The sequence below is a fragment of the Stenotrophomonas sp. NPDC078853 genome (assembly GCF_044901215.1).
Taxonomy (GTDB): domain Bacteria; phylum Pseudomonadota; class Gammaproteobacteria; order Xanthomonadales; family Xanthomonadaceae; genus Stenotrophomonas; species Stenotrophomonas lacuserhaii.
The window spans coordinates 65,971-122,597 of the sequence record NZ_JBJDOQ010000006.1; the positions used below are offsets into that span (position 1 = coordinate 65,971).

Genomic DNA, 56,627 nt, shown 5'->3' on the forward strand with positions numbered 1-56,627 from the left:
CAGACGCCGATGATCAGGAACATCGGGATCAGCATCGCTTCGAAGAACACGTAGAACAGCATCGCGTCGGTGGCAGCGAAGATGCCGACGGTGACGCCTTCCAGGATCAGGAAGGCCGCCACGTACTGGTTCACGCGCTTGTCGATGGCACTCCAGGCGCCGATCAGCGCGAGCACGCTGACCAGCGTGGTCAGTGCGATCAGCGCGATGGCGATGCCGTCCACGCCCAGGTTGTAGCCGATGTCGTAGGCCGGGATCCAGGCGCGGGACTCGACGAACTGCAGCGCGTCGATGCCCGGGTCGTAACCGGTGAGCAGCGGGATGCTCAGGGCGAAGGTCAGCAGCGCGACACCCAGCGACGCCCAGCGGGCGGTCTGCGCATCACGGATGGCAAGGACCAGGGCGCCACCGATGATCGGCAGCCAGATGAGGACACTAAGTAGGGGCCAGTTCGACACGTTTTCTTATTCCGTACAGGTCATCAACGCAGGTAATGCATCAGCAGGCCCAGGAGGGCAATCAGGCCGATGATCATCGCGAAGGCGTAGTGATAGAGGAAACCGGATTGGGTACGACGCAGCACATTGGCTGCCACGTCCGCCCCACGTGCGACCAGGTTGACGGTGCCGTCGACGATGTTCGTGTCGAGCCAGCGTGCCACCCTGCCCAGCTTGACGCTGCCGCCGGCAAAGCCGTCGATCCACAGCGTGTCCATGCCGTACTTGTTTTCCAGCACCGACACGATCGGCGCGAAGGTCCTGCGCGCCCGGCCCGACAGGTCCGGCTTCCACAGGTAGAAGATCACGGCGAGCAGGAAGCCTGCCACGGTCAGGAAGAACGGCCAGGCCGTCATGCCATGCAGCGCGAACGCCACCGGGCCATGGAAGTGCTCGCCGAGGAAGCCCACGGTGTTCTTGGCCGGGTCGTAGAAGTCCACGATGCCGGTGAAGAAGTTGGTGGCCTGACCCTTGATGCCTTCATGGGCGTGGTGCCCGGCCCAGTCGGTGCCATGCAGCATCGGACCGATGCTGAAGAAGCCGATGATGATCGACGGGATCGCCAGCAGGATCAGCGGCAGCGTCACCACCCACGGGGTTTCATGCGGCTCATGCGGGCCATGGCCGTGACCATGGTCATCGTGGCCGTGGTCGGCATGCGCATCGGCGTGGTGCGCATCGGCGGCATGGGCATGGTCATCGTGCGCATGCGCATCGTGGCCATGGCCGTGGTCGTCGTGGGCCACGTCGCGGAAGCGTTCCTTGCCATGGAAGGTCAGGAACAGCAGGCGGAAGCTGTAGAAGCTGGTCACCAGCACGCCGCCCAGCACCGCCCAGTAGGCATAGGTCGCCACCCAGCTGCTGGACATGTGCGCGTGGATCTCGGCCGCCTCGATGATGGTGTCCTTCGAGTAGAAGCCGGAGAAGAACGGGGTGCCGACCAGGGCCAGCGTACCGATCCACATGGTGATGAAGGTGATCGGCATGTACTTGCGCAGGCCGCCCATCCTGCGCATGTCCTGCTCGTGGTGCATGGCGATGATCACCGAACCCGCACCGAGGAACAGCAGCGCCTTGAAGAAGGCGTGGGTCATCAGGTGGAACACCGCGGCCGAGTACGCCGATACGCCCAGCGCCACGGTCATGTAGCCCAGCTGGGACAGCGTGGAGTACGCGACGACGCGCTTGATGTCGTTCTGCACGATGCCGATCAGGCCGGTGAAGAACGCAGTGGTGGCACCGATGAACAGCACGAAGTTCAGCGCGGTCGGCGACAGCTCGAACAACGGCGACATGCGGGTCACCATGAAGATGCCGGCGGTGACCATGGTCGCGGCGTGGATCAGGGCCGAGATCGGGGTCGGGCCTTCCATCGAGTCCGGCAGCCAGACGTGCAGCGGCACCTGTGCCGACTTGCCCATCGCGCCGATGAACAGGCAGATGCAGATCACCGTGGCGCTGGCCCAGACGACCGGCTGTTCCAGTACCTGGATGGTGTGCAGGCCGAACAGATCGATGGAACCGGACCACACCTGGATGGCACCGTTGGCCAGCTCCGGATCCATGATCTTGGCGAACACAGTGGCGTAGTCGAGGGTGCCGAACACCCACAACACGCCGCCGATGCCGAGCAGGAAGCCGAAGTCACCGACACGGTTGACCAGGAAGGCCTTCATGTTGGCGAAGATCGCGGTCGGGCGCTTGAACCAGAAACCGATCAGCAGGTAGGACACCAGGCCCACCGCTTCCCAGCCGAAGAACAGCTGCAGGAAGTTGTTGCTCATCACCAGCGTCAGCATGGAGAAGGTGAACAACGAGATGTAGCTGAAGAAACGCTGGTAACCCGGGTCTTCTTCCATGTAGCCGATGGTGTAGATGTGCACCAGCAGCGACACGAAGGTGACCACCACCATCATCATGGCGGTGAGCTTGTCGACCATGAAACCAACGTGCGCCGAGTACTGGCCCACTTCGAAGAAGGTGTACAGGTTCTCGTTGAACGGCTGCGCGCCGCCCCACAACAGCTGGTAGAACACGTACATCGACAGGGCGCAGCTGACCGCCACGCCGAGGATGGTGATGGTCTGCGCGCCGAGGCGCCCGACCTGACGACCGAACAGGCCGGCGATGATGCTGCCGAACAGCGGTGCAAGCACCACTGCGATCAACAGACTCTTGGCGAGTGTGATTTCCATCTGTTAATCAGCCCTTCAACGAATCGACTTCGCCGACATTGATCGTTCGACGTGTACGGAACAGGGTCACCAGGATTGCCAGGCCGATGGCGGCCTCGGCGGCTGCGACGGTGAGGATGAAGAACACGAACAGCTGGCCGGCCGTGTCACCCAGTTCGCGCGAGAACCCGACGAAATTGATGTTCACCGACAGCAGCATCAGTTCGATGGACATCAGCAGGACGATGACGTTCTTCCGGTTGAGGAAAATGCCGGCCAGGCTGATGCAGAACAGCACCGCACCCAGCGCCAGGATATGGCCCAACGTGATCATGGCTTGGTCTCCTCGCCGGCTGCCGGCATATCGACGGCGGCCTTGGTGTTGCTGTGCACGAACGGCTGGTCGACGTCCATCTTGACCACGGTGAGGCGGTCACGCGACTTGACCATGGTCTGCTCGCCGGGGTTCTGCGTCTTGATGCCGGTGCGATGACGCAGGGTCAGCATCACGGCGGCGACCACCGCGACGGTCAGGATGACCGCGGCGAACTCGAACGGCAGCAGGTACTCGGTGAACAGGCTGCGGGCCAGCCAGGTGATGTTGGACGTGTCTGCGGCCAGCGCAGCGGCGTTGTCGGCCGGGAACGGGTTGACCGCCCTGCCCCGCACGCCGATCAGGGTGACGATCTGCACCAGCATCACCACCGCGACCACCAGCCCGACCGGCAGGTAACGTACCCAGCCTTCACGCAGGTTGTCGGTGTCGATGTCCAGCATCATCACCACGAACAGGAACAGCACCATCACCGCGCCGACATACACCAGCACCAGGGCCACGCCGAGGAACTCAGCGCCGACCAGGATCCAGATGCAGGCCACGGAGAAGAAGGTCAGCACCAGGCAGAGCACGGCGTTGACCGGGCTGCGCGCACTGATCACCGCCGCGGCCGAAACACCGGCTGCGATGGCGAAAACCCAGAAAGCGATATTTACCCAATCCATGTCTCGACCTCAGCGGTAAGCGGCGTCGGCGGCACGGCGCTCGGCGATTTCGGTTTCAAGCCGATCACCCAGGGCCAGCAGCTGCGGCTTGGTAACGATGTTTTCGCCACGATTCTCGAAGTGGTACTCGAGGATGTGGGTCTCCACGATCGAGTCCACCGGGCAGCTTTCTTCGCAGAAGCCACAGAAGATGCACTTGAACAGATCGATGTCGTAACGCGTGGTGCGGCGGGTGCCGTCCTCGCGCTTGGCCGAATCGATGGTGATGGCCAGTGCCGGGCAGACCGCTTCGCACAGCTTGCAGGCGATGCAGCGCTCTTCACCGTTGGGATAACGGCGCAGGGCGTGCAGGCCGCGGAAGCGCGGGGACTGCGGGAACTTCTCCATCGGGTACATCATGGTGTACTTCGGCTTGAAGCTGTACTTCAGCGTCAGCCACAGCCCGGCCAACAGCTCCAGCAGCAGCAGGCTCTTGAAGTAATGGGTAATCCTGTTCATTACGTTAGACACCCTTTTGAATCACGCCGAAGAACACCATCAAGGCGGTGACCGCGATCCAGAAAATGGTCAGCGGGATGAAGACCTTCCAGCCCAGCCGCATGATCTGGTCATAGCGGAAGCGCGGGAAGCTGGCACGGAACCAGATGTAGGCGCTGGCGAAGAAGAACACCTTGATGAACAGCCACGGCCAGCCACCGGTCCAGATCCAGTCGATGAACGGCGAGATCGCGCCCGGGTTCACCCAGCCCTGGATCGGGCTCAACCAGCCACCGAGGAAGAAGATCGCGATCAGGAAGCTGATCAGGATCATGTTCGCGTATTCGGCCAGGAAGAACAGCGCGAAGGCACCGCCGGAGTATTCCACCATGTGGCCGGCGACGATTTCCGATTCGCCCTCCACCACGTCGAACGGCGCGCGGTTGGTTTCGGCCACGCCGGACACCCAGTACACGACGAAAAGCGGGAACAGCGGCAGCAGGAACCAGTCCAGGAAGCCGGAGTTGCCGGCCTGCGCCATCACGATGCCGGTCAGGTTGAGGCTGCCCGAGGCGATCATCACGCCGACCAGGGCAAAGCCCATGGCGATTTCGTAGCTGATCATCTGCGCCGAGGCGCGCATCGCACCGAGGAAGGCGTACTTCGAGTTGGATGCCCAACCGGCCAGGATGATGCCGTACACGCCCAGCGAGGTCATCGCCAGCAGGTACAGCAGGCCGGCGTTGGCGTTGGACAGCACCAGCTGCGCATCGAAGGGCACCACCGACCAGGCCGCGAAGGCCGGTGCCAGGGTGATCAACGGCGCCAGCAGGAACAACACCTTGTGCGCGTTGGCCGGCTGCAGCACTTCCTTGAACAGCAGCTTGAAGACGTCGGCGAAGGCCTGGAAGATGCCCATGCCCACGTACATCGGGCCGTGGCGAACGTGCATCCAGCCGATCAGCTTGCGTTCCCAGACCACGTAGAAGGCCACCGAAATGATCACCGGCATGGTGATCACCAGGATCTTCAGGATGATCCACAGCAGGGCGCCGATCTCACCAAGGCCAAGCAGCCACTGGTGCAGCGGGTCCACTGCGTTCAACAGCAATTCGTTCATGCAGCCACCACCGTTACGCGTGCGGCGCCCAGCGGTGCGGTTGCACCGTGGCCCGATTCAATCCAGACCGAACCCGCGGCGACGCGGGCGTCGACCACCACCGGCAGCGTGGCGCGGCCGGCCTCGGTGCCGACCTTGGCCATCTGGCCTTCCTGCAGCTGCAGGCGGGCGGCATCGGTGGCATTGAGCACGATGCGCGGGGCGGTGTTGAGCGGATGCGACTGCAGGGCCGGTGCACGACGGACCACCGCGTCGGTGCGGTAGATCGCCGCAGTCGAAGCGACTTCCAGGCCTTCGCCGGCCACGGGAGCGGCCGACGAAGCGGCGACGGTCACGCTCACCGGTGCCAGGCTGGCGCGCAGGCCGGCCAGGTCGATGAACTCGAAACCGGCCAGTGCCATTTCGCCACCCAGGGCGCGCAGCACGCGCCAGCCCTCGCGGGCCTCACCCGGCAGCTTGCCGCCGGCGCGTGCCGACTGCGAGCGACCATCGAGATTGGTCAGCGTAGCGTCGATTTCCGGCAGTGCGCCGATCGGCAGGATCACGTCGGCGACATCGCGGGTGGAGGCGCAGGCGAACTGGCTGAAGGCCACTACCTGGGCACCGGCCAGCGCCTTGCGGGCGGCGGGGGCGTCGGCGAAATCCAGGCCCGGCTCCAGGCCGTAGACGACGTAGGCCTGGCGCGGCTGCGCCAGCATGCCCGCCACATCCTTGCCGGCCGGCAGCACGCCGGCGCGGGTCAGGCCGATGGCGTTGGCGCCCTGCGGGATACGGCACAGCCTGGCACCGGTTGCAGCGGCGAAATCACGCGCAGCGGCGCGGATCGCAGCGGCCTGCGGGTGGTTTTCGGCGATGCCACCGACGATGAGCACGGTGTTGCGACCGCCCTGCACCGCCGAACGCAGGTCTGCGTTTTCCAGCGCGCCGGCGAAGGTCGACGGGGCGACGATCTGCTTGCTGGCGATGCCGAAAGCGAAGTCGAAATCGACCGGGTTGACCACGTGGATCTTCGCGCCATTGCTGGTCTGCGCCTTGCGCAGGCGGGCATGCAGCAGCGGAAGTTCGTGACGGATGTTGCTGCCCAGCACCACGATCTGGTCGGCGCCTTCGATTTCGGCCAGCGGCAGCCCGAACACTTCGGCGGTGGAGGCGTCGGAGAAGTCGCGGTTGTTGATGCGGTGGTCGATGTTGGTCGAACCCAGGCCCGATGCCAGGCGGGCCAGCAGCGCGCCCTCCTCGTTCGAGGTGGACGGGTGTACCAGCACGCCCAGGGCGTCGCCCTGGTGGGCCTTCAGGATGTCGGCGGCGGCAGCCAGGCCTTCGGCCCAGCTCACTTCCTTCCACTCACCATTGACCTTGCGCAGCGGCTTGACCGCACGGTCTTCGCTGTACAGGCCCTGGTGCGAGTAGCGGTCACGATCGGACAGCCAGCATTCGTTGACCAGCTCGTTGTCGCGCGGCACGGTGCGCAGCACTTCGCCGCGACGCACGTGCAGGAACAGGTTGGAGCCCATCGCATCGTGGTAGCCCAGCGATTCGCGCGCGGTCAGTTCCCACGGACGCGCACGGAACTGGAACACCTTGTTGGTCAGCGCGCCCACCGGGCACACATCCACCACGTTGCCGGACAGCTCGGTGGTCAACGGCTTGCCGTCGTAGGTGCCGATCTGCAGGTTCTCACCGCGGTACATGCCGCCCAGTTCATAGGTGCCGGCCACGTCGGCGGTGAAGCGGACGCAGCGGGTGCACTGGATGCAGCGGGTCATCTCGGTGGCCACCAGCGGCCCCATGTCCTCGTCCACCACCACGCGCTTGCGCTCGTTGAAGCGGCTGACCGAACGGCCATAGCCCAGCGATACGTCCTGCAGCTCGCACTCACCGCCCTGGTCGCAGACCGGGCAGTCCAGCGGATGGTTGATGAGCAGGAACTCCATCACCGAACGCTGGAACTTCAGCGCTTTCTCGCTGCGGGTGGCAACCTTCATGCCATCCATCACCGGCGTGGCGCAGGCAGGCGCCGGCTTCGGCGACTTCTCCACGTCCACCAGGCACATCCGGCAGTTGGCGGCGATCGGCAGCTTCTCGTGGTAGCAGAAGCGCGGGATCGGGATGCCTGCCTTGTCGGCGGCCTGGATGATCATCGAACCCTTGGGCACCACCAGCGACTGGCCGTCGATTTCGACGGTCACGTGGTCCGGTGGCACGTTGGGCGTTACGGGTTGCGCGCTCATGCGGCAGCAGCCTCCACCTTCTTGCCGTCAACCATCGAATGACCGTTGACGATGTAGTACTCGAATTCGTCCCAGAACTGGCGCAGGAAACCCTGGATGGGCCATGCCGCCGCTTCACCGAACGCACAGATGGTGTGGCCTTCGATCTGGCCGGCCACGGCCTTCAACTGGTGCAGGTCTTCCATCGTGGCCTTGCCGGCGACGATGCGCTCCAGCACCCGGTGCATCCAGCCGGTGCCTTCACGGCACGGGGTGCACTGGCCACAGGATTCCTTGTGGAAGAACTGGCTGATGCGGCAGGCGAACTTGACGCAGCACACGCTGTCATCCAGCACCACGATGGCGCCCGACCCCAGGCCGGTGCCGAGTGCACGCAGGGTGTCGTAGTCCATCTGCAGGCCCTTCAGCTCGTCGGCCTTCAGCACCGGCATCGACACGCCGCCCGGGACCGCGCCCTTCAGCGTGCGGCCCGGCTTCAGGCCGCCGGCCATTTCCAGCAGCTCGTCGAAGGTGGTGCCCAGCGGCACCTCGAAGTTGCCCCCCTTCTGCACGCAGCCGGACACCGAGAAGATCTTCGGCCCGCCGTTCTTGGTCAGCGACAGGCCCTGGAACCATTCCGGTCCATTGCGGATGATCGCCGGCACCGAGGCATAGGTCTCGGTGTTGTTGATGGTGCTGGGCTTGCCGTACAGGCCGAAGTTCGCCGGGAACGGCGGCTTGTAGCGCGGCTGGCCCTTCTTGCCTTCCAGCGATTCCATCAGCGCGGTCTCTTCGCCGCAGATGTAGGCGCCGGCGCCCAGCGCACCGTAGATGTCGATGTCCACGCCGCTGCCGAGGATGTCCTTGCCCAGCCAGCCGTTGGCGTACGCGTCGGCCAGGGCCTGTTCGAAGTTCTCGAACGGCTCGTGGTGGAACTCGCCACGCAGGTAGTTGTAGCCCACGGTGCTGCCGGTGGCGTAGCAGGCGATCGCCATGCCTTCCACCACCGAATGCGGGTTGTAACGCAGGATGTCGCGGTCCTTGCAGGTACCCGGCTCGGATTCATCCGAATTGCACAGGATGTACTTCTGCATCGTGCCCTTGGGCATGAAGGACCACTTCAGTCCGGTCGGGAAACCGGCGCCGCCACGGCCGCGCAGGTTGGACTGCTTGACCATCTCGATGACCTGCTCCGGCGGGATCTTCTCTTCGAGGATCTTGCGCAGGGCGGCATAACCACCGGTCTTGAGGTAGCTTTCGTACGACCACGGGGTGTCGTAATGCAGGGTGGTGTAGACCACCTGGTGCGGCAACGGTGCGGGACCGACCGGACCACTGGGTGCGTGATGATGTGCCATGGCTTACTCCAACCCGTCCAGCAGCTCGTCGACTTTCTCGACGGTCAGGCGCTCGTGGTAATGGCCGTTGATGACCATCATCGGTGCACCGGCACAACCGGCCAGGCACTCTTCTTCGCGCTTGAGATAGATACGTCCGTCAGCGGTGGACTGACCGGTGCGGCAACCGAGTTTCTTCTCGGCATGCGCGACCAGGTCTTCGGCACCGTTCAACCAGCAGCTGATGTTGGTGCAGAACGCCACGTTGTGGCGACCGACCTTCTCCAGCTCGAACATCGAGTAGAAGCTGGCGACCTCGTAGGCCCACACCGGCGGCAGGTCCAGGTACTTGGCCACCCCGGCGATCAGCTCGTCGGTCAGCCAGCCGGCATTCTGCTCCTGCGCGGCGTGCAGGCCCTGCAGCACGGCCGAGCGCTTGCGGTCCGGCGGGAACTTGGACAGCCAGTGATCGATGTGAGCACGGGTCTTGTCGCTCAGCACCACCATCGGATCGACGTCGCGCGCCGCCTCGAAATTACCTGTCGCCTTCATCGGCCGACCTCAGCGAAATGCATGTCTTGGAATTCCATATGCTGCGGCGCCGGCTTGCGCCGGCTGCCTGCAGGAAAGAGGGTCAGATCGGCCGGGTTCACCGGTCGACCTCGCCGAACACCAGGTCGTAGGTACCGATCATCGCCACCACGTCGGCCAGCATGTGGCCGCGCACGATCGAATCGATCGAGGACAGGTGGGCGAAGCCCGGCGCACGCAGGTGCACGCGGAACGGCTTGTTGGCGCCGTCGGACATCAGGTAGCAGCCGAACTCACCCTTCGGCGCTTCGACGGCGGCATAGGTTTCGCCGGCCGGCACGCAGTAGCCTTCACTGAACAGCTTGAAGTGGTGGATCAGCGCTTCCATGTCGTCCTTCATCGCCTCGCGGGACGGCGGCGCGACCTTGAAGTTGTTGACGATCACCGGGCCCGGATTGGCCTTCAGCCACGCTACGCACTGCTTGATGATGCGGTTGGACTCGCGCATTTCGGCCACGCGGCACAGGTAGCGGTCGTAGCAGTCGCCTTCCTTGCCCAGCGGGATGTCGAAATCGACGGCATCGTACTTGGCGTACGGACGCTTCTTGCGCAGGTCCCAGGCAACGCCCGAACCCCGCAGCATCACGCCGGTCATGCCCCACTGGTGGGCCAGCTCCGGGGTGACCACTCCGATGCCGACGGTACGCTGCTTCCAGATGCGGTTGTCGGTGAGCAGGGTTTCGTACTCGTCGACGCGGCCCGGGAATTCGTTGGTGAAGTTCTCGATGAAATCGAGCAGCGAGCCTTCGCGCGATGCGTTCAGCTGCTTCAGGGCGTTGCCCTTGTGCCAGCGCGATTCCTTGTACTTCGGCATGTGGTCCGGCAGGTCGCGGTAGACGCCGCCCGGACGGTAGTACGCCGCGTGCATGCGGGCGCCGGACACTGCTTCGTAGCAGTCCATCAGCTCTTCGCGCTCACGGAAGGCGTACAGCATCACCGCCATCGCACCCAGGTCGAGCGCGTTGGAGCCCAGCCACATTAGGTGGTTCAGGATGCGGGTGATCTCGTCGAACATGGTGCGGATGTACTGCGCACGCTCCGGCGCTTCGATCCCCATCAGGGTCTCGATGGCACGCACGTAAGCGTGCTCGTTGCACATCATCGACACGTAATCCAGGCGGTCCATGTAACCGATGGACTGGTTGAACGGCTTGGATTCGGCCAGCTTTTCGGTGCCACGGTGCAGCAGGCCGACGTGCGGGTCGGCACGCATGATGGTTTCGCCGTCCATTTCCAGGATCAGGCGCAGCACACCGTGCGCGGCCGGATGCTGGGGGCCGAAATTCATTGTGTAATTGCGGATTTCCTGCCGGTTCTCGGCAGCGTTGCTGGCGAAGGCGCCGTGCGCCTGTTCGACCGGCTTGATGACCTGTGCACTCACTTCATTGCCTCCTGCGAACGCTCGCCGGCTGCGGTCTGCAGGCGGGCGTCGTCACGGATCACGCGCGGCACGCCGACGCGCGGCTCCACCGAGGTGACCGGCTCATAGACCACGCGCTTCTTCTCTTCGTCGTAACGCACTTCGACGTTGCCGATCAGCGGGAAGTCCTTGCGGAACGGATGGCCGACGAATCCGTAGTCGGTCAGGATGCGGCGCAGGTCCGGGTGGCCTTCGAAGATGACACCGAACAGATCGAACGCTTCGCGCTCGAACCAGTTCAGGCCCGGCCACACGTCGGTCAGCGAACGCACGACCGGCAGGCCCTCGTTCGGAGCGAAGCAGCGCAGGTGCAGCATCAGGTTGTGCTGGTACGAACGCAGCTGCGCGACCACGGCAAAGCGCTGGGTCGGCATGTGCTGCGGCTGTGCGCCGCCGGCATCTTCTTCGCTGGGGAATTCACCCCAGGCAAAGCGGCCCGCGCCCTTGCCTTCGACACCGCGGCTGAAGCCCTGCGAGGACACGTCAGCGGTGTCCCATTCGTCAGAGCCGTAACCGAGGTAATCCACGCCGCACAGGTCGACGGACTGCTCGAAACCAAATTCGTCACGCAACGCGAGCGCGGTGGCGTGCCAATCCGAGGCAGGCACTTCCAGCGTCACTTCGCCGCGGGGTTCGACCACGATGACCTTGCCGCCGGTGAAGCGGGCGGAAAGTCGGTCGATGAAGGATGCTTGCTCTGCCATGGGGGCTTGGCGCGCTCTTGTAGTGTGGAAGGGTCAGCGGGCGATGGTCTGCGTACGCCAGATCTTCTTCTGCAGCTGCAGGATCCCGTACACCAGCGCTTCGGCGGTTGGCGGGCAGCCCGGGACGTAGATGTCCACCGGCACCACGCGATCGCAACCGCGAACAACCGAATAGGAGTAATGGTAGTAGCCGCCACCGTTGGCGCAGCTCCCCATCGAGATGACCCACTTCGGGTCCGGCATCTGGTCGTAGACCTTGCGCAGCGCCGGGGCCATCTTGTTGACCAGCGTACCGGCCACGATCATCACGTCGGACTGGCGCGGCGACGGGCGGAACACCACGCCGTAACGGTCCAGGTCCAGGCGCGCGGCACCGGCGTGCATCATTTCAACGGCGCAGCAGGCCAGGCCGAAGGTCATCGGCCACATCGAACCGGTACGGGCCCAGTTCAACAGGGCATCGACGCTGGTGGTGACATAGCCCTTTTCCAGCAGCGGATTATCGCCAGCCGGTCGCAGGATGTCGTCAACCCGCCCTTCCGGGGTGGGGTTGTTCATCAGGCCGTCGAGAGTTTGGATCACTCCCATTCCAGCGCTCCCTTCTTCCAGACGTAAATGAAGCCGAGGAACAGCATGCCCACGAACAGGCCCATGGTGACCAGCGAACGCGCGCCGAGCTCCATGAAGACCTGGGTCCAGGGCACGATGAAGATGATTTCCAGATCGAAGACGATGAACTGGATCGCGATCAGGTAATAACGCACGTCGAACTTCATGCGTGCGTCTTCAAAAGCCTCGAAGCCGCATTCGTACGGCGAGAGCTTCTGCAGATCGGGACGGCGTGGGCCGAGGAATCGTCCAATCAGCATCAGCGTGATGCCGATACCGGTAGCGACGATCAGAAACAGCAGAGACGGCAAATATTCGGCCAGCACAGCGATTCTCTCTTGCCTCTGCCGCCGCGCCTGCAGGCGCTTTGGCATGGGGGAGTGGACGGGGACAACGCTACCCGGCGCAGAGCGCGCCGGACGTACCCGCTTTACTTACTAAATGGTGCCCAAGAGGGGACTCGAACCCCTACGACCTAAGTCGCTACCACCTCAAGGTAGTGCGTCTACCAATTCCGCCACCTGGGCTTACGATCACGCTGGACTATCCATCCAGTGCGCGGCGTATTGTAACCGTCTTCAGTCTTTCTGGGAGCCTTCCGGCTGCTTTTCTTCGCCAGAATTTGAAGATTCCGCCTGAGCCGGCACAGTCGCGGCCGGAACCGGCTGCTGGGTAGGCTGCTGCACCGGCACCGGATCGGCCGCCGGCACGCTGGCCGGACGCTCACCCGCTGGTGCAGCCGGGACGCTGGCGGCCGGCGCGGCCATCAGGCCGAGGCCCTGCTGCTCGGCCGGGCGGCTGCCATGGCCGGCATACCACGCCATGAACAGGCTGATGCCAAAAAACACCACGGCCAGCCACTTGGTGGACTTGGACATGAAGTTGGACGCACCACGCGCGCCGAACACCGTGCCCGAGGCGCCGGCACCAAAGCCCGAGCCAGCGGCGGCACCGGAACCACGCTGCATCAGGATCAGCGCGATCATGGCCACTGCGACCAGCACGTAAACGACATTGAGGATCAACATCAGCATCTGGAATCCGTCCTCGGACTACTTCTAATCAGGTTGCAGCCGCCGCCTGGGCGATGGCCAGAAAATCGGCGGCCACCAACGAGGCGCCACCCACCAGCCCGCCATCGACGTCGGGCTGTGCGAACAGCTCGGCGGCATTGTCAGGCTTCACGCTGCCACCGTAAAGGATGGTCAGGGAATCGGCGATTCTAGCATCCACCTTGGCCACTTCGCCACGGATGAAGGCATGCACCTGCTGGGCCTGCTCCTTGCTGGCGGTGCGCCCGGTGCCGATCGCCCAGACCGGCTCGTAGGCCACCACGGCGTTTTCGAAGCCCTGCCCGCCGACCAGCGCCAGCACCGGAGCCAGCTGGCTGGCGATCACCACTTCGGTCTGGCCGGCTTCGCGCTGCTCCAGGGTCTCGCCCACGCACAGCACCGGCACCAGGCCGGCATGCAGCGCGGCGGCGAACTTGCGCGCGACCAGCTCACTGCTCTCGTGATGGTACTGGCGGCGCTCGGAATGCCCGACCAGGCCATAACGGGCCCCCACTTCGTGCAGCATGCTGGCCGAGACTTCGCCGGTGTAGGCGCCCTTCTCGTTGCTGCTGACGTCCTGGGCACCAAAGGCAACGGCGGTATCGGCGAAATCATCGGCGAGCTCGCCGAGGTACGGCAGCGGCGGCAGGATCACCAGCTCGACCCCCTGCTCCGGCGCCCCGTTGGCGATGTCGGTGACCAGGGTGGTGGCGAACTCACGGGTTCCGTGCAGTTTCCAGTTTCCGGCGACGATCTTGCGGCGCATGGGCGATGGCTCCGTTTCGTATCAGCCGGACATGATAACGAATGAAATTACCCGCCGTTGGGCCGTAACCGGTTACATCGTGTCTGCGGGTAGTCGAACGGGTGAGACCCCCTCGCGGCTGGCTTGAGAGCTGGAGCTGCGGGTGGGCCGGGCCGCCAGCCGCGTAATAAAAGAAAGAAAAGCGGTAGCGCCGACCCATGGTCGGCGAGCGCAGCGGGCCTTTGGCGGAAACATTCCGCCGACCATGGGTCGGCGCTACCAAGGCCGCCGTGGACCTGTCGAAGGCGGGGCGGGGCGGCGTGTCCTGCACAGCCACCCCGCCCCGCCAACACACAGCCCTGCAGCCTTTGACGCTGCCGTGACGTTAGCTGATTGCCGGCCAGCGGCCAGTACTACTTCAGTTTGATTTCGCGCAGGCGCTCTTCGAGGAAGCCGTGGGCGGTGATCGGCTCCGGATACCGGCTCGGATTTTCCGGGGTGATGCACGAGGGCAGCACGTCGATCAGGTAATCCGGGTTCGGATGCAGGAAGAACGGCACCGAATAACGCGGCTGGCGCGCCAGCTCGCCCGGCGGATTGACCACGCGGTGGATGGTCGAGGGATACACATGATTGGTCAGCCGCTGCAGCATGTCGCCGATGTTGACCACGATGGTGTCCGCATCCGAAGTGAACGGCACCCACTTGCCATCATGCGACTGCACTTCCAGGCCGGCGGCACTGGCGCCGACCAGCAGCGTGATGAAGTTGATGTCGCCATGCGCGCCCGCGCGCACGTTGGGAATGTCGTCGGTGGTGATCGGCGGGTAGTGGATCGGACGCAGGATCGAATTGCCGTTGTTGGTCTTGTCGGCGAAGAAATCCTGCGGCAGCCCGATGTGCAGCGCCAAGGCAGACAGCACCCGCGAACCCAGGTGGTCCAACGCCTGGTACAACGCATAGCCCCGCTCACGGAACTCCGGCACTTCGCTCGGCCACAGGTTCGGCGCCATCACCTCGCGGTATTTGGAATCATCGGGAATCTCGCGCCCGATGTGCCAGAACTCCTTCAGGTCGAAGTGGCTGGAGCCCTTCGCTGTTTCCACGCCGAACTGGGTATAGCCACGCGCGCCGCCGCTGCCGGCGACGTGGTAACGGCGCTTGACCTCTTCCGGAAGCGCGAAAAAGGCCTTGAAGACGTCGTAGGCCGCGTCGATGTCGGCCTGCGGAATGCCATGGTTGCGGATGCCGGCGAAGCCCCACTGGCGGTAGGCGGCGCCCAGCTCGGCCACGAAGGCCTCGCGGTCGCTGTCGAAGCGGGTGATATCGAGGGTGGGGATCTGGCTCACAACGGTACCTGGTTGGTCATGGGTCTGGACAGCGGCAAACGCTGCCTACGGGCCGCGTTCCGCGCCTGCATTGTGACAGATCAGGCTGCGGCACGTTGCCTCCCAGGCGGCCTCAGGCGCGCCGCCACCATGTCGCATCAGGCCCGACGGCCCACGCCGGGCACCCCTCCGACCCGGCCGATATCGTCCCTGTATGTCGCAGTGAACATCGTTGATCTCCAGCGCACGTTCCGCCGCTCGAGCACCCGCATCTTCCGCGTCACGCTGGCCTCCCTGCCCCATCGCGTGCACTGGCTCCACATGCAACGTCCCCTGCGCATTCTGCATACCGAAGCGGCGATGGGCCTGGGTGGCCAGGAGATCTACATCTTCCGCCACATGATCGCCATGCGGGCGCGCGGCCATGATGTCTCGCTGCTATGCCAGCCAGGCGCTCGGCTGGGCGCATTGGCGCAAGCCAATGGATTCATGGTGCACCGGCTGCGGATGGGCGGATTGGTCCGGCTGCTGCGGGGAATCGACCAGGTAGCCGCGCTGGTAAGGTCGCATCGCTTCGACGTAGTGAACACGACCAGCCGCCGTGACGCCCTTATCGCCGCGGCCGGTGCGCGTCTGGCGCGCGCGCCGCTGGTGGTGCGCTCACGCCACCTGATGAGCCCGGTGAACTCGCTGTTGACCTACACCGGCCTGCCCCATCGGGTGCTGACCGTCAGCCGTTTCGTGAAGCAGCAGCTGGTGGCGCGGGGCATCCAGGAGGGGCACATCGGCGTGGTACCGCCCATCGCGATGCCGCCGCAATGGCATGGCGTGCGCGGACCGGATCCTTGGCAGTGCCTGCAGGATACCCGCGCCCGGGTGCGGGCCGAGCTTGGATTCCACACCGGTGATGTGGTGGTCGGCTGCGTCGCGGTGCTTCGTCGCCCGAAGGGCCACATGGACCTGCTGCGCGCCATCGCGCCGCTCTGCCACGCCCATCCCTGGCTTCACCTGGCGGTGATCGGAGATGGCGAGCCGGTCATGACCGAACTGCGCACCGCCAGCCAGCGGCTGGGGCTGCAGCGGCAGGTGCATCTGCTGGGCCACCGTTCCGATGCGCAGCGTCTCATGGCAGGACTGGACGTGTTCGCCTTGGCCACGCACAAAGAGGCGGCCGGCACCGTATTCCTGGAGGCCGCCTTCGTCGGCGTGCCCATCGTGGCCACGCGCGTTGGCGGCGTGCCGGAGATGGTGCGCGAAGGTGACAACGCACTGCTGGTCGAGCCGGGCGATCCAACCGCATTGACCACGGCCCTGCAATGCCTGGTCGAGCAGCCGGGGCTGCGCAGGCGGATGGGCCGTGCCGGCTGGGACTGGATGCGCAGCGACGACCGATTCAGCCCCGTCGGGCACTGCCGCGCGACGGAAGCCTGCTACTACCAATGGTTGGAGGAACTTGGACATGCGTAGGGCCCGCAGCGTGCCGGTGTTGATGCACCATCATGTCAGCCCTTCACCGGGGATGATCACCGTGTCCCCGGCGAACTTCGAAAGCCAGATCGCATGGCTCGCCGACACCGGCTGGACGTCGTTGACACTGGATCAGTACGCCGGCTTCCTGGCCGGCAAGCCGGTCCCGCGCAAGTCCATCGTCATCACCTTCGACGACGGTTATCTGGACAACTGGGTGTACGCCCACCCGATCCTGCAGGCACATGGCATGCACGCCGTGGTCTTCGTCGTTACCGGCTGGATGGGCCAGGGACCGGCACGTCCGCACGCGGGCCATTCCGGCTCATTGCTGCCCGCCACGCCGGACCATCGTGGATGCGAAGACGCGATATTCCGCCAAGGGCAGGCCGACCAGGTGATGATGCGCTGGGACGAGGCACGCGCGGCCATCGCCGCCGGCACCTTCGAAGTGCATTGCCACACGCACTCGCACACGCGCTGGCTGCAGCGGCAGGACCTGGACCGCAGCCAGCGTAGAAGCGGGCTGGATGCCGATCTGGCCAAAGCACGCCAGGTGCTGCAGCAGGAACTGGGCAGCGCCTCGGACACACTGTGCTGGCCCTACGGCGACTTCGACGCGGACCACGTGGAGATCGCCCGCGCGCACGGATTCCGTTACCTGCATACAACGCACCCGTTCGGCCGCAACCGCATCGGGGGCGACGCCGGCCACATCTATCGCTTCGCCGTGCGCGACCGCCCGGCCGGGTGGCTGCGCAGGCGCATTGCCTGCAGCTACCTGCCCGCACTGGCCCCCCTGTTCAACGGCTTCAAGGCCCGTCGCAAGGGCCTGCCCGCCGGCCCCTGAGCGCCGCCTACCGGCAGCGGGCATCGGCGCAGCGATACAAGCCGATACAATGCGCCCCCGCCACGACAGACGCCTGCGTGCCGTCCTCCCCTGCACGATGAACCCCTCGATGTCTGCACGCCCCTCTTCCGCCACCCCCTCCCTGCGGTGGCAGCGCCTCGCATGGGCGAGCTTGATGACCGCCGTAGGCGCTGTGCTGGCGATCGGCATCAGCGCGACCAACATCCCGTGGACGGCCAATCCCGGCGGAATGCTCGGCAGGCTGTACCTGGCCCTGGCCGTACCCGGTCATTTCCTTGCCTTCGGCGCGCTGGTGATGCTGCCGGCGCTGCTGGTCGGCCTGTGGACGCGCAGCGCGCGGCCGCTCACGATCACGGCGGTGGTCATGCAGGGCCTGTGGCTGTGCCTGCTGATGGTGGATGCGAAGGTCTTTGCGCTGTACCGCTTCCACCTCAATGCGATGGTGCTGAACATGGTGTTCGGCGGCGCAATGCAGGACCAGGTCAGCCTGTCCTGGAGCAACTGGCTGCAGATCGCCAGCGTGGTCATGGCGGTGTTCGCTGCCCAGGCGCTGCTGGCCTGGGGCTGCTGGCGGCTGCTGCCGCCGCGTCCGCGTCGCGCCTGGGTGCTGGGCGGATGGACGGCAGCGGCCGTGCTGATGACTGCGGGCCAGATCGCCACGGCCTACTACGACGCGCGCGGCGAACGCGCGGTGGTCAGCCAGTGGGCCTACCTGCCGTGGGCGCAGCCGATCACCGCCAAGCGGCAGATGCGTGCGATGGGCGTGCCGGTGGTCGATCGCGCCGCCACGCTGACCGATCCGAAGCTCAGTGAACTGGCCTACCCGACCGCCCCGCTGCGTTGCCAGAGCCACCGGCGACCGAACGTGCTGGTGGTAGTGCTGGAATCGCTGCGCGTCGACGCACTGGATCCGCAGGCGATGCCCGGCACCTGGGCGCTGGCCCGGCAATCGCAGGTGTTCGAGCGCCATTACAGCACTGGCAACGCCACCCGTTTCGGCCTGTTCGGTCTGCTGTACGGCCTGCCCGGCGGCTACTGGCAGCCGATGCTGGCCGAGCAGCGGGGCTCGGTTTTGTTCGACGTGCTCAAGCAACAGGGCTATGCGATGTACCTGCATGGCAGCGCGCCGCTGTACAGCCCGGAGTTCGACCGCACCGCCTTCGCCGACGTGCGGGAGCTGCTGCAGACCGCACCGGCGGCACTCAGCGTCGCCGAACGTGACCGCCACGTGGTCGACACGCTGCGTGCGGAAATCAGCGCGACCCCCTCCGGCACGCCGTGGTTCGGCTTCGCCTTCCTCGACGCCACGCATGCGCCGTACCACCTGCCCAAAGGCTACCCCGCGCTGGACACGCCGATGGCAAAGGACATCAACTTCCTGGCGCTGGACCAGGACCACGATGCCACCCCGGAGCGCAATCGCTACCGCACCGCCGTCCACTATGCGGACAGTATGGTCAGCCAGTTGCTGCAGTCACTGCGCGAAGCCGGCGTGGAGGACAACACCATCGTGCTGGTCACCGGCGACCACGCCGAAGAATTCAACGACCTCGGCCTGAACTACTGGGGCCACAACGGCAATTTCTCCGACTTCCAACTGCAGGTGCCGTTCGTGCTGCATTGGCCGGGAATGACGGCATCGCGGCAGGCGCGCATCAGTTCGCATGAGGACTGGGTGCCCACGCTGATGCGGCATGCACTGGGCTGCGAAAATCCGCTGGAAGACTTCAGCACCGGCCAGGACCTGCTTGCACCGGCACCGATGGCACCGCGTTCGCTGCTGGTGGAAAGCTGGTCGCAGCGTGGCATCCGCCAGGGTCCGGATACCTATGTGTTCGATAAATTCGGCAACAGCACGGCACTGGGGCCTGACTACCTGCCGTTGCCCGTGCAGCAGCCGGACAGCAGCGGCCTGCGCGAGGCCTGGGACGAACTGACCCGGTTCCGCCGGCGCTGAGGCATCCCCTGCACACTCCGCGCGCCGCCGATGCCCGGCGGCGCCGCGGAACGGGGTCAGGCCGCAGCAGCGGCCTTCACTGCATCGGACAAACGATCCAGCGTTTCCTGCATCAGCGTGGCCTCGTCGGCCTCTACGGTCACCCGCACCACCGGTTCAGTGCCGGACGGGCGCAGGAACGCGCGGCCGCGGCCGGCCACCGCCTGCTGCGCCTGCAGGAGCGCCTGCTGCACGCTTGCAGCCTGTACGGTGGCCTTGGCCGACACGTTGCCGAGCCGCACATTGACTGTTTTCTGCGGCACCCGGGACAGCGGCTGCAGGGCTTCCCGCAGGCTCTGCCCGCTGCGGCGCAGTTCAACCAGCACCTGCAGCGCACTGACGATGGCATCGCCGGTGGTGGCGCGATCCAGGCACAGAAGATGCCCCGACGCTTCACCGCCGAGCACGCCGCCGCCTTCCACCAGCGCCTGGTGCACGTAGCGGTCGCCGACGTTGCTGCGCACGAACGGAATCTGCAGCTTTTCCAGTGCCTGTTCCAGCCCGAAGTTGGTCATCAGCGTGCCCACCACGGGACCGCGCAGGCGACCATCGGCCTGCCAGGCGCGGGCCAGGATGAACAGCAGGTCATCGCCATCGACCGGGTTGCCCTGGTCGTCGGCCATCAGCACCCGGTCACCGTCACCGTCGAAGGCAATGCCCAGGTCGGCACCGGTTTGGCGAACCTTGGCAGCCAGGTTGTCGATGTGCGTCGAGCCGACGCCGTCATTGATGTTGACCCCGTCCGGCGCCGCGCCGATGGCGATCACCTCCGCCCCCAGCTCGCGGAACAGCAGCGGTGCGATGTGGTACGTCGCGCCATGCGCGCAGTCCAGCACCAGCCGGACCCCGCGCAGGTCGAAGTCGCGCGGCACGCTGGCCTTGCAGAATTCGATGTAGCGGCCGATCGCCTCGCGCGCACGCATCGCCTTGCCCAGCTTTTCCGATTCGGCGGTGGTGAACGGCTCATCGATGCCCGCTTCCAGCGCCATTTCGGTGGCGTCGTCCAGCTTCTCGCCCTGGGCGGAAAAGAACTTGATGCCGTTGTCATGGTGTGGGTTGTGCGAGGCGCTGATCACGATGCCGGCGTCAGCCCCCAGCGTTCGGGTCAGGAAGGCAACAGCCGGCGTGGGCATCGGCCCCAGCAACTGCACGTCCACGCCCGCAGCAACCAATCCCGCTTCCAGCGCCGCTTCGAACATGTAGCCGGAAATGCGCGTGTCCTTGCCGATGACGACGATCGGGCGACGGTTGCCCGCCGCCTGCTGGGCCAGCAGCACGCGACCGAACGCATTGCCCAGCCGCAGTACGAAATCAGCCGAGATCACGCCCTGGCCGACCCGGCCACGGATACCGTCGGTGCCGAAATACCTGCGCGTTCCCATCAGGCCTCCGTCGGCGCAGGTTCGCGGCGCATCATCGCCAGAAGCTCGGAGAGCCGGTCGCGCAGCTCGCGACGATCACAGATCTGGTCGATGGCACCGTGTTCGAGCAGGAACTCCGAGCGCTGGAAGCCTTCCGGCAGTTTCTCGCGCACGGTCTGCTCGATCACGCGCGGGCCGGCGAAGCCGATCAGCGCCTGCGGCTCGGCGATGTTGATGTCGCCGAGCATCGCGAACGATGCCGACACGCCCCCGGTGGTGGGATGGGTCAGCACCGAAATATACGGCAGGCCAGCAGCGCGCAGCTTGCCCAGCGCCGCAGAGGTCTTGGCCATCTGCATCAACGAGAACAGACCTTCCTGCATGCGCGCGCCGCCGCTGGCGGAGAAGCAGATGTAGGGTGCACCGATCTCCAGCGCGGTTTCCGCGGCCAGCGCGAAACGCTCGCCGACCACCGAACCCATCGAGCCACCCATGAAGGCGAAATCGAACGAGGAGGCGACCAGCGGACGGCCTTTGAGCAGGCCGCGCATGGCGATCAGCGCATCGTACTCACCGGTATTCTTCTGCGCGATCTTGATGCGCTCGGCGTACTTTTTCTGGTCCTTGAACTTCAACAGATCGTTCGGGCCCAGCCGGGCGGCGATCTCGGTCATGCTGTCGGCGTCGAACAGCGAAGCCAGCCGCGCGCGCGCGCGGATCGCCATGTGGTGCCCGCAGTTGGGGCAGACCTCCAGGTTCTTTTCCAGCTCCGGGCCATAGAGCGCGCTGCCGCAGCTGCTGCACTTCTCCCACAGGCCTTCGGGGACGCTGCGCTTCTTGTTGGGGACGTTGTCGGTGCGGATGCCCGACGGCATCAACTTGCTGAGCCAACTCATGCGGGTTGCTACTTCCGTTCAGGGCGGCCCGAAGGCCGCAAAGGCCGACAGTCTAGCTCAGCCCTTCCCCACCCGTGCACCCCCCTTCACCTCCCACAAAACCGTTCCCCAGCGTACGTTTGCAGCAAAACCACGCCATCCACCACCCCGCCGCCATGATCCGCCGACCATGGGTCGGCGCTACCAAGGCCACCAGCAACCTGTCGAAGGTGGGGCGGGGTGGCTGTGCAGGACCGTCTGTTGCCATGGATGGCAACAGCGAGCCCCCAAGGACGGGTTTACGGCGTGTCCTGCACAGCCGCCCCGCCCCGCCCCCCGCCAGCCCTGCAGAAGCGTCAAGCGTCCAGCGCCTGCCGCAGCGGCGCCAGGAACGCCCCCGCCGCCTGCACCGCTTCATCCACCGTGGTCGCCTGCGCCAACACCGACACCAACGCACTGCCCACCACCACGCCATCGGCCTGGCGCGCCATCGACGCCGCACTGGGCGCATCCTTGATCCCGAACCCGGCCACCACCGGCACGCTGGCCCGGTTGCGCAGCGCCTGCAGGCGGGCACCCGCCGCATCATGGTCGAGCAGGTCCGATGCCCCGGTAACACCGGCGAAACTCACGTAATACAGATAACCGCGTGCCAGGCCCAGCAGCGTATCGGCACGTGCATCGCTGGTGGTCGGCGAAGCCAGCAGCACCAGCGCCAGGCCCGCCGCGTCGAACGCTTCATTGGCCTCCGCCGCTTCTTCCGGCGGCAGGTCCACCAGCAGGATCCCGTCCACGCCAGCGGCAACCGCCTCGGTGGCGAAGCGGACATAACCGTGGATCTCCACCGGATTCAGGTAGCCCATCAGCACCACCGGCGTTTCAGTGTCGCGGTTGCGGAATCCAGCGACCGCCTGCAGCACGTAGCGCAGCCCGGCACCCCGCGCCAGCGCGCGCTCGGAACTGCGCTGGATGGTCGGGCCATCGGCCATCGGATCGGAAAACGGCACGCCCAGTTCCAGCACGTCGGCGCCGGCCTGGACCAGCGCGTGCATCACCGGGACGGTGGCCTCCAGCGATGGATCGCCGGCGGTGATGAAGGGAATCAGCGCCTTGCGCTGCGCATCACGCAGCCGCTGGAAACGGGCATCAAGTCGGGATACAGGCATTTCAGGCACGTCCTTCAATCAATACAGGGATGGCAGACATCACAGGATCAGGCCTTCGCGCGCGGCGATGGTGTGCACGTCCTTGTCACCGCGGCCGGACAGGTTGCACAGCACCAGCTGGTCGCGCGGGCGCTCACCGGCCAGCTTGATCGCCTGCGCCAGCGCATGGCTGGACTCCAGCGCCGCCAGGATGCCCTCGGTGCGCGACAGCAGGTGGAAGGCCTGCAGGGCCTCCTCATCGGTGATGCCCAGGTACGTGGCGCGGCCACTGTCGGCCAGGAACGCGTGCTCCGGCCCGACACCCGGGTAATCCAGGCCAGCGGACACCGAATGGGTCTCGATGATCTGGCCATCGTCATCGCACAGCACATAGGTGCGGTTGCCGTGCAGCACGCCGGGCCGGCCTGCCGCGATGGAGGCGGCATGGCGACCGGTCTCGATGCCGTCACCGGCCGCTTCGGCGCCGAATATCTGCACCTCACGATCATTCAGGAACGCATGGAACAGGCCGATGGCATTGCTGCCGCCCCCCACGCAGGCGGTGATCGCATCGGGCAGGCGGCCGTATTCCAGCAGCATCTGTTCACGTGCTTCACGGCCGACGATGGCATTGAAATCACGCACCATGCGCGGATACGGATCCGGGCCTGCCACGGTGCCGATGATGTAGAAGGTGTCCTGCACGTTGGTGACCCAGTCGCGCATCGCTTCGTTGAGGGCATCCTTCAGCGTCGCCGAACCCGACGTCACCGGCACCACGGTCGCGCCCAGCAGCTTCATCCGATAGACGTTGATCTTCTGCCGTTCGATGTCGGTGGCGCCCATGTACACCACGCATTCCAGGCCCAGGCGTGCGGCAACCGTCGCGCTGGCCACGCCGTGCTGGCCGGCGCCGGTCTCGGCGATGATGCGCTTCTTGCCCATCCGCGAGGCCAGCAGCGCCTGGCCGATGGTGTTGTTGATCTTGTGCGCGCCGGTGTGGTTCAGGTCCTCGCGCTTGAGCAGGATCTGCGCACCACCAACGTGGTCGCTGAGCCGCCGCGCATGGTAGATCGGGCTGGGACGGCCCACGTAATGGGCCAGGTCGTGGTCGTATTCGGCGATGAAGGCGGGATCTTTGCGCGCCTGGTCGTAGGCTGCGGCAAGCTCCTGCAGCGGTCCGACCAGGGTCTCGGCGACGAAGCTGCCACCGTAACGCCCGAAGTGCCCGTTGGCATCGGGATAGGCATGGAAGTCAGGAATCGGGGGGAGCGACATGAGGGCAACCGGGTCGAGCAGGTGGACCGCCACTCTAGCGCACGGGTTGTACGGGGAATATCGATATTTCAGCCACATCATGTCAGTATTTCTCACATGACAACGCGCCCGCTGCCCGCCCTCAACGCCCTGCGCGCCTTTGAAGCGACGGCCCGGCTGGGTGGCGTGGGACGCGCAGCGCAGGCCCTGCATGTCACCCACGGCGCGATCAGCCGTCAGATCAAGCTGCTCGAGGCCGATCTCGGCCTGGCGTTGTTCGAGCGCGACGGCCGCGGCCTGCGCTTGACCGCCAGCGGCCAGACCCTGCAGGCCGCCTGCAAGGATGCGTTTGGACGCTTGCACGCCGCAGTGGACCAGCTGCATCGCCCGGCCCTGCACGACGCCCTGGTGCTGGGCTGCAGCAGCAGCGTGCTGGCGCGCTGGATGATCCCGCGCTTGCCGCGGCTGCAGGCCGCCCTGCCCGCGCTCAACGTGCACTGGTCGGCGCTGGATGGCAGCTTCAGCGAAGCCCAGGCACGGCTGGATGCGGTGCTGCTGCTGGCTGAACCGCCGTGGCCGAACGGCTGGCAGGTGATCGAGCTGGCACCGGAACGGGTCGGCGCGGTGCTCTCCCCACAGCATCCGGCGGCGGCCCGACTGCAGGGTCGGCCGGCGTCCGCATTGCTGCCAGAGGAACTGCTGCACACCACCTCGCGGCCACAGGCATGGCCGGCCTGGGCCGCTGCGCATGCACTGGACGCGCGCGCACTAAGGCCGGGACAGGGCTTCGAACACCTGTACTACCTGCTGGAAGCGGCCGTGGCGGGACTGGGCGTGGCGATCGCGCCGGAGCCCCTGGTTGCCGATGACGTAGCGGGCGGGCGACTGATCGCGCCGTGGGGATTCACCGCCACCGCCGGCGCCTGGGTGCTGGCGCGGCACGCCGCGCGTGCGGATCCGCGTGTGGATGCATTGGTGGCCTGGCTGAAGGCCGAACTTGCTGATCGGTGAACCGGCAGCAGGGTGCGCTCAATCGAGACTAGCGCAGTCCGCGCGACGGACTTCTTCAACGAACTTGCGCATCAGGTAACCGTCCTTGATGCCCGGCTCGGATTCGATCCCGCTGGACACATCCACGCCCCACGGCAGGGTCGCCAAGGCCGCGTCGAAGACGTTTTCCGGGGTCAGCCCGCCGGCGAGCAGGAAGGGTCGGTGCAGGCCGCTGGGGATGCGCGTCCAGTCGAAGGCAACGCCGGTCCCGCCGCCGCCACCCGGCGCATGGCTGTCGAACAGGAAGCCGGCCGCACTGGGGTAGCGCAGCTGCAGGGTGCGCGCGTTGACCTCTTCGCGGCCACCCATCGCGATGGCCTTCAGGTAGGGCATGTTGAAGCCGCGGCAGAAACCCTCGTCTTCATCGCCATGGAACTGCAGCAGCGTAGGGCGCACGGTGCGCAGCACTTCGCGCACTTCCTCGCGCGTGTTGTCACGGAACAGGGCCACCACATCGACCATCGGCGCGATCGCCTGGCGCATCGCACGTGCTTCGGCGGGTGCCACGCGGCGCTTGCTCTCTCGGGCGAAGATGAAGCCCACCGCATCCACGCCGAGCTCGCCGGCCAGTCGGACATCGCCGGCGCGGGTCATGCCACAGAACTTGATGCGGGTACGGTAGTAGGAGCGGCTCATAGGGTGACCTCGGCAGGCAGTTGCCAGTTGTCGGGGTACAACGGGCCCAGGAACACCAGGCCCTGAGGGGGTGCAGTGGGCCCGGCAACAGTACGGTCCTGGCCGGCCAGCAGCTCACCGATCCACTCGACCGGACGCTCCCCGCTGCCCACCAGGATCAGCGAACCCACGATATTGCGAACCATGTGATGAAGGAATGCATTGGCCTGCACCGACACTTCGATCACCTCCTCATTGCGCAGCACGCTGACCGACTGCATCTGGCGACGCGCGTGCAACGCTTCGCACTGGATGCTGCGGAACGCGCTGAAGTCGTTCTCGCCGAGCAGCGCCTGCCCGGCCTGGTGCATCAGGCCGGCATCCAGCGGGCGCCGTTCCCAGCTGAGCGTCTGCCGCTGCAGCGCCGGTCGTATCGAACGGTTCAACAGACGGTAGCGATAGCGTCGTGCGCGCGCGGAAAAGCGCGCATGGAAGTCATCGGCGACCGGCGTGCACCAGCGCACCGCGATCGACCTGGGCAGCCGCGCGGTAGTACCCAGGGTCCAGCCGCGCGGATCGCGTACGGCATCGGTATCGAAATGCACGACCTGGCACTGACCATGCACGCCTGCATCGGTACGGCCGGCGCAGACCACGCGCACCGGCGAATCGGCGACCGAAGACAGCGCCTTTTCCAGGCTGGCCTGCACGCTCGGGCCGGCTTCGCCGAGGTTCTGCCAGCCCTTGTAATCGCTGCCGTCGTACTCCACGCCCAAGGCGTAACGCATGCTGCTTCCTCTGAATCTGTGAAAAGACGCCAAGCCGGCCGCCGCTGCCGGCGTCAGCCGGCTGGATCGCGCTCGGACCATACCGCCAGCGCGTTGCCGCCGGGCTCGCGGAAGTGGAACCGGCTGCCTCCCGGAAACGAGAAGACCGGCTTTAGCAGCTCACCGCCCGCAGCGAGGATCGCCTCGATCACCGGCTGCAGCTGGTCGGCATACAGCACCACCAGGGGCGCGCCTGCGGTGTCGGTGGACACCGGTGCGGCACGATAGAAGCCGCCCTGCAGCCGCCCGTCGTCGAAGGCGGTGTAGTCCGGGCCGTAATCCTGGAACTGCCAACCGAACACGGCCTGGAAGAACGCGCGACTCGCCGCCGGATCCTGCGAAGCGAATTCGATGTAGTCGATGCGATGGTCGCGTTGCATGGTCGATACTCCGTACAGCCCTGGGGTCAGCCGAGGCGCGCCAACAGCTCGCGCGCCTGCGCCTGCAGATGTGGATCATCGCTGCGGGCCACCTCTTCCAGCAGTGAGCGCGCAGTCTGCGCATCGCCCAGGTCCAGATAGGCGATGGCCAGTTCGAGGCGGTCATGGCCACCGGCATGCGCTGGCGTGGCGGCGGCCGCGTCGGGGGCGTGCGCCGCTGCATCGTCCGATATCTCCGGCGCGGCCGGCGCATCGCCGGCGGGAAGCTCGAAGACGCCGCGGAAGGCGTCCTGCTGCTCGGCATGGCGGGCGTAGGCGGGCACCGGGTCAACCACCGGTTCGGGCTCCAGGAAAGGTTCCGTGGCAGCCGGCGCCGCGGCCGAGACGCTTACCGGTGTTTCCAGATCGAAATGCACCGGCGCTTGGCCGGCAATCCCGGTGCCGGTGCCGGTGCCGGTGCCGGTGTCGGTGTCGGCGTCGGCGTCGGCCTGCTCCCGAGGATCCTGCTCCCAACCCGCGCGCTCGGCCAGCACGTCCAGCCCGGCACCGGCCGGGACGGCCGCCGACAGCGCACTGTCGTCGTGGTCGTCACGGCGCAGCGGCGGCAGGGGCGAGGGTTTGCGGCGACGCGACAGCCACCAGCCCACGGCCACCAGCAGCAGCAACGGCAGCGCCAGCCAGAACCAAGGGCCACTGGACGCCTGCTGCGGGGTCTCTGCCAAGCGCGCCTGTGCGGCCGCGATCTCGGTGTCCTTCAGGCTGACCAGCGCCTGCTGCTGCGCTTTCAGCTTTTCCAGATCCGCGACGCGTTGCTTGAGTTCATCGATTTCGGCATCGCGCGTGGCGACGTCTTCCCTTGCCTGACGCAGTTGTTCGTTGCCGAGCATGTCACCCTCGTTGCCATCACCGGTGCCGGTGGTTGAGCCAGCCGTGGCAGCGGCAGCCGCCACCGCCGGAGCGATTTCAAGACGCGCGCCGCTGCTGCGGGCCGCCGCTGCGGCGGGAGCCGGCGTGGCGGCCGCAACGCTGGAATCGGCTGCTGCAGGCTGCGGAAGGGTGCGCGACTGCCGCCATTGCGCAGCGTGCTCCCTCACCATCGCTGCCGCCTCGCTGCCATCAACGGCGGCCAGAGAGGCCGCATCGGGCACGCGCAGTACCGCACCCTGCTTGAGCAGGTTGATGTTGCCGCGGATGAAAGCCTCTGGATTGGCCCGCAGCAGGGCGATCATCGCTCGCTCGCGGCTGATCTGCTGGCCGACGGCCAGCGACTGAGCAATCTGCGAAAGGGTCTGCCCCTGCCGCACCGCGATATCACCGGCAGCGCGGGTGGCCTCGGGCACCGGCGCGCGTGGTGAAGCCGTGCTGGCGGTGCGCGCCGCAGGTGCAGGCGCAGGGGCAGCGGCTGCAGTCGACGTTTCGGGCGGCAACTGCGCCGGTACGGCCTGCGGCTCACGGATGATCGCATTGGACATCGCGCCGGCTGGCGCCTCGATCTCCGGCTCGCTCAGTGCAACCGCGCTTGTCGGTGCATCCATGAGCGCCGAGTATTCGCGCACCAGCCTGCCCTGGCCCCAGTCGGCCTCGATCAGGAACGCCAGCGCGGGGGTTTCCACTGGCGAAGCCGAGGTGACGCGCACCACCGCCCGTCCCTGTGCGGTACGGGTGAGTTCGAACTGAAGTTCACTGACCAGGCCGGTCGGGCGCTGCAGGCCCACCCGTTCGAACGTCACCGGCGAAGCCAGCCCGACCCGCAGGTTCTGCAGTTCGGACGGATCAGCGGAAATGATCGGAATTTCAGCTACCAGCGGCTGCCCGGGACGGGACAGCACACGGATGTCACCCAGCCCCAGCGCCATCGCCGAGCTGCTGGCGAGCGCCAGCAGGAGGGTGGAAAGATACTTGAGCGGTCGCATGACGCCGCGGGCCCCGTTGTTCATGGCGGCCAATATAACGGCTGGCCGCCACAAAGTGGGGGGTCGTGACCGGCACGCCCCCCCGCCCTGCTCAACGCGGTTCGGCGGCGACCAGTTCGGCCAACTGCACCGCATTGAGTGCAGCGCCCTTGCGGATGTTGTCCGAGACGATCCACAGGTTCAGGCCGCGCGGGTGCGAAAGGTCTTCGCGGATGCGGCCGACGTATACCGCATCGGTACCGGATGCATGGGTGACCGGGGTCGGGTAGCCGCCCGCCTCGTGGCGATCCACCACTTCCACGCCCGGCGACTGCGAAAGCAGTTCACGCGCCTCGGCGGCGGTGACCTTGTCGCGGGTTTCGATCGCCACCGCTTCGGAGTGGCCATAGAACACCGGCACGCGCACCGCCGTGGGATTCACCAGGATGCTGCTGTCGCCGAGGATCTTCTGGGTTTCCCAGACCAGCTTCATTTCTTCCTTGGTGAAGCCGTTGTCCAGGAAGTCGTCGATGTGCGGGATCAGGTTGAAGGCGATCTGCACCGGGAAACGCTGCGGGTCGATCTCCTGAAAGCTGAGCAGCTGGCCGGTCTGCTTGCCCAGCTCTTCCAGCGCCGAACGCCCGCCGCCGGACACCGACTGGTAAGTGGCCACGTTGATCCGCTCGATGCCGTAACGGCGATGCAGCGGCGCCAGTGCCACCAGCATCTGCATGGTGGAGCAGTTGGGGTTGGCGATGATGCCGCGCGGACGGTTGGCGACCTGGTCTGGATTGACTTCCGATACCACCAGTGGCACGTCGTCGTCGTAGCGGAAGGCCGACGAATTGTCGATCACCACCGCACCGGCGGCGGCGAACTTCGGCGCGTACTCCTTGGACACGCTGCCACCGGCGGAGAACAACGCGATGTCCACGCCGGTCGGATCGAAGTCGGCCAGGTCCTTGATGATGTGCTTCTGGCCGTTGAACTCGACTTCACCACCGGCCGAGCGCGAGGAGGCGAGCAGGGTCAGCGTGCCGACCGGGAAGTCGCGCTCGGCCAGGATCGACAGCATGGTTTCGCCGACCGCACCGGTGGCGCCGACGACGGCGACATGGAAGGAACGTTGTTCGGTACTCATGTGGAAATTCTCAAAAAAAGTAGGGGATTCACGCAATGCGGCCGGGTTCGGGGAACCTCCTCGTGCAGGCGCGGAGGCTCCCTATCGTTTTTTGCTTTTATCGCCCGAAGCAGCGCGCGCGGCCAGCGCCGCATCGGCATTGATCGCGCTTGGCATGCGCGTCGCTTCACCGGCCACGCACAGTGCGGCCAGCAGGTTGTCCGCCGCCAGCTGCACCATCGCCTTGCGGGTGCCCAGCGAGGCGCTGCCGATATGCGGGGTCAGCACCACGTTGCGCAGCGCCAGCAGCTCCGGGCGCACCTGCGGCTCGCCTTCGTAGACGTCCAGCCCGGCCGCTGCCAGCCGGCCGTGGGCCAGTGCATCGGCCAGCGCCAGCTCGTCGACGATTCCGCCGCGGGCGATGTTCACCAGCGTCGCGCTGGGCTTCATCTTCGCCAGCGCGGTCGCGTCGATCAGGTGATGCGAGGCTGCCGTGTACGGCAGCACCAGCACCAGGTGGTCACTCTGCGCCAGCAGGTCATCCAACTCGGCGTACTGCGCGCCCACGTCCGCTTCGGTCGCAGCTGGAAGCCGCGAGCGGTTGTGGTACAGCACGCGCATGCCGAAGCCGTGCGCACCGCGGCGGGCGATGCCCTGGCCGATGCGGCCCATGCCCAGGATGCCCAGCGTGCTGCCATGGATGTCCGCGCCCAGCATGGTCTGGAACGACCACTGGCCCCACTGGCCGTCGCGCAGCCAGCGTTCGGATTCGGTGATCCGGCGCGCGGCGGCCATCAACAGGGCAAAGCCCATGTCCGCGGTGGTTTCGGTCAGCACGTCCGGGGTGTTGCTGGCCAGGATGCCGGCCGCACTCAGCGCATCGACATCCAGGTTGTTGTAGCCCACGCCGACATTGGCGATCACCTGCAGGCGATCGGCATCGACCAGCTGGGCCGCGCCGATACGCTCGTTGAGGGTGATGATGGCACCGTCGACGCCTGCCAGCCGCTCTGCCAGCTGTTCCGGCGTCCACACGGTCACCTCGTCGGTGGTGATCAGCTCCACCTGCGCACGCAGCGGCTCGATCACCGCATCGATGAGCGGCTGGCTGACCCAGACGACGGGGCGCGCATCAGCCATCCATGTGGCCCGGGATGCGCGGGGTGATGCTGCCGACATCGCCGCACTGCGCACGGTGGCGCAGCGCCTGGTCCATCAGCACCAGCGCCATCATCGCCTCGGCGATCGGTGCGGCGCGGATGCCCACGCACGGGTCATGGCGACCGGTGGTGACTACTTCGATGACCTTGCCTTCGCTGTCCAGCGAGGCGCCCGGAAGGCGCAGGCTGGAGGTGGGCTTGAGCACGACCGATGCCGTCACCGGCTGCCCGGTGGAAATGCCGCCGAGGATGCCGCCGGCATGGTTGCTGGCAAATCCCTGCGGGGTCAGCAGGTCACGGTGCTCGGTGCCCTTCTGCGCGGCGCTGGCGAAGCCATCCCCGATCTCCACGCCCTTCACCGCATTGATGCTCATCAGCGCCGACGCCAGCTCGCCATCCAGCTTGCCGTAGATCGGTTCACCCCAGCCCGGCGGTACGTTGTCGGCCACCACGTCCACGCGCGCACCGACCGAATCGCCGGACTTGCGCAGCGCATCCATGTAGGACTCCAGTTCCGGCACCTGCGCGGCGTCGGGCCAGAAGAACGGATTGTCTTCCACCGCAGACCAGTCGAAAGCACGCGGGGTGATCTCGCCCAGCTGGGACAGGTAGCCGCGCACGGTCACCCCGAAGCGCTCGGCCAGCCACTTCTTGGCGACCACGCCGGCCGCCACGCGCATCGTGGTTTCGCGCGCCGAAGAGCGGCCGCCACCGCGTGGATCGCGGATGCCGTACTTGTGCCAGTAGCTGTAGTCGGCATGGCCGGGGCGGAACTGCTGGCCGATGTTGGCGTAATCCTTGCTGCGCTGATCGGTATTGCGGATCAGCAGGGCGATCGGGGTGCCGGTGGTCAGCCCCTCGTACATCCCTGACAGGATCTCGACCTCATCGGCCTCGCGGCGCGCGGACGTATGCCGGCTCTTGCCGGTGGCGCGTCGCTGCAGGTCGTGGGCGAATTCGGCCGCATCCAGCGCCAACCCCGGCGGGCAGCCGTCGATCACGCAGCCGATGGCCGGACCGTGCGACTCGCCGAAGGTGGTGACGGTGAACAGCTTGCCGAACGAATTGGAACTCACGGCCGCTGTGCCGCCAGTTCGGTGATGCGTGCACTGTGGGCGATCAGTTCACGGCATTCCACCGCGAAGATGCCCATCTGGCCGACCTTGAACTCCACCCAGGCGAAGTCGACTTCCGGCAGCAGCTTGACCAGGTGCTGTTCGGATTCGCCCACTTCGCAGATCAGCAGGCCGTCTTCGCTCAGGTGCAGCGGCGCATCGCGCAGGATCTTCAACACCAGGTCCAGGCCATCGTCGCCGGCGCGCAGGCCCATTTCAGGCTCGTAGGAGTACTCCTGCGGGAGTGCGTCGGTTTCGTCATTGGTGACATACGGCGGGTTGGTCACGATCAGGTCGTAATGACGTCCGGCCAGCCCGGTGAACAGGTCCGACTTCAGCAGGGTCACGTTGTGCGCCTGCAGGCGGTCCTTGTTCTCATGGGCCAGCGACAGGGCATCATCGCTCAGGTCCACGCCGTCCACTTCCCAGTTCGGGTAGTAATGGCCCATGGCGATGGCGATGCAGCCCGAACCGGTGCACAGGTCCAGCGCGCGGTCCACGTGGCGGCCAGCCAGCCACGGCTCGAAGCCGGTTTCGATCAGCTCGGCGATCGGCGAGCGCGGGACCAGCGCACGGCTGTCGCTCTTGAAGCTCAGCCCGGCAAACCACGCCTCGCCGGTCAGGTAGGCGGCCGGCACGCGCTCGTCGATACGACGCTCGAACAGCGCCAGCACTTCCTGCTTTTCCGACTGCAGCAGGCGCGCCTGCCCGTACGCCGGACCGAGGTCGTGCGGCAGGTGCAGGCCGTGCAGCACCAGCTGGGTCGCTTCATCCAGCGCATTGTCGTAGCTGTGCCCGAAGGTCAGGCCCGCGGCGTTGAAACGGCTGGTGCCGTAGCGGATCAGGTCGATGATCGTGTGGAGTTCGGCGGCCGGTTCGGCGGTCATGGCGGTACGACGGGTAGATTGGCCCCCGATTATAGGGTCTGGCGCCTGCCTCGGCATCCGTTGCAGGGGAAACCGCCGCCCCGCTGCCGTTATGATGGGGGCCGATCCCTCGGCAGCGCAGGCCCTCATGTTCAATCGCAACGTCGGCATCATCCTGCTGATCGCCCTGGCCGCGGGCCTGGGCCTGCTTGCCGCGCAGAAGGTGTTCGCGCCCAAGGCGCCCACCGGCCAGCCCGCCACCGAAGCGATCACGTTCTATCCCCAGCCGCGACCGCTGCCGGACTTCAACCTGGCCCAGGCCGACGGCACCCGGCTCATCCCCGGCGAGCTGAAGGGACACTGGACCCTGGTGTTCCTGGGCTTCACGTTCTGCCCGGATGTCTGTCCCACCACCCTGCTGGAACTGGCGGGGGCGCAGAAGCAGTGGGAAGCAGTGCCTGAGACCCTGCGCCCGCGCGTGCTGTTCGTGTCGGTGGACCCGGAGCGCGACAGTGCCACCCGGCTCGGCGAGTACGTCCACGCCTTCAACAAGGACACCCTGGCCGCCACTGGCGACGTGCCGTCGCTGGAAAAATTCGCGACCTCGCTGGGCCAGGTGTTCCAGAAGGTGCCCGGCAAGACCTTCGACGAGAACCCCGAGGACTACACGATGGAACACTCGGCCACGCTCGCCGTGCTGGATGCCGAAGGCCGGCTGGCCGGCATCATCCGCCCCCCGTTCAATGCGCCGGCCATCGCCCGCGACCTGCAGAAGCTGACCGAGAAATCCGCCCCATGAGCTTGATGACCACCCTGAGCTACGCCCTTCCCCACCGCCTGTTGTCTTCGATGGCGCGTGCGCTGGCGTACTCGGACAACCCGCGCGTAGCGCAGTGGTTGATCGACACCGTCACCGCGAAGTTCGGGGTGAACCTGGGCGAGGCCGCCGACCCGGACCCGCGCAGCTACAGGACGTTCAACCAGTTCTTCACCCGGGCACTGAAACCCGGCGCGCGCGTGGCCGATGCCGACCCGCGCAACCTGGTGATGCCTGCGGACGGCCGCATCAGCCAGCTCGGCCGCATCGAAGATGGAAGCATCTTCCAGGCCAAGGGCCAGTCGTTCACCGCTGCCGAACTGCTCGGCAGCGCCGAGGATGCGAAGCCGTTCAATGACGGCCTGTTCGCCACGGTGTACCTGTCGCCCAAGGACTACCACCGCGTGCACATGCCGTGGACCGGCACCCTGCGCGAAACCGTGCACGTACCGGGTCGATTGTTCAGTGTGGGCCCGGCGGCGGTCAGCAGGGTGCCCGGGCTGTTCGCACGCAACGAGCGGCTGGTCTGCCATTTCGATACCAGCTTCGGCCCGATGGTCAGCGTGATGGTCGGCGCGCTGCTGGTGTCCGGCGTGGAGACCGTCTGGAGTGGCGAGGAGATCCCGCATTACGGTGATCGCATCACGCGCAAGGATTACCGCGGCCAGGGCATCACGCTGGAGCGCTTCGCGGAAATGGCGCGTTTCAACTATGGCTCCACGGTGATCGTCCTGCTGCCGCCCGGCGTGGCCGATTTCGCCCCGCACCTGGATGCCGAACAAGCGGTGCAGCTGGGGCAGGCACTGGCCACGCTGCGCTGATCCGGGCGGTCTGCCGCTGCCGCTTCGGTAGCGCCAGGTCTTGCCCGGCGAGCGCAGCGGGAAGCAACAGCGTGACGACCAACGGTCGTCACCCACCGAAGGCAGGAGCCGACGACCAACGGTCGTCACCCACCGAAGGCAGGAGCCGACGGCCAGCGGCCGTCACTACCGGGACCAGGCAGCGAGCGCAGCGGCGACAGCGCTGGGGATAGAATGCGGCCATGACTGAATTCATTCCGCCCGGCACGCTGTTCCACGCCCTGCCCTCGCCTTTCCCGTTCAAACGCGGCGGCGAGCTGATCGATGGGCGCGTGGCGTATGAAACCTGGGGAACGCTGGATGGCGACGCCGGCAATGCGATCCTGATCGTCACCGGGCTCTCGCCCGACGCGCACGCCGCCAGCAACGCTGCCAACCCTGCCGCTGGCTGGTGGGAAGGCATGGTAGGCCCGGGCAAGCCGATCGATACCGAGCGCTGGTTCGTCATCTGCGTCAACTCGCTGGGCAGCTGCAAGGGTTCCACCGGGCCGGCGAGCATCAACGCGGCCACCGGCGAGCCCTATCGCCTGACCTTCCCTGAGTTGTCGGTCGAAGACGGCGCACGCGCGTCTGTGGAGGTGGTGCGCGCGCTGGGCATCACGCAGCTGGCCTGCCTGGTCGGCAACTCGATGGGTGGGATGACCGCGTTGGCGTTGTTACTGCTGCATCCGGGCATCGCGCGCAGCCACGTCAACATTTCAGGCAGTGCCCAGGCCCTGCCGTTTTCCATCGCCATCCGCTCGCTGCAGCGCGAAGCCATCCGCCTTGATCCGCAGTGGAACGGGGGACAGTACGATGACGATCACTATCCCGAATCTGGCATGCGCATGGCACGCAAGCTGGGGGTGATCACCTACCGCTCGGCGCTGGAGTGGGACGGTCGCTTCGGTCGCGTGCGGCTGGATTCGGATCAGGCCGACGACGATCCGTTCGGGCTGGAATTCCAGGTCGAAAGCTACCTGGAAGGCCACGCACGTCGCTTCGTCCGCTTCTTCGATCCCAACTGCTATCTGTACCTCAGCCGCTCGATGGACTGGTTCGACCTGGCTGACCAGGGTGATGGCGATGTATTGGCCGGCCTGGCCCGGATCAAGGTGGAGAAAGCACTGGCCATCGGGGCGAACACCGACATCCTGTTCCCGGTGCAGCAGCAGCAGCAGATCGCCGACGGGCTGCGCGCGGGCGGTGCCGAAGCGCGCTTCATCGGTCTGGATTCGCCGCAGGGACACGACGCGTTCCTGGTCGATTTCGAACGTTTCGGTCCTGCGGTGCGTGGCTTTCTCGGCGAACTGTGAGTCGTCGCGCCACGCCACGCAAGCGCGCAAAGGCCACGGCCGATGCACCCGCACTGAGCCCGCGGACCGCCCTGGCGCTGCTGCTGGCGGGGATGCTGCTGGGCTGCACGGTGGCCGGCTGGCTGCCGGCCTGGCTGGCTGGCTGGATGCTGCTGGCCAGCGTGTGGACCTTCGCCCTCTATTGGCGCGACAAGCGCGCGGCGACCCGCGCCCAGCAGCGCACGCCGGAGCGCACGCTGCAGGTGCTTGCGCTGCTGGGGGGCTGGCCGGGCGCCCTGTTTGCCCAGTCGCTGTTGCGCCACAAGAACCGGAAAGTTTCTTTCCAGCAGGTGTTCTGGATCTGCGTGGTGGCAAACGCAGCGTGCACCATGGCGCTGCTGCGCGCGTTCGCCTGACGTGCCGGGTAGTGCCCACGGCACGACGGCGTCCACCGTGTGGGCATCACGCGCTTGGCTGCTGTAACGGTGGACTTCGGATCCGTCCGGGCTGGAAACCTCAAGCGTTACCCCCCGCGGCAGATCGAACTGGCCCAGATGGACCTTGATGTAGGTGGCATCCTGTGCCGACACGACGATGGGCGTGGTTTCACCCGCATCGCGCCACGCCGAGGGCATCAGCCGCAGGTCCGTCGCGCGGGTGATTCCTGCGACAAGCGGCTCAGCTGCACTGGCAGCCACGGAAAGCGTTGAGCCCAGGGCCAGGACACAGCTCAGGCGACGGACGTGTGATGCTGCATGTTTCATTGCGCGCTCCGGGGAAAGGACACAGCTCGACTGTGGAGTGCTGCACCATGAAGCAACCTCGAGCAAACACCCGACGCCTGCCGGGCAGATGGCCCTGGCAGACATCGGAGTTCGCCGGGAAACGTCCTGTCATGGCATGCCGGCAAGCCGGTCCAGTGCCGCACGCAGGTTGGGCAGGGGGCCGATGTGGCCATTGTTGCCGACCTGTGGCGTACCGGTTTCCACCAGCAGGCTGCGCATCTGCAGCGGTGTGAGCGTCTTGCCGCGGGCCTTGGCCGCACCCGATACCGCAGCAACCGCCGAAGCCACGATCGGTCCCGCGCTGGAGGTACCGTTGAAGCGCTGCGTGTAGCCCGCATTGGGCCCACCGTTGTACAGGTCGCGGCCACCGGTGGTGGCCACGCAGCCGCCCCACCCCTGCAGGTTGACCCGGCGTCCATGGGTGGAGAAACCCAGCCGTGAGCGGGGTACGACGGCGTCCCTGCACCACGGCGTGGCCGCCGCGCCGCCGGCACCCGCCAGGATGGCGCCGGAGTCCGGCCGCCCCCGCGGGAAACCGGGGCCGAAGCAGCCGGCGTCCAGGTTGACGTTGCCGTTGCCTGCGGTCTCCACCACGTGGATGCCGCGCCTGACCGCGGAGACCACCGCATCGTAGATCGAGGGGATCCATTCCGGCGCTACGTAGCCGTTGCAGGGCGCCGGGCCGGGGAACTGCTGTTCGATCAGGATCACATCGCCCGGCCCCAGTCTCGCCGCCGCCAGCGCCACCGCGTTGGCTGCGTTGTAGCCGGTCTGTGGACTGGTGACATTGACGTAGTGCGGCGTGGCGCCACTGACCAACCCGCGCACCCCGAAGCCGTTGTCATTGGCGATCATCTCGCCAAGCACCGATGTGCCGTGGTTGTTGTCGTTGAACGGATCGCTGATGCTGGCCCCCTGCCTGATCCAGGTTCCCGGCACGCGCAGTTTGGTCAGGTCCTCGTGCTGCCAGTTCCAGCTGTATTCGATGTCGACCACGCGTATACCCGTTCCGTCGCCGCCCGGCACCGTGCGTGCGTGGACGGCATCGATACCGGACGCGGCAGCCAGCGCGTAGCCCTGTCGCTCAAGGAACAGCGGTGAGGCCCACTGCGCCGTGGCGGGCGCTGGAGCGGCCGATGGCGGTGGCGCCGGCACCGGTGCGGCGTAGGCGATTTCCACCGCGTCCATGCCGTTCAACAGGTCGATGATGACGGCCGCGTCCTGGCCCGGTTTCAGCTGCATGCGATACCACTGGCCCAGTGCGGGCTGGTCCACGCGATCGGATGTGTCGTGCAGGACATCGGCAGAGAACAGCGGGGTGACCCGCGATACCGGTCCGTCCGCTGCCGTCAAGGCATCAAGCCGGGGCAATGCGCCGCTGCGCCGGGAGGTCCAGCCGGCCTCGCCTGGTGTCGCGCGGTCGGCATTGCGGAACTTCACTTCGATGAGATCCTGCGAGTAGCCAGGGCCGATGCGGGTCTGCCGTGGTTTTTCGATGGACCACGCCGGGTCATCGGTGCCGGCCTGCGCACCGGCGGCCGAGGGCGCCAGCAGGGAAAAGGCAGCGCTGGCGAAGAGGGCCTGGGACAAGGTCAGGCGCATGGAGATTCCTCCTGGGGACGTTGGCGCGGAACGAAGCCCGCACACGCCACGGGGTGGCGCATCTCCAGTGTGCTGAACGCCCGGACGGCTTCCATCGGACAACGCTGCAGCGCCAGCTCCGGGAATCACCTGCCAGTGTCGGACTCAGCCGGGCTCCGCCGCGTGCAGCCGGCCGCCCTGCAGGCGGTACACCTGGTCCACTACGCCGGCAGGCAGCGGATCATGGGTGATGACCAGCAGGCTGCGTCCTTCAAGCAGCGCGGGCAGGTCGGCCAACAGGGCATGCGCGGCATCCACGTCCAAGCCTTCGGTGGGTTCGTCCAGTACCAGGATCGGGGCCTCGCGCAGCAGCGCGCGCGCCAGTGCCAGGCGGCGCGCCTGCCCCGCCGACAGCGTGGCGCCGTTCTCGCCGACCCAGCCCTGCAGGCCACCGACCGCACGTGCCCAGTCGCCCAGCCGCACCCGCTCCAGCACCGCCCACAACCTGGCGTCGCCGGCGTGGGGATCGCCCAGGCGCAGGTTGTCGGACACGCTGCCGGCGAATACCGGGGCGTGCTGCGGCAGCCACGCCAGCTGCCGGTGCCAGTCATCCTGCGCGTAATGGCGGATGTCGGTCCCGCCATGCGTGATGCGTCCGCTGCTCGGGTCATGCAGGCGCAGCAGCAGACTGGACAGCGTTGTCTTGCCGCTGCCGCTGTCGCCACGGATGGCGATGCGCCGGCCCGGCTGCAGCAGCAGGTCCACGCCGTCCAGCACGCTGCGACCGCCGTCCTTCCAGGCGAACGAGACGCCTTCCCAGCACACCGCCGCCGCGGCCGTCGGCAGGGGCCGCGGCGATGCTGGCTCGTTGACCATCGGCGGCTGGTCGACGATGGCCTGCAGTCGGGACACCGACACCTGGCCGGACTGCAGTGCCTGCCAGGCCAGGCCCAGCCCGGCCCACAGCTCGATCATGGCCACGGTGAGAAACACCAGTCCGGCCGCCATGGGGGCATCGACGCGCCCTTGCTCATGCGACGAAAGCGCCAGCGCCAGCATCGCCAACAGCCCGCCACCGGTCACCACGCCGTGCAACGTGGTGCCAGCCAACAGGCGCCAGCGCCGACGACGATCACGCGCGCGCAGCTGGCGTGCGGCCACTTCCACCCGGCCCTGCCAGTGGTCCAGCGCATCCAGCGCCGCAAGGTCGGCGGCGCCTTCGATGCCTTCGAAGGAAAGATTGCGCAGCTGCGTGCGGTGCGCGGCGCGGTCCCGCTCTTCCCCTGCGCGTCCGCGCACGCCCAGCCACGGCACGCCCACGCCGACCAGCACCGCCATGGCCGCCAGCAACGCCGCTGCCTGCGGCAGGATCAGCCAGGCCGATCCGATGGCCACCAGGCTCAGGGCTGCCAGTGCGCACAGCGGCCCCAGCGCGCGCACGAACAGACCGTCCACCTCGGCGATATCGCCCAGCAACCGCGCCAGCAGTTCGCCCGTACGCGTGCTGCCCAGCCGCGCCGGTGCCAGGGGCAAGGCGCGGCGGAAGAACCACACCCGTGCATCGCGTGCGATACGCAACGTCACATCGTGGCCGACCAGCTTTTCAAAATAGCGCGACACGATGCGCGCCATGGTCAGGCCACGGATGCCGGCAGACGGTGAGAAGAAATTGAAACCGCTACCCAGTCCCGCCGCGCCCGCCAGCGCGGCCGCTGTCAGGAAGCCGCCGGAGAGCCCGAGCAGGGCCGTTCCAGCGAGCATCGTGGTCCATAACAGCAGTACCGTCAGCAGCAGGCGCGGCAGGTGCCGGGCGAACACCGCGCGCAGCGGATCGCGTTGTGCGGCGCTCATGCGCGCACCTGCCGCGGGTCGTGGTGCAGGTGGCCGTCGGGCAACCGCAACGTGCTGTCTGCCCAGGCGATGGCCGCAGGGCTGTGGGTGGCGATGATCACGCTGCGACCGCGCGCATGGATCGCCAACGCATGCAGCAGGGCCGCTTCGGTATGCGGATCCAGGAACGCGGTGGGTTCATCCAGCAGCATGATGCCGGGATTGCGCAGCAGCAGCCGGGCCAGCCCGATGCGCCGCGCCTCACCGCCGGACAAGCCGAATCCGCGCTCGCCGATCACCGTATCCAGTCCGTCGGGCAGGTGGTCGGCGAAGGCAAGCACCTGCGCGGCCTCGGCCGCGTGGCGCAGGGTGGCCAGGCTGGCGGTGGGATCGGCAAGGCGCAGGTTGTCGGCGATGCTGCCGTGGAACAGGTAGGGACGTTGGCCGGCGTAGCCGACCTCCACTCCGGGGCGCAGCATGAGACTGCCCTCGCGCGGCGGCAGCCAGCCGGCCAAGGCTTCCAGCAAGGTGCTTTTGCCGCTGCCGCTGGGGCCCACCACCGCCAGCCGCTGGTTGGATTCAAGCTGGAAACTGATGTCCTTCAGCACATCGTGACCGGCACCCAAGGGGCGCAGTACCAACCCGCGCGCCTGCAGCAGCGGAGCATGCGGTTGCAGCGGCTCGGCAGCCGCGCTGGCCAGTGGCCGCGCCGTAGCCAGCGCCGCAGCCGGCCCCGGCAGCGCGCCGAGCAGACGCTCGATCTCGGCGGCGGCGGCAAGGGCATTGGCACGATCATGGTAGTGCGCGGCCAGGCGGCGCAGCGGCGCATAGAACTCCGGTGCCAGCAGCAGGCAGAACAGGCCGGCCCCCAGCGTGGGCACCTGCGCGTGCAGGGACATCATGCCCAGGTAACTCAGCCCCAGGTACAGCGCCACCATCGCCACGCTGACCGATGCGAAGAACTCCAGCACGGTGGAGGACAGGAACGCGATCCGCAGCACTTTCATGGTGCGCTCGCGCACACCCTCGGCCGCGTCGGCCACGCCCTCCAGTTCGGCCTCGCCGCGGCCGTACAGGCGCAGCAGGCCCAGGCCTTTGATGCGGTCGGCGAAGTGCCCGCTCATCCGCGCCAGTTCACCCAGTTGTGCGCGCCCGGCCGCCTCGGCACCCCAGCCCACCAGCATCATGAAGAACGGCACCAGCGGCGCGGTGGCGATGAAGATGATCGCCACCACCCAGTCCACCCAGGCCACCGCCAGAGCGATGATCAGCGGCACCACCACCACCTCGATGCGCACCGGCTGGAAGCCGCTGTAATAGTTTTCAATGGCATCGGCATGGGCCAGCATCACTTCGCCCAACTCGCCGCTGCGCTGTTGCCGCAGCCACAACGGCCCCTTGCCCAGCACGCAGGCGTAGGCGCGCTCGCGCAGCGCCAGTCGCGCTGCATCGGCCACGTCGCCGGCGCAGGCCTGGGTCACGCTGCCCAGCAGGGTGCGCAGCAACAGCACCACAGCGAGGCCAGCCAGCACCCACAGGCCATCGGCCAGCGGCGCACCCGCGAACAGCACGTGCTGGACCAGCCAGGCAATGGCGCCGGCCTGGGCCACCAGCAGCACCCCGGACACACTGATCGCGATGGCGGCCAGCCGGCGACGGCCGCTTGCCGCCGCTCCCAGCGTATCCAGCCAGTGCTGGCGGAGTCTGCGCTGCTGCGCCTCATGGCGCTGGGCTTGCCTCAGCTGGGTTTCGGTGTCCTGGCTCACGGTGGCTCGGCGGCAACGGTCTGGGGGCATTGTAGGCGCAGGTCCCGGCGCCCCTGCGGCGTACGGTCGCACGGACACTGCCGTTGGCATACGATCAGGGCGGGGATCCTTTTCTACATTGATCTGAATCAAGGCTGTTCGAAGTAGTCGGTCACATCATCGCACCACGTAGACCACCCTTCCCGCACCCCCACGGCACTATCCCACGAGGTAGCCAGGCCATGATTGATTCGACAGTCGTAGAACTGTCGCGGCTGCAGTTCGCCCTGACCGCGATGTACCACTTCCTCTTCGTCCCCCTCACCCTTGGCCTGTCTTTCATGGTGGCCATCATGGAGAGCGTGTACGTCATGACCCGCAAGCCGGTCTGGCGCCAGATGACCCTGTTCTGGGGCACGCTGTTCGGCATCAACTTCGCCATCGGCGTGGCCACCGGGCTGGTGATGGAGTTCCAGTTCGGCATGAACTGGTCGTACTACAGCCACTACGTCGGCGACATCTTCGGGGCGCCGCTGGCGATCGAAGGCCTGATGGCGTTCTTCCTGGAAGCCACCCTGATCGGCCTGTTCTTCTTCGGCTGGAAACGGCTGACCCCGGTCAAGCACCTCGCCGTGACCTGGTTCATGGCGCTGGGCACCAACCTGTCGGCGGTGTGGATCCTGATCGCCAACGGCTGGATGCAGAACCCCACCGGGGCGATATTCAATCCGGAAACGATGCGCATGGAGGTGGTGGATTTCGCCGCGGTGCTGCTGAACCCGGTGGCGCAGGCAAAGTTCGTGCACACCGTCAGCGCCGGCTACGTGACCGGTGCGATCTTCGTGATGTCCATCAGCGCGCTCTACCTGCTGCGCAACAAGCACCGTGACATGGCACGCCGCTCCTTCGCCGTGGCCGCAGCCTTCGGCCTGCTGTCTTCGCTGTCGGTGGTGGTGCTGGGTGACGAGAGCGGGTATGCCGCCAGCGAACACCAGAAGATGAAGCTGGCGGCGATCGAAGCGATGTGGGAGACCGAGCGTGCGCCAGCGGACTTCACTGCCTTCGGCATTCCCAACCAGACCACCCAGCAGAACGATTTCGCGATCAAGATTCCCTACCTGATGGGCCTGATCGCCACCCGTTCGGTGGATCAGCCGATCCCCGGCATCCTGGAACTGGTGGAACGGGCCGAGCATCGCATCCGCGGCGGCCAGATCGCTTACGGTGCGCTGCAGCGGGTGCGTGCGGACAAGAACGATGTGCAGGCGCGCGAGATGTTCGACCGCCACTGGCAGGATCTCGGCCACGGCCTGCTGCTGAAGCGCTATCGCGAAGACATCGGCAACGCCACGCCGGAAGAGATCAGCAAGGCGGCGATGGATACGGTACCGCGCGTTGCCCCGCTGTTCTGGACCTTCCGCATCATGGCCGGGCTGGGCTTCTACCTGATCGCCTTCTTCGCGCTGGCGTTCTACTACTCCTGCCGCAACAACTTCCAGGACAAGCGCTGGTTCCTGACGCTGGCCCTGTGGTCGCTGCCGGCGCCGTGGATCGCCATTGAGTGCGGCTGGTTCGTCGCCGAATACGGTCGCCAGCCGTGGGCCGTCGATGGCGTGCTGCCCACTTTCTACGCCGCCTCCGGCCTGGCCCTGCATGAAATCCTCACCACCCTGGCGGTGTTCACGCTGCTGTACACGGTGCTGCTGGTGATCGAGGTCAAGCTGATGCTGAAGGCGATCCGCACCGGTCCCGACGAGATCCTGCCGTCCCTGCAGGCGCCGCGCGCGTCCGTTTCCCACAATGCCGCCCCGGCCCCAGGCCAGGCATAAGGCAGGAGAACCCCGATGGAATTCCTTGGACTCGATTACACCACCCTGCGCATCATCTGGTGGTTGCTGCTGGGCATCCTGCTGACCGGTTGGGCCGTGATGGACGGCTTCGATCTCGGCGTCGGCACGCTGCTGCCGTTCGTGGCGAAGACCGATGAAGAACGCCGACTGGTGATCAACACCATCGGCCCGGTGTGGGAAGGCAACCAGGTATGGCTGGTGCTCGGCGGCGGGGCGATCTTCGCCGCTTGGCCGCCGCTGTACGCGGTCAGCTTCTCCGGCTTCTACCTGGCCATCTTCGCCCTGCTGTTCGGGCTGATCCTGCGCCCGGTGGGCTTCAAGTACCGCAGCAAGATGCCGGGCAAGCGCTGGCGCGACAACTGGGACCGGGTGTTGTTCGTCGGCGGCCTGCTGCCCGGCCTGATCGCCGGCGTGGCGGTGGGCAACGTGCTGCTGGGCGTGCCGTTCCACTTCGATGACAGCATGCGGATCTTCTACACCGGCTCGTTCTTCGGCCTGCTCACCCCGTTCGCATTGATCGCCGGACTGGTCAGCGTCTCGATGCTGGTGTCACACGGGGCAGCCATGCTGGTGCTGAAGACCGACGGCCCGGTGGCCGAACGCTCGGCCCGCTATGGCAGCGTGGCGGCGCTGCTCAGCTTCGTGCTGTTCGCCCTGGCCGGCGCCTGGGTGGCCTTCGGCCTGCCCGGCTATGAAATCACCTCGCAGGTGGTGACCGATGGGCCGACCAATCCCTTGCTGAAAACCGCCGCTGAAGGGGCCGCGGCCGGCGGCTGGCTGCGCAACTACAGCAGCATGCCGGCCACCCTGCTGGCACCGATCGTCGGACTGCTCGGTGCGCTGGCCAGCGCGGTGCTGCTGCGTGCCCGGCGTGGCGGCCTGGCGTTCCTGGCCTCGGGCGCGTCGATCACCGGCATCATCCTGACCGTCGGCTTTGCGATCTTCCCGTTCCTGCTGCCCTCCTCCAGCCAGCCCGGTTCCAGCCTGACCGTGTGGGATGCGTCCTCCAGCCACCTGACGCTGTTCATCATGCTGGTGGCTACGGTGATCTTCCTGCCGATCGTGCTGGCCTACACCACCTGGGTCTACCGGGTGATGAAGGGCAAGACCACCGCCGAAGACATGTCAGACAACCCCAACGCGTATTGATTCCCACGTGCCGGCCAACGGCCGGCACCTCTTGAAGGAGCACACCATGTGGTATTTCGCCTGGATCCTCGGCACCGGCCTGGCCTCGGTCGTGGCCATCCTCAACGGCATGTGGTTCGAAGCCCGCGAGTCGGGCAGCATCGACGGCCGCGACGGTAAATGATGTAACAAAAGTGTTGCCGCCTCGGCCTTCACACGGTATCTTAGGCGGCTCCTTCGGGGTGTAGCTCAGTCTGGTAGAGCGCTACGTTCGGGACGTAGAGGTCGCAGGTTCGAATCCTGTCTCCCCGACCACTCCGGTGGTCGGAACGACCGAAGGAAAAATGCGATTCCCCTTGCCGCCCAGTGCGGGAATCGATATGATAGGCGGCTACCCTTCGGGGTGTAGCTCAGTCTGGTAGAGCGCTACGTTCGGGACGTAGAGGTCGCAGGTTCGAATCCTGTCTCCCCGACCACTTTGTTGGTCACGAAGAAACCTGGAAGACGACGGTCTCCCGGGTTTTTTTGTGCCTGTCGTTTTGCCTGGCAACGTACAATGGGCCCCTCCCCCACCCTGCCGCACCGGCGTCCGCCCGGTGCCGCCGTTGCATCCGGAGGCCGCCGCGCGCGCCACCGGCAAGGATCCACCATGAGCCCCACCGCCTCCCCTTCGTCGCCTGCGCCTTCGCTGCTGCACGGGCGCGCCCTGGTCTTCGCTGCCATCGTGCTGGCCGCGGTCAACCTGCGTACCGCGGTCACCTCGGTCACCCCCCTGCTGGACGTGCTGGGCCAGACGTTCGGCTTCGGCACCACCATGACCGGTGTGCTCGGCATGCTGCCGACTGCCTCGTTCGCCTTGTTCGGCGTGTGCACGCCGATGCTCGCGCGCCGCCTCGGGCTGGAGCGCACCACGCTGCTGGCGATGTCGCTGGCGCTGGTCGGCCTGCTGTTGCGCTCCAGCGCGGTCGGCATGGGCAGCCTGCTGGGCGGCTCGATCATCGCCCTGGCCGGCATGGGCATCGGCAACGTGGTGGTGCCCCCGCTGGTGAAGCGTTATTTCGCCAACAAGGTGGGCACGATGAGCACGCTGTACATCAGCGCGCTGCAGCTGGGCACCATGCTGCCGGCGTTGCTGGCGGTGCCGGTGGCCAACGCGGCCGGCTGGCGCGTGTCGCTGGGCATGTGGGCGCTGCTGGCACTGGCCGCCACCCTGCCATGGCTGATGCTGGTGCGCCGCACCCCGCGCCATGATGTGATCACCGACGGCCCGGATCCGAGTGCGCAGCCGCACGGGCGGGTCTCGGCGACCTCGCTGGGCTGGGGCATGACGCTGATGTTCGGCATGACCTCGCTGATGACCTATTCCATGTTCACCTGGTTGCCGCGCATCGTGGTCGAAGCCGGCGCCTCGCCGGCCTTCGGCGGGGTGATGGTGGCGATGTTCTCCGCGCTGGGCCTGTTGCCCTCGCTGGTGATTCCTTCATTGGCGGTGCGCATGGCCAACCCGTTCCCGCTGGTGTTGATCGGCTTTGGTTCCTTCGTGGTGGCCTTCGCCGGGCTGCTGCTGGCACCGATGAAAGCCCCGCTGCTGTGGGCCTGCCTGCTGGGACTCGGTCCGTCGACCTTCCCGCTGGCGCTCACGCTGATCAACCTGCGCACGCGCACCCCGACCGGGTCGGCCGCCCTGTCCGGCTTCATGCAGGGCGTGGGCTACAGCTTCAGCTGCCTGGGTCCGTTCCTGGTGGGCTGGCTGCACGACGTGAGCGGCAGCTGGACGTTGCCGTTCGGCTTCCTGTTCTGCTGCGCGCTGGTGATGCTGTGCGCGTCGTGGTTCGCCTGCAAGCCGCGCAAACTCGAAGACCTGTGGTGAATACATCGCTGCGTGAGCAGGCCACCGACGTGACCCCGTCGTGATCGGTCGCAACTGACGCAGCGCGTCAGTTGCTGACCCTGCATCTGTCGCAGGGCGTCTTCCTGCGGTGGCAGCCGCAGCATGCATGTCTGTTGCCGGACGGGCATCCCGTCGCCTTCTGCGCTGCGCAAGGAGGCACGGATGCGCTTCGGGGTCCCGCATTGCCGGCGCTTGGCACGTGATGTGCGTCACACTTTCCAATTCTTCATCGCACGAACCAGCTTCTGGGGGTTTCATGTCTGTCCATCGTCCGCTGGCGCGTTGCGTCGGCTTGGCCTGCCTCGTCCTGGCGACAGGCGCGCACGCCGCCCCTGCCCCGTCCAACCGCGCCGGGCAGATGGCTGAAATCAGCCGCCATCGCGACCAGGCCCAGTGGCTGGACGCGCTGGCGGCGATCGAGCGCGCGCAGCAGTCCAGCCCCGGTGATGACCTGCTGTACAAGCTGCAGGTGCTGACCCTGGGCGACATCGGCAACGCCAGTCGGGCCTGGCAGCTGTACCAGGCGCGCCCGGAGCTGTTCGATGCGGCTCAGAAGGAACGCTTCGAAGCGGACTACCTGGCCCGCCTGGTCGGCTGGAGCATGGCCTACGGCGAAAGCGAAGACACCCGCCTGGAGGAAGCCGAAGACACCCTGGCGCTGATGGAAAAGTACCTGCAGCGCGACGGCACCCCGCTGGCGCAGGCCCCCCGGCGCATCCGCCTGGACCGCCTGATCCTGCTCAACCGCCTGTCCCGCCACGCCCAGTTGCGCGAGGAATATCTCGCCCTGCGCGCCGATGGCGTGGAGCTGCCCGACTACGTGCTGCCGGCGGTGGGCGATTCACTGATGGCTACCCAGCATCCGGACGAGGCGATCCCGGTGCTGTCGCAGGCGGTGAAGAATGACCCCTCGCGCTTCCAGGCACGCTCGGAACTGGCCTATGCGTACCTGGAAACCGAGCAGGCCGGCACCGCCATCGACTATCTGGTGAGCTGGCAGAAAGACGAGCCGATCTGGCGCTGGGGCCCGAATGCGCGTGCCCCCTATGCGAACTGGGCCCGCTATGAGGCCGACCTCAACCTGGCGATGATCCGCGCCTACAGCAACGACCTTCCGTCCGCCCAGGGCGAGCTGGAGCAGATGGTCGCCACCGGGCCGGGCAACGGGGGCCTGCAGACTGCGCTGGGCGGCGTCTACCAGATGCGCGGCTGGCCGCGGCGTGCGCTGGAACGCCATCAGATGGCCTATACGCTGGATCCGCGCGATGTCTCCCCGCGCATCGGCATGTTCGAGTCGCACATCGCGCTGCAGCGCGACGACCTTGCCCGCCCGATACATGACGACCTGCTGGCCCGCTATCCGAACCAGCCTTCGGTGCAGCGCATGGACCGTGCCTGGCGCGCACACCGCGGCTGGCAGCTGGACGCCAATGCAGAAGTCGGCCGCAGCAGTGGCGGCGGCGGCGCTTCGCCGCTGGGCAACGACGATGGCAGTTACCGCGTGAGCGCGTCCTCGCCGATCCTGGCCGATCGCTGGCGGGTGCTGGCCTTCGCCGACCGCCGTTCGGTGGACTTCCAGAACCAGCGCATCAACCCGTGGTGGTTCGGTGCCGGGGTGAACTACCGCTTCGACCAGCTGGACGGCGAACTGGTGGCCCTGCATCCGAATGACGACGTCGGCGATACCGGCCTGCGCGCGGGGCTCGGCTGGCAGTTCAACGACCAGTGGCATCTCGGTGCAAGCGCCGCACGCAACGATGCCGATGCCTCGATGCAGGCCCGCGTGTCCGGCATCACCGCCGACAGCGTAGCGCTGGCCAGCACCTATACCCGCAACGAGCGCACGCAGTGGCGGATCGGCGCCAGCCAGTACCGCTATGACGATGGCAACCACCGCGACACCATCAGCACCTCGGTGGAACAGCGCCTGCTGAGCCGCCCGACCCTGCAGGTGGATGGGCTGGGCAGCCTGTATGCCAGCCGTGGCAGCCGCGATGAGGTGCCCTACTTCAATCCCTCCCGCGACCGCTCCGTGGAGATCGGCCTGCGCATCGACCAGCAGTTGTGGCGGCATTACGAGAAGCATTTCCGCCACCGCCTGACCGTGTCGGTAGGCGACTACTGGCAGGAAAGCTTCGGCAGCGCACTGGTGCCCTCGGTTGAGTATCGCCATGAGTGGCAGATCGGCGCGGGGCGGATTTTCGAGTACGGGGTGCGCTGGTCGCGTCCGGTGTATGACGGTCAACGCGAGCGGCATGTCGGCCTGGAAGCCGGCCTGCGCTGGGGAGAATGAGATGCGGGTGAACAACATGCGACTGCCGATGATGATGGTCCTGCTGGTGCTGCTGGCGCTGTGCGCGCCGCTGCAGGCGCAGACCCGCCCGGAACTGGATGCGGCCGGCAACGGCCTGCTGGTGCTGAGCTACCACGACATCCGTGATGACGTGGCGGCCAAGGGCGATCCGGATGCCTATGCGGTGAGCACGCAGAACTTCGCTGCACATCTGGACTGGCTGTCCGCGCACGGCTACCACCCGATCTCGCTGAGCCAGCTGGTCAAGGCATCGCGTGGCGAAGCGGTGCTGCCGTCCAAGCCGGTGCTGCTGACCTTCGATGACGGCCTGCGCAGCGTCTACAGCAAGGTCTACCCGCTGCTGCGCGCGTACGACTATCCCGCCCTGGTGGCGGTGATCACCGACTACGTGGACATGGCGCCGGATCGCACCATCGATTACGGCTACCGGCCGTTCGGTCGCGATGATTTCCTGACCTGGGAGCAACTGCGCGAGATGAAGGACAGCGGCTTGATCGAGCTGGCCAGCCATACCGACAACCAGCACCACGGCGTGCAGTCCAACCCGCAGGGCAATTCCACCCCCGCGGTGATCACCCGTGCCTTTGATCCGGCCACCGGCCGCTACGAGACCGCGGCGGCCTACGAAAAGCGCCTGCGCGATGACCTTTCGCGCAGTGCCGGACTGATTGAAAAGAACCTCGGCGTGCGTCCGCAGGCGATCGTCTGGCCGTACGCGGCCTACAACCAGCTCAGCAACGAGATCGCCGAGCAGCTCGGCATGCCGGTGTCCTTCGACCTGGAAGGCCGCAGCACGCCGGTCACGCGCGACCTTCACGGCCTGGCGCGCCTGCTGGTGACCGGCAATCCAAACGTCACCGGGCTGGCCTTCGAACTGCGCCGCAACACCACCCTGGACGGCACCCGCGCCCTGCAGATCGACATGGACGCGGTGTATGACAAGGACCCGGCGCAGCTGGCGCGCAACCTGGACACGCTGATCGACCGGGTCAAGAAGATCGGCCCGACCCACGTCTACCTGCAGGCCTTCGCCGACCCGGACGGCAACAACACCGCCGATGCGCTGTATTTCCCCAATCGCCACCTGCCGATGCGCGCGGACCTGTTCAACCGCGTGGCATGGCAGTTGAAGACCCGTGCAGGCGTCAAGGTATACGCGTGGCTGCCGGTGCTGGGCTATGAACTGCCCGATCCGGCGCAGAAGCAGGCGCTGGGCATCGCCAGTCCGGAAAAAGACGGCATGTACCGGATGGACTTCACCAAGCCGGCCGCGCGCCAGATCATCCTGGACATCTACGAAGACCTGGCCATCAACTCCTACTTCGAAGGGCTGCTGTTCCACGACGATGCCTACGTACGCGATACCGAACTCACCGGCCTGGCGCAGGAAGGCCTGGACGGCAACCGCACCCAGGCGCTGATCGACTTCACCCTGGCCCTGCGTGACCGTGCGCAGCGCTGGCGGCCGAAGCTGGGCACCGTGCGCAACCTGTATGCGCAGCCGGTGCTGGAGCCGCAGAGCGCGGCATGGTTCGCCCAGCGCCTGGACCTGTTCAACGCCGCCTACGACCATACCGCCCTGATGGCGATGCCCTGGATGGAAGGCAGCCGCCAACCCGAGCGCTGGCTGGACCGGCTGGTGGCTGCGGTGCGTGAACACGATCCGGAGCTGAAGCACACCCTGTTCGAGCTGCAGACCGTTGACTGGCGTACCCGGACCGCGATCCCCGGCGAGCGCCTGCGTGCGCAGGTACGTCGCCTGCAGGCACAGGGCGTGCGTCACCTGGCCTGGTACCCGGATGACTTCATCGCCGACAAGCCGTCCACCGCCGATGCACGCGCGGCGATGTCGGCGCGCAACTTCCCCTATCCGGAGCGGTGACATGGACCACACGCCTGTCTACTACCTGTTCCAGTTCGCCTTCTTCTACCCCATGGTGATGGCGTTCTTCTGGATGTCGGGAGGCCTGTACTACTTTTTCCGCCGCGAGCGGAAGTCGCGCGACCGCAATGATCCGCCGCCGATGGACGAGTACCCGTTCACTTCGCTGCTGATTCCGTGCCACAACGAATCGGACAACCTGGACGACACCATCGGCGCGGCGCTGGCGCAGCGTTACCCGGACTTCGAGGTGATCGCCATCAACGATGGCAGCGGCGACGACACCGGCGCGCGCCTGGATGCGCTGGCGGCGATCCATCCGCGCCTGCGCGTGGTGCACCTGGACCGCAACCTGGGCAAGGCCAATGCGCTGCGCATGGGGGCATTGGCGGCGCGCTCGGAGTACCTGGTCTGCATCGATGGCGATGCGATGCTGGAAGAGCACGCCATGCACTGGATGGTCTGGCATCTCACCAGTGGCCCCCGCGTGGGCGCGGTCACCGGCAACCCGCGCATCCGCAACCGCTCCACACTTCTGGGCCGCCTGCAGGTGGCCGAATTCTCTTCCATCATCGGCATGATCAAGCGGGCCCAGCGCGTGTACGGGCGCATCTTCACCATCTCCGGCGTGATCGCCGGCTTCCGCCGCACCGCCCTGCACCGCATCGGCTACTGGGCCGATGACATGGTCACCGAAGACATCGACATCAGCTGGCGCCTGCAGCTGGACCACTGGGACATCCGGTACGAACCCAACGCGCTGTGCTTCATCCTGATGCCGGAAACCCTGCGCGGGCTGTGGAAGCAGCGCCTGCGCTGGGCCCAGGGTGGCGTGGAGGTGCTGCTGCGGCATGGCATGAGCCTGTTCAACTGGCGCAAGCGCCGCATGTGGGGCGTGCTGGTGGAGTACATCTTCAGCGTGCTGTGGGCCTATGTGATGCTGTTGATCATCGTGTTGTGGGCGCTGGGCAAGGTCGTCGAACTGCCGCCGTCGCTGTACATCCAGACGCTGCTGCCGCAGTGGCACGGGGTGATCCTGGCGCTGGTCTGCCTGCTGCAGTTCGCCAGCAGCCTGATCATCGACCGTCGTTACGAAATCAACATCGGCCGTAATTACTTCTGGGTGATCTGGTACCCGATGGCCTACTGGTTGATCAGCCTCTTCACCACCCTGGTGGCACTGCCGAAGACACTGCTGAAGCGAGGCAGGAAGCGCGCCACCTGGGTCAGCCCGGACCGGGGAATTCGATGAACGCCAACAAGCCGTCCCGTCGTTTTGATTCGCGCCTCATCCAGAAGCCGCGCCGGCAACCCCGCCTGCAGCGCACCGCGTGGGGCTTCGTCACCATCGCCTTCTGGGCGTTCTATTTCTATCTATGGGCGCCGGTGCTGACCCTGATGTCCTGGCTGGTGGGCGGCCGCCTGGCCTGGATCCAGCTGTACGAGCGCAAGCAGCAGCTCGATCCGTTCCTGGTCATCGCCCTGCCGGTATTGCTGATCGGTTGCGCGGCGCTGCTGATCCTGTGGGCGGAGTACAACCGCTACCGTTTCGGGGGCAAGGAGCGCCGCGCCCCGCGCGTGGATGTCGAACTGCCGGAGATCGCGCGTGACCTGGGGGCCAGCGATGCGCTGGCACGCCAGCTGTCCGGCGCGAAGGCGGTCACGCTGCACATGGACGATGATGCACGCCCGGTCGGCATGACCGAACAGGTGCTGACGCAACCTGCTTTCCGGTAGTGACGGCCGCTGGCCGTCAGCGCCTGGCCGTCGTGGGTGACGACCGTTGGTCGTCACATCTTTGCCGCTGCGCTCGCCGAGCATGGCTCGGCGCTACCGGGTGACGACCCGCCCCGGTGGGTGACGACCGTTGGTCGTCACACCTTTGCCGTACGCACCTGCCCTTCCCCGCGCACCACGAAACGTTCCACCGTCAACGCTTCCAGACCCATCGGGCCGTACGCATGCAGGCGCGTGGTGGAGATGCCGATCTCGCTGCCCAGGCCGAGCTGGCCGCCATCGGAAAAGCGCGAAGAGGCGTTGACCATCACCACTGCCGATTGCAGCGCATGGATGAAACGCTCGGCATTGGCGGCGTCCTGGGTAGCGATCACTTCGGTGTGGTCGGAGGTGTAACGGCGGATATGCGTGATCGCAGCCTCCACGTCATCCACCACTTTCACCGCGATGATCAGATCCAGGAACTCGGCCGCGTAGTCCTCATCGGAAGCAGACGTGCTGCCCGGCAGCAACGGCTGTGACAGCGCATCGGCGCGCAGCTCCACGCCGCGCGAAGCCAGGGCCTCGCCGGCGCGCGGCAGGAATTCCCCGGCTATATCACGATGTACCAACAGGGTTTCCAGCGAATTGCACGCCGAGGGCCGGCTGCACTTGCCATCAACCAGCAGTTCGAGGGTTTGGCCGATATCGGCGCTGGCATCCACGAACAGGTGGCAGACGCCCTTGTAGTGCTTGATCACCGGCACGCGCGCATGCTCGGCGACGAAGCGGATCAGGCCTTCTCCTCCGCGCGGAATCGCCAGATCGATCAGCTCGTGCAGTTGCAACAGTTCCAGCATCGCCTCGCGGCGCAGGTCGGTCAGCACCGTCACCGCCGCCTCCGGCACCCCGTGGGCCGCCAATGCACTGCCCAGCGCAGCGGCGATCGCGGTATTGGAATGGATCGCCTCCGAGCCGCCGCGCAGGATCACCCCGTTGCCGGCCCTCAGGCACAGCGCCGCGGCCTCGGCGGTGACGTTGGGCCGCGCCTCGTAGATCATCGCGATCACCCCCAACGGCACGCGCACTTTCTGCACGCGGATCCCATTGGGGCGCACGTCGTCGCGCGTCACCTGGCCCACCGGGTCCGGCAGCCCGGCCACCTCGCGCACTGCCTCGGCCATGGCGAACAGCCGCGACGGGTCCAGCATCAGGCGATCCAGCATGGCGTTGCCGATGCCCTTCGCGCGTGCTGCGGCAAGGTCACGCGCATTGCCGGCCAGGATCTGTCCAGCGTTGGATTCCAGCGCCGCAGCCATGGCCAGCAGCAGCGCGCCGCGCTGCGCCGTGTCCAGCCCGGCCACCATGGTGGCGGCGGCACGGCAGGCGCGTGCCTGTTGTTCGATGTCACTCATGGGAATCGCCTCGTGGTTCATACCAGCACCAGGTCGTCGCGGTGCACGACGTTTCCACCATAGTTGTAGCCCAGTGCCGCTTCGATGTCGCGCGAATGGCGGCCAGCGATGCGGCGTATGTCGCTGGCCGCATACTGGGTAATGCCGCGTGCCACGCTGACCTCGCTGCCTGCATCGCCCGCCCGGGAGCGGATCTCCACCATGTCGCCGCGGCGGAACTCGCCGTGCGCGCCGGTGATGCCGCCGGGCAACAGCGAAGCCCCCTTGGCCCGCATTGCCTGCACCGCGCCATCGTCGACCCAGATCACCCCGGGTTCCACGGGTGCGTGCCGCAGCCAGTACTTGCGCGCGGCCTCGCGACTCTGCGCGGCATGCAGGCGCGTTCCCTGCAGGCGCCCCTGTGCCAGCGCACGCACCACATCGCCGTTGCGGCCATTGAACAGGATCGTCTCGATGCCCAGCCGCGCTGCCTTGGATGCGGCTTCCAGTTTGGTGCGCATGCCGCCGGTGCCGGCGCTGCTGCCGCTGCCCCCGGCCATCGCCAGCACCTCGGCAGTCAGTTCATGCACCTGCGCGATCGGCTGTGCAGACGCATCCCGGCGCGGATCGGCGCTGTACAGGCCGTCGATGTCGGTGGCGATGAACAGCACATCGGCATCCACCAGCGCCGCCACGGTAGCGGCCAGGTTGTCGTTGTCGCCAAGCTTGAGCTCGTCCACCGATACCGTGTCATTTTCATTGACCACCGGCAGCGCGCCCAGCCGCAGCAGCTCGTTGAGCGTGGCACGGGCGTTGAGGTAGCGACGGCGGTTGCGCAGGTCATCATGGGTAAGCAGCACCTGCGCCACGGGACGTTCGAAGAAGCGTTGCCACAGCCCGATCAGCTGGGCCTGGCCGAGTGCGGCCAACGCCTGGCGGGCAGCCATCGCCGCGCCATTGGCCTCCACCCGCGGCAGGATCGCGCGGCCGGCGGCGACCGCGCCGGAAGACACGATCACCACCTCGCGGCCGGCCAGTACGTTGGCCGATACGAACTGGGCAAGCCCCAATGCGTAGCGCGGGGACAGCCCGCCGCCATCGGCGGCGAGCAGGCTGCTGCCGACCTTCAGCACGGCGCGCCGCCAGTCCGGCAACGCTTGTTCGGGAAACGGCGATGCGGTCATGGCGGCAGGGTCGCTCATCAGGGGCTCAGCGGGTGGTCCATTCGTGGACGGTCAGGTCCGAAGACTGCAGGGTCACCAGCGGATCGCGCGCGACAATGGCACGCGCCTGTTCCAGGGTGGCGACGTTGCACAGCACGTAGGCGCCACCGCTGCCGTCACTGAAACCACCGGTCAGCTGCAGCTGGCCGGCGGCACGCAGTTCATCGAGGAATGCGATGTGCGGCTGCACCGCCGCCGGGTCGAAATCCGGCCGGCGCATCGCCATCACCAGGTAGACGGTGCCGGCCATCAGGCCAGCGCCTGCCAGCGCGCGCGCAGGACGTCCAGGCGCAGGTCGGCGGCGGCGCCGGGCGACACCCGGGCGGCCAGGCTGCCTTCCGGCGTACGGCCCTGGCCTGCTGTGTCCGCACCTGCGGCCGCGGCCTTGTAGGCCTCGCGGAACGGTACGCCGGCGACGGCCGCCTCGACCGCCACATCGGTGGCGTACATGCCCGAATCGATGCCGGCCAGCAGCTTGTCGTTGCGCCATTCCAGGTTGGCCAGCAGCGCCGGCAGCAGTTCCAGCGCAGCAAGACCGCGGCCGAAGCCGTGGAAGATCGCGCCCTTGGACCCCTGCAGGTCGCGGTGGTAACCGGATGGCAGTGAAAGCAGCTGCTCGATCTCGGTACGTGCGGCGGCGACGCTGGCGTGGGTGGCGCGCATCAGCTCGATGACATCGGGATTGCGCTTGTTGGGCATGATCGAGCTGCCGGTGGTGTACTGCGCGGGCAGTGCCACGAAGCCGAATTCCGCGCTGGTGAACAGCGACAGGTCCCATGCGATGCGGCGCAGGTCCAGGGTGGCGCCGCCGAGTGCTTCCAACGCGGCCATCTCGAACTTGCCGCGCGACAGCTGCGCGTAGATCGGCGATACCTGCATGCGCGCGAAGCCGAGCGCGGCAGTGGTGTGTTCACGGTCCAACGGCAGGTTCACGCCGTAGCCGGCGGCGGTACCCAGCGGATTGGCATCCACAAGCGCGTGTGTATCGCGGGCGCGGACAGCGTTGTCAATGAACGCCTCGGCCCAGCCGGCCCACCACATGCCGGCGGAGGAAACGACGGCACGCTGGATGTG

At 66.7% G+C, this 56,627-nt stretch carries 50 protein-coding genes, 3 tRNA genes and 1 pseudogene (1 of these 54 running past the window's edge); 18 read left to right on the forward strand and 36 right to left on the reverse strand.

The window, feature by feature from the left end; genetic code table 11:
• The 17 genes and pseudogenes from ACI2JH_RS08410 to ACI2JH_RS08490 all read right to left on the reverse strand — a co-directional run.
• Positions 1–458: pseudogene (locus ACI2JH_RS08410) on the reverse strand (NADH-quinone oxidoreductase subunit M); the annotation flags it as partial.
• A 23-nt stretch (positions 459–481) separates the two neighbouring features.
• Positions 482–2,692: an NADH-quinone oxidoreductase subunit L gene (nuoL, locus tag ACI2JH_RS08415; protein ID WP_101100732.1), complete on the reverse strand. Its 2,211-nt coding sequence runs from the start codon at positions 2,690–2,692 to the stop codon at positions 482–484.
• 7 nt (positions 2,693–2,699) lie between these two features.
• Positions 2,700–3,005, reverse strand: a complete 306-nt coding sequence (gene nuoK / locus ACI2JH_RS08420; RefSeq protein ID WP_042614969.1) for an NADH-quinone oxidoreductase subunit NuoK — start codon at positions 3,003–3,005, stop codon at positions 2,700–2,702.
• The gene (locus ACI2JH_RS08425; protein ID WP_182657186.1) at positions 3,002–3,673 is read right to left on the reverse strand and encodes an NADH-quinone oxidoreductase subunit J; all 672 of its coding nucleotides are present in this window, start codon (positions 3,671–3,673) and stop codon (positions 3,002–3,004) included. Before ACI2JH_RS08425 ends, nuoK begins: the two co-directional genes overlap by 4 nt.
• Positions 3,674–3,682: 9 nt before the next feature.
• Positions 3,683–4,171: an NADH-quinone oxidoreductase subunit NuoI gene (nuoI, locus tag ACI2JH_RS08430; protein WP_042614967.1), complete on the reverse strand. Its 489-nt coding sequence runs from the start codon at positions 4,169–4,171 to the stop codon at positions 3,683–3,685.
• 4 nt (positions 4,172–4,175) lie between these two features.
• Positions 4,176–5,270 (reverse strand): NADH-quinone oxidoreductase subunit NuoH, encoded by a 1,095-nt coding sequence (gene nuoH / locus ACI2JH_RS08435; protein WP_042614966.1) that lies wholly within the window; start codon positions 5,268–5,270, stop codon positions 4,176–4,178.
• Positions 5,267–7,501: an NADH-quinone oxidoreductase subunit NuoG gene (gene nuoG, locus ACI2JH_RS08440; RefSeq protein ID WP_404735931.1), complete on the reverse strand. Its 2,235-nt coding sequence runs from the start codon at positions 7,499–7,501 to the stop codon at positions 5,267–5,269. Before nuoG ends, nuoH begins: the two co-directional genes overlap by 4 nt.
• Positions 7,498–8,838 carry an NADH-quinone oxidoreductase subunit NuoF gene (nuoF, locus tag ACI2JH_RS08445; protein ID WP_101100729.1) on the reverse strand — a complete coding sequence of 447 codons (1,341 nt, stop codon included), beginning with the start codon at positions 8,836–8,838 and terminating at the stop codon, positions 7,498–7,500. Before nuoF ends, nuoG begins: the two co-directional genes overlap by 4 nt.
• 3 nt (positions 8,839–8,841) lie before the next feature.
• Positions 8,842–9,369, reverse strand: a complete 528-nt coding sequence (gene nuoE, locus ACI2JH_RS08450) for an NADH-quinone oxidoreductase subunit NuoE (protein ID WP_042614963.1) — start codon at positions 9,367–9,369, stop codon at positions 8,842–8,844.
• Positions 9,370–9,466: 97 nt separating this feature from the next.
• A complete protein-coding gene (locus ACI2JH_RS08455; protein ID WP_042614973.1) occupies positions 9,467–10,774 on the reverse strand; it encodes an NADH-quinone oxidoreductase subunit D in 1,308 nt (435 codons plus the stop codon).
• 11 nt (positions 10,775–10,785) lie between these two features.
• Complete coding sequence (locus ACI2JH_RS08460) at positions 10,786–11,532, reverse strand: NADH-quinone oxidoreductase subunit C (protein ID WP_101100728.1); 747 nt, start codon at positions 11,530–11,532, stop codon at positions 10,786–10,788.
• Positions 11,533–11,565: 33 nt separating this feature from the next.
• Complete coding sequence (locus tag ACI2JH_RS08465) at positions 11,566–12,120, reverse strand: NADH-quinone oxidoreductase subunit B family protein (RefSeq protein ID WP_042614961.1); 555 nt, start codon at positions 12,118–12,120, stop codon at positions 11,566–11,568.
• Positions 12,111–12,467: an NADH-quinone oxidoreductase subunit A gene (locus ACI2JH_RS08470; protein ID WP_042614960.1), complete on the reverse strand. Its 357-nt coding sequence runs from the start codon at positions 12,465–12,467 to the stop codon at positions 12,111–12,113. The genes ACI2JH_RS08465 and ACI2JH_RS08470 overlap by 10 nt, the downstream gene beginning before the upstream one ends.
• A 116-nt stretch (positions 12,468–12,583) precedes the next feature.
• A tRNA-Leu gene (locus ACI2JH_RS08475) sits at positions 12,584–12,668 on the reverse strand.
• Between the two features lie 51 nt (positions 12,669–12,719).
• Positions 12,720–13,175, reverse strand: a complete 456-nt coding sequence (gene secG / locus ACI2JH_RS08480; RefSeq protein ID WP_404735932.1) for a preprotein translocase subunit SecG — start codon at positions 13,173–13,175, stop codon at positions 12,720–12,722.
• Positions 13,176–13,203: 28 nt separating this feature from the next.
• On the reverse strand, positions 13,204–13,959 hold the full coding sequence (gene tpiA / locus ACI2JH_RS08485) for a triose-phosphate isomerase (protein ID WP_192083289.1): 756 nt from the start codon (positions 13,957–13,959) through the stop codon (positions 13,204–13,206).
• 392 nt (positions 13,960–14,351) lie between these two features.
• Complete coding sequence (locus ACI2JH_RS08490; RefSeq protein ID WP_101100725.1) at positions 14,352–15,287, reverse strand: isopenicillin N synthase family oxygenase; 936 nt, start codon at positions 15,285–15,287, stop codon at positions 14,352–14,354.
• 300 nt (positions 15,288–15,587) lie between these two features.
• Here ACI2JH_RS08490 and ACI2JH_RS08495 point away from each other — a divergent pair, with 300 nt between their 5' ends.
• The 3 genes from ACI2JH_RS08495 (at position 15,588) to ACI2JH_RS08505 (ending at position 19,561) form a co-directional block, all read left to right on the forward strand.
• Positions 15,588–16,733, forward strand: coding sequence for a glycosyltransferase family 4 protein (locus tag ACI2JH_RS08495; protein ID WP_319276461.1), 1,146 nt, complete (start codon positions 15,588–15,590; stop codon positions 16,731–16,733).
• Entirely contained in the window at positions 16,726–17,583 is an 858-nt protein-coding gene (locus ACI2JH_RS08500; protein ID WP_404735933.1) for a polysaccharide deacetylase family protein, read from the forward strand. The genes ACI2JH_RS08495 and ACI2JH_RS08500 overlap by 8 nt, the downstream gene beginning before the upstream one ends.
• A gap of 97 nt (positions 17,584–17,680) precedes the next feature.
• Positions 17,681–19,561 (forward strand): DUF3413 domain-containing protein, encoded by a 1,881-nt coding sequence (locus ACI2JH_RS08505; protein ID WP_404735934.1) that lies wholly within the window; start codon positions 17,681–17,683, stop codon positions 19,559–19,561.
• Between the two features lie 56 nt (positions 19,562–19,617).
• Here ACI2JH_RS08505 and glmM read toward each other — a convergent pair whose 3' ends face one another.
• From glmM to trpB, 4 genes are all read right to left on the reverse strand, one after another.
• Positions 19,618–20,982: a phosphoglucosamine mutase gene (glmM, locus tag ACI2JH_RS08510; protein ID WP_101100722.1), complete on the reverse strand. Its 1,365-nt coding sequence runs from the start codon at positions 20,980–20,982 to the stop codon at positions 19,618–19,620.
• Positions 20,982–21,857 (reverse strand): acetyl-CoA carboxylase, carboxyltransferase subunit beta, encoded by an 876-nt coding sequence (gene accD / locus ACI2JH_RS08515; protein ID WP_042615364.1) that lies wholly within the window; start codon positions 21,855–21,857, stop codon positions 20,982–20,984. Before accD ends, glmM begins: the two co-directional genes overlap by 1 nt.
• A 335-nt stretch (positions 21,858–22,192) precedes the next feature.
• Positions 22,193–23,002: a tryptophan synthase subunit alpha gene (gene trpA, locus ACI2JH_RS08520; protein WP_319276469.1), complete on the reverse strand. Its 810-nt coding sequence runs from the start codon at positions 23,000–23,002 to the stop codon at positions 22,193–22,195.
• Between the two features lie 39 nt (positions 23,003–23,041).
• Positions 23,042–24,259: a tryptophan synthase subunit beta gene (gene trpB, locus ACI2JH_RS08525; RefSeq protein WP_101100777.1), complete on the reverse strand. Its 1,218-nt coding sequence runs from the start codon at positions 24,257–24,259 to the stop codon at positions 23,042–23,044.
• 96 nt (positions 24,260–24,355) lie between these two features.
• Here trpB and ACI2JH_RS08530 point away from each other — a divergent pair, with 96 nt between their 5' ends.
• Positions 24,356–25,249 (forward strand): LysR family transcriptional regulator, encoded by an 894-nt coding sequence (locus tag ACI2JH_RS08530; RefSeq protein WP_319276471.1) that lies wholly within the window; start codon positions 24,356–24,358, stop codon positions 25,247–25,249.
• Between the two features lie 18 nt (positions 25,250–25,267).
• Here ACI2JH_RS08530 and ACI2JH_RS08535 read toward each other — a convergent pair whose 3' ends face one another.
• The 8 genes from ACI2JH_RS08535 to prmB all read right to left on the reverse strand — a co-directional run bounded on the left by ACI2JH_RS08535 (position 25,268) and on the right by prmB (position 33,284).
• Positions 25,268–25,924, reverse strand: coding sequence for a phosphoribosylanthranilate isomerase (locus tag ACI2JH_RS08535; RefSeq protein WP_182657178.1), 657 nt, complete (start codon positions 25,922–25,924; stop codon positions 25,268–25,270).
• On the reverse strand, positions 25,921–26,691 hold the full coding sequence (truA, locus tag ACI2JH_RS08540; protein WP_101100719.1) for a tRNA pseudouridine(38-40) synthase TruA: 771 nt from the start codon (positions 26,689–26,691) through the stop codon (positions 25,921–25,923). Before truA ends, ACI2JH_RS08535 begins: the two co-directional genes overlap by 4 nt.
• 53 nt (positions 26,692–26,744) lie before the next feature.
• Positions 26,745–27,110 carry a VOC family protein gene (locus ACI2JH_RS08545; RefSeq protein WP_182657177.1) on the reverse strand — a complete coding sequence of 122 codons (366 nt, stop codon included), beginning with the start codon at positions 27,108–27,110 and terminating at the stop codon, positions 26,745–26,747.
• 26 nt (positions 27,111–27,136) lie between these two features.
• Positions 27,137–29,047, reverse strand: coding sequence for a FimV/HubP family polar landmark protein (locus ACI2JH_RS08550; RefSeq protein ID WP_404735935.1), 1,911 nt, complete (start codon positions 29,045–29,047; stop codon positions 27,137–27,139).
• A 67-nt stretch (positions 29,048–29,114) separates the two neighbouring features.
• Positions 29,115–30,143, reverse strand: a complete 1,029-nt coding sequence (locus ACI2JH_RS08555) for an aspartate-semialdehyde dehydrogenase (RefSeq protein WP_182657175.1) — start codon at positions 30,141–30,143, stop codon at positions 29,115–29,117.
• A gap of 81 nt (positions 30,144–30,224) precedes the next feature.
• Positions 30,225–31,262: a 2-hydroxyacid dehydrogenase gene (locus ACI2JH_RS08560; protein ID WP_404735936.1), complete on the reverse strand. Its 1,038-nt coding sequence runs from the start codon at positions 31,260–31,262 to the stop codon at positions 30,225–30,227.
• A complete protein-coding gene (aroC, locus tag ACI2JH_RS08565; protein ID WP_404735937.1) occupies positions 31,255–32,358 on the reverse strand; it encodes a chorismate synthase in 1,104 nt (367 codons plus the stop codon). Before aroC ends, ACI2JH_RS08560 begins: the two co-directional genes overlap by 8 nt.
• A complete protein-coding gene (gene prmB / locus ACI2JH_RS08570) occupies positions 32,355–33,284 on the reverse strand; it encodes a 50S ribosomal protein L3 N(5)-glutamine methyltransferase (RefSeq protein ID WP_101100713.1) in 930 nt (309 codons plus the stop codon). Before prmB ends, aroC begins: the two co-directional genes overlap by 4 nt.
• A 127-nt stretch (positions 33,285–33,411) precedes the next feature.
• Here prmB and ACI2JH_RS08575 point away from each other — a divergent pair, with 127 nt between their 5' ends.
• The 4 genes from ACI2JH_RS08575 to ACI2JH_RS08590 all read left to right on the forward strand — a co-directional run bounded on the left by ACI2JH_RS08575 (position 33,412) and on the right by ACI2JH_RS08590 (position 36,630).
• Positions 33,412–34,062, forward strand: coding sequence for an SCO family protein (locus ACI2JH_RS08575; protein ID WP_404735938.1), 651 nt, complete (start codon positions 33,412–33,414; stop codon positions 34,060–34,062).
• Complete coding sequence (gene asd / locus ACI2JH_RS08580) at positions 34,059–34,901, forward strand: archaetidylserine decarboxylase (protein ID WP_404735939.1); 843 nt, start codon at positions 34,059–34,061, stop codon at positions 34,899–34,901. Before ACI2JH_RS08575 ends, asd begins: the two co-directional genes overlap by 4 nt.
• Positions 34,902–35,122: 221 nt before the next feature.
• Positions 35,123–36,235: a homoserine O-acetyltransferase gene (locus tag ACI2JH_RS08585; protein WP_404735940.1), complete on the forward strand. Its 1,113-nt coding sequence runs from the start codon at positions 35,123–35,125 to the stop codon at positions 36,233–36,235.
• Positions 36,232–36,630, forward strand: coding sequence for a DUF1294 domain-containing protein (locus ACI2JH_RS08590; protein WP_404735941.1), 399 nt, complete (start codon positions 36,232–36,234; stop codon positions 36,628–36,630). Before ACI2JH_RS08585 ends, ACI2JH_RS08590 begins: the two co-directional genes overlap by 4 nt.
• A gap of 477 nt (positions 36,631–37,107) precedes the next feature.
• On the opposite strand, the gene ACI2JH_RS08595 is transcribed toward ACI2JH_RS08590, so the two are convergent.
• From ACI2JH_RS08595 to cydD, 3 genes are all read right to left on the reverse strand, one after another.
• On the reverse strand, positions 37,108–38,601 hold the full coding sequence (locus tag ACI2JH_RS08595) for a S8 family serine peptidase (RefSeq protein ID WP_404735942.1): 1,494 nt from the start codon (positions 38,599–38,601) through the stop codon (positions 37,108–37,110).
• Positions 38,602–38,745: 144 nt separating this feature from the next.
• Positions 38,746–40,431 carry a thiol reductant ABC exporter subunit CydC gene (cydC, locus tag ACI2JH_RS08600; protein WP_319276494.1) on the reverse strand — a complete coding sequence of 562 codons (1,686 nt, stop codon included), beginning with the start codon at positions 40,429–40,431 and terminating at the stop codon, positions 38,746–38,748.
• The gene (gene cydD / locus ACI2JH_RS08605) at positions 40,428–42,266 is read right to left on the reverse strand and encodes a thiol reductant ABC exporter subunit CydD (protein ID WP_404735943.1); all 1,839 of its coding nucleotides are present in this window, start codon (positions 42,264–42,266) and stop codon (positions 40,428–40,430) included. The genes cydC and cydD overlap by 4 nt, the downstream gene beginning before the upstream one ends.
• Positions 42,267–42,397: 131 nt before the next feature.
• On the opposite strand from cydD, the gene ACI2JH_RS08610 reads away from it, so the two are divergent.
• The 10 genes from ACI2JH_RS08610 (at position 42,398) to pgaD (ending at position 52,957) form a co-directional block, all read left to right on the forward strand.
• Positions 42,398–43,984: a cytochrome ubiquinol oxidase subunit I gene (locus ACI2JH_RS08610; RefSeq protein WP_404735944.1), complete on the forward strand. Its 1,587-nt coding sequence runs from the start codon at positions 42,398–42,400 to the stop codon at positions 43,982–43,984.
• Between the two features lie 15 nt (positions 43,985–43,999).
• The gene (gene cydB / locus ACI2JH_RS08615; protein WP_101100705.1) at positions 44,000–45,154 is read left to right on the forward strand and encodes a cytochrome d ubiquinol oxidase subunit II; all 1,155 of its coding nucleotides are present in this window, start codon (positions 44,000–44,002) and stop codon (positions 45,152–45,154) included.
• Between the two features lie 46 nt (positions 45,155–45,200).
• Complete coding sequence (cydX, locus tag ACI2JH_RS08620) at positions 45,201–45,317, forward strand: cytochrome bd-I oxidase subunit CydX (RefSeq protein WP_042614095.1); 117 nt, start codon at positions 45,201–45,203, stop codon at positions 45,315–45,317.
• 54 nt (positions 45,318–45,371) lie between these two features.
• Positions 45,372–45,448, forward strand: a tRNA-Pro gene (locus tag ACI2JH_RS08625).
• A gap of 84 nt (positions 45,449–45,532) precedes the next feature.
• Positions 45,533–45,609 (forward strand) — tRNA-Pro (locus tag ACI2JH_RS08630).
• Between the two features lie 173 nt (positions 45,610–45,782).
• On the forward strand, positions 45,783–47,003 hold the full coding sequence (locus tag ACI2JH_RS08635; RefSeq protein WP_182657163.1) for an MFS transporter: 1,221 nt from the start codon (positions 45,783–45,785) through the stop codon (positions 47,001–47,003).
• A 277-nt stretch (positions 47,004–47,280) separates the two neighbouring features.
• Positions 47,281–49,317, forward strand: coding sequence for a poly-beta-1,6 N-acetyl-D-glucosamine export porin PgaA (pgaA, locus tag ACI2JH_RS08640; RefSeq protein ID WP_404735945.1), 2,037 nt, complete (start codon positions 47,281–47,283; stop codon positions 49,315–49,317).
• A gap of 16 nt (positions 49,318–49,333) precedes the next feature.
• Complete coding sequence (pgaB, locus tag ACI2JH_RS08645; protein WP_404736009.1) at positions 49,334–51,220, forward strand: poly-beta-1,6-N-acetyl-D-glucosamine N-deacetylase PgaB; 1,887 nt, start codon at positions 49,334–49,336, stop codon at positions 51,218–51,220.
• 1 nt (position 51,221) lies between these two features.
• Entirely contained in the window at positions 51,222–52,472 is a 1,251-nt protein-coding gene (gene pgaC, locus ACI2JH_RS08650; protein ID WP_182657161.1) for a poly-beta-1,6-N-acetyl-D-glucosamine synthase, read from the forward strand.
• Complete coding sequence (gene pgaD / locus ACI2JH_RS08655; RefSeq protein ID WP_182657160.1) at positions 52,469–52,957, forward strand: poly-beta-1,6-N-acetyl-D-glucosamine biosynthesis protein PgaD; 489 nt, start codon at positions 52,469–52,471, stop codon at positions 52,955–52,957. Before pgaC ends, pgaD begins: the two co-directional genes overlap by 4 nt.
• A gap of 137 nt (positions 52,958–53,094) precedes the next feature.
• Here pgaD and ACI2JH_RS08660 read toward each other — a convergent pair whose 3' ends face one another.
• The 4 genes in view from ACI2JH_RS08660 to argH are tightly spaced (at most 17 nt apart) and all read right to left on the reverse strand, a layout consistent with a single transcriptional unit that may run on beyond the window.
• The gene (locus ACI2JH_RS08660; protein WP_404735946.1) at positions 53,095–54,351 is read right to left on the reverse strand and encodes a glutamate-5-semialdehyde dehydrogenase; all 1,257 of its coding nucleotides are present in this window, start codon (positions 54,349–54,351) and stop codon (positions 53,095–53,097) included.
• Between the two features lie 17 nt (positions 54,352–54,368).
• Complete coding sequence (gene proB / locus ACI2JH_RS08665) at positions 54,369–55,532, reverse strand: glutamate 5-kinase (protein ID WP_404735947.1); 1,164 nt, start codon at positions 55,530–55,532, stop codon at positions 54,369–54,371.
• Between the two features lie 7 nt (positions 55,533–55,539).
• A complete protein-coding gene (locus tag ACI2JH_RS08670) occupies positions 55,540–55,803 on the reverse strand; it encodes a YciI family protein (RefSeq protein WP_191770299.1) in 264 nt (87 codons plus the stop codon).
• Positions 55,803–56,627, reverse strand: the 3' portion of a protein-coding gene (gene argH, locus ACI2JH_RS08675; protein WP_101100773.1) for an argininosuccinate lyase. The gene runs 471 nt beyond the window's last position; 825 of the gene's 1,296 nt are visible here — the last part of the coding sequence; its start codon lies off the right edge, out of view; it ends in the stop codon at positions 55,803–55,805. Before argH ends, ACI2JH_RS08670 begins: the two co-directional genes overlap by 1 nt.

What these genes read in the sequence shown, in the direction of transcription:
- pgaA (WP_404735945.1), top strand. Translation starts at nt 47,281, where the DNA reads ATGTCTGTCCATCGTCCGCTGGCGCGTTGCGTCGGCTTGGCCTGCCTC.
- ACI2JH_RS08550 (WP_404735935.1), bottom strand. Translation starts at nt 29,047, where the DNA reads ATGAACAACGGGGCCCGCGGCGTCATGCGACCGCTCAAGTATCTTTCC.
- ACI2JH_RS08530 (WP_319276471.1), top strand. Translation starts at nt 24,356, where the DNA reads ATGACAACGCGCCCGCTGCCCGCCCTCAACGCCCTGCGCGCCTTTGAA.
- accD (WP_042615364.1), bottom strand. Translation starts at nt 21,857, where the DNA reads ATGAGTTGGCTCAGCAAGTTGATGCCGTCGGGCATCCGCACCGACAAC.
- proB (WP_404735947.1), bottom strand. Translation starts at nt 55,532, where the DNA reads ATGAGCGACCCTGCCGCCATGACCGCATCGCCGTTTCCCGAACAAGCG.
- tpiA (WP_192083289.1), bottom strand. Translation starts at nt 13,959, where the DNA reads ATGCGCCGCAAGATCGTCGCCGGAAACTGGAAACTGCACGGAACCCGT.
- cydC (WP_319276494.1), bottom strand. Translation starts at nt 40,431, where the DNA reads ATGAGCGCCGCACAACGCGATCCGCTGCGCGCGGTGTTCGCCCGGCAC.
- pgaB (WP_404736009.1), top strand. Translation starts at nt 49,334, where the DNA reads ATGCGACTGCCGATGATGATGGTCCTGCTGGTGCTGCTGGCGCTGTGC.
- pgaC (WP_182657161.1), top strand. Translation starts at nt 51,222, where the DNA reads ATGGACCACACGCCTGTCTACTACCTGTTCCAGTTCGCCTTCTTCTAC.
- trpA (WP_319276469.1), bottom strand. Translation starts at nt 23,002, where the DNA reads ATGCCTGTATCCCGACTTGATGCCCGTTTCCAGCGGCTGCGTGATGCG.
- ACI2JH_RS08575 (WP_404735938.1), top strand. Translation starts at nt 33,412, where the DNA reads ATGTTCAATCGCAACGTCGGCATCATCCTGCTGATCGCCCTGGCCGCG.
- cydB (WP_101100705.1), top strand. Translation starts at nt 44,000, where the DNA reads ATGGAATTCCTTGGACTCGATTACACCACCCTGCGCATCATCTGGTGG.
- nuoE (WP_042614963.1), bottom strand. Translation starts at nt 9,369, where the DNA reads ATGAAGGCGACAGGTAATTTCGAGGCGGCGCGCGACGTCGATCCGATG.
- nuoH (WP_042614966.1), bottom strand. Translation starts at nt 5,270, where the DNA reads ATGAACGAATTGCTGTTGAACGCAGTGGACCCGCTGCACCAGTGGCTG.
- nuoI (WP_042614967.1), bottom strand. Translation starts at nt 4,171, where the DNA reads ATGAACAGGATTACCCATTACTTCAAGAGCCTGCTGCTGCTGGAGCTG.
- ACI2JH_RS08465 (WP_042614961.1), bottom strand. Translation starts at nt 12,120, where the DNA reads ATGGGAGTGATCCAAACTCTCGACGGCCTGATGAACAACCCCACCCCG.
- truA (WP_101100719.1), bottom strand. Translation starts at nt 26,691, where the DNA reads ATGCGTTACGCCTTGGGCGTGGAGTACGACGGCAGCGATTACAAGGGC.
- nuoG (WP_404735931.1), bottom strand. Translation starts at nt 7,501, where the DNA reads ATGAGCGCGCAACCCGTAACGCCCAACGTGCCACCGGACCACGTGACC.
- secG (WP_404735932.1), bottom strand. Translation starts at nt 13,175, where the DNA reads ATGCTGATGTTGATCCTCAATGTCGTTTACGTGCTGGTCGCAGTGGCC.
- ACI2JH_RS08610 (WP_404735944.1), top strand. Translation starts at nt 42,398, where the DNA reads ATGATTGATTCGACAGTCGTAGAACTGTCGCGGCTGCAGTTCGCCCTG.
- ACI2JH_RS08535 (WP_182657178.1), bottom strand. Translation starts at nt 25,924, where the DNA reads ATGAGCCGCTCCTACTACCGTACCCGCATCAAGTTCTGTGGCATGACC.
- cydX (WP_042614095.1), top strand. Translation starts at nt 45,201, where the DNA reads ATGTGGTATTTCGCCTGGATCCTCGGCACCGGCCTGGCCTCGGTCGTG.
- ACI2JH_RS08505 (WP_404735934.1), top strand. Translation starts at nt 17,681, where the DNA reads ATGAACCCCTCGATGTCTGCACGCCCCTCTTCCGCCACCCCCTCCCTG.
- ACI2JH_RS08425 (WP_182657186.1), bottom strand. Translation starts at nt 3,673, where the DNA reads ATGGATTGGGTAAATATCGCTTTCTGGGTTTTCGCCATCGCAGCCGGT.
- ACI2JH_RS08545 (WP_182657177.1), bottom strand. Translation starts at nt 27,110, where the DNA reads ATGCAACGCGACCATCGCATCGACTACATCGAATTCGCTTCGCAGGAT.
- pgaD (WP_182657160.1), top strand. Translation starts at nt 52,469, where the DNA reads ATGAACGCCAACAAGCCGTCCCGTCGTTTTGATTCGCGCCTCATCCAG.
- ACI2JH_RS08635 (WP_182657163.1), top strand. Translation starts at nt 45,783, where the DNA reads ATGAGCCCCACCGCCTCCCCTTCGTCGCCTGCGCCTTCGCTGCTGCAC.
- nuoL (WP_101100732.1), bottom strand. Translation starts at nt 2,692, where the DNA reads ATGGAAATCACACTCGCCAAGAGTCTGTTGATCGCAGTGGTGCTTGCA.
- trpB (WP_101100777.1), bottom strand. Translation starts at nt 24,259, where the DNA reads ATGTCGCTCCCCCCGATTCCTGACTTCCATGCCTATCCCGATGCCAAC.
- ACI2JH_RS08660 (WP_404735946.1), bottom strand. Translation starts at nt 54,351, where the DNA reads ATGAGTGACATCGAACAACAGGCACGCGCCTGCCGTGCCGCCGCCACC.
- ACI2JH_RS08560 (WP_404735936.1), bottom strand. Translation starts at nt 31,262, where the DNA reads ATGGCTGATGCGCGCCCCGTCGTCTGGGTCAGCCAGCCGCTCATCGAT.
- ACI2JH_RS08595 (WP_404735942.1), bottom strand. Translation starts at nt 38,601, where the DNA reads ATGCGCCTGACCTTGTCCCAGGCCCTCTTCGCCAGCGCTGCCTTTTCC.
- ACI2JH_RS08670 (WP_191770299.1), bottom strand. Translation starts at nt 55,803, where the DNA reads ATGGCCGGCACCGTCTACCTGGTGATGGCGATGCGCCGGCCGGATTTC.
- glmM (WP_101100722.1), bottom strand. Translation starts at nt 20,982, where the DNA reads ATGGGAACGCGCAGGTATTTCGGCACCGACGGTATCCGTGGCCGGGTC.
- nuoF (WP_101100729.1), bottom strand. Translation starts at nt 8,838, where the DNA reads ATGGCACATCATCACGCACCCAGTGGTCCGGTCGGTCCCGCACCGTTG.
- asd (WP_404735939.1), top strand. Translation starts at nt 34,059, where the DNA reads ATGAGCTTGATGACCACCCTGAGCTACGCCCTTCCCCACCGCCTGTTG.
- nuoK (WP_042614969.1), bottom strand. Translation starts at nt 3,005, where the DNA reads ATGATCACGTTGGGCCATATCCTGGCGCTGGGTGCGGTGCTGTTCTGC.
- ACI2JH_RS08460 (WP_101100728.1), bottom strand. Translation starts at nt 11,532, where the DNA reads ATGGCAGAGCAAGCATCCTTCATCGACCGACTTTCCGCCCGCTTCACC.
- ACI2JH_RS08585 (WP_404735940.1), top strand. Translation starts at nt 35,123, where the DNA reads ATGACTGAATTCATTCCGCCCGGCACGCTGTTCCACGCCCTGCCCTCG.
- ACI2JH_RS08555 (WP_182657175.1), bottom strand. Translation starts at nt 30,143, where the DNA reads ATGAGTACCGAACAACGTTCCTTCCATGTCGCCGTCGTCGGCGCCACC.
- ACI2JH_RS08495 (WP_319276461.1), top strand. Translation starts at nt 15,588, where the DNA reads ATGCAACGTCCCCTGCGCATTCTGCATACCGAAGCGGCGATGGGCCTG.
- cydD (WP_404735943.1), bottom strand. Translation starts at nt 42,266, where the DNA reads ATGCCAACGGCAGTGTCCGTGCGACCGTACGCCGCAGGGGCGCCGGGA.
- ACI2JH_RS08500 (WP_404735933.1), top strand. Translation starts at nt 16,726, where the DNA reads ATGCGTAGGGCCCGCAGCGTGCCGGTGTTGATGCACCATCATGTCAGC.
- prmB (WP_101100713.1), bottom strand. Translation starts at nt 33,284, where the DNA reads ATGACCGCCGAACCGGCCGCCGAACTCCACACGATCATCGACCTGATC.